Annotated in this window: 58 protein-coding genes (2 of these 58 running past the window's edge); 23 read left to right on the forward strand and 35 right to left on the reverse strand. The window is 64.1% G+C overall.

The genetic code is table 11. The annotated features are described in order from the left end of the window. Together IVA88_RS02725 and IVA88_RS02730 are read left to right on the forward strand one after the other, a co-directional pair. Window positions 1–585, forward strand: the 3' portion of a protein-coding gene (locus IVA88_RS02725; RefSeq protein ID WP_247495763.1) for a dienelactone hydrolase family protein. Its footprint begins 240 nt before the window's first position; 585 of the gene's 825 nt are visible here — the last part of the coding sequence; the start codon falls outside the window, past its left edge; the stop codon is at window positions 583–585. Window positions 586–787: 202 nt separating this feature from the next. Beyond that, a complete protein-coding gene (locus tag IVA88_RS02730) occupies window positions 788–940 on the forward strand; it encodes a hypothetical protein (RefSeq protein WP_247495764.1) in 153 nt (50 codons plus the stop codon). Window positions 941–1,229: 289 nt separating this feature from the next. Here the strand turns inward: IVA88_RS02730 and xseA are convergent, their stop codons facing one another. Then, window positions 1,230–2,852 carry an exodeoxyribonuclease VII large subunit gene (gene xseA / locus IVA88_RS02735; RefSeq protein WP_247495939.1) on the reverse strand — a complete coding sequence of 541 codons (1,623 nt, stop codon included), beginning with the start codon at window positions 2,850–2,852 and terminating at the stop codon, window positions 1,230–1,232. Between the two features lie 137 nt (window positions 2,853–2,989). On the opposite strand from xseA, the gene IVA88_RS02740 reads away from it, so the two are divergent. The 4 genes from IVA88_RS02740 to IVA88_RS02755 are packed head-to-tail and all read left to right on the forward strand — an operon-like array spanning window position 2,990 to window position 5,371. Continuing rightward, window positions 2,990–4,000 (forward strand): alpha/beta fold hydrolase, encoded by a 1,011-nt coding sequence (locus IVA88_RS02740; protein ID WP_247495765.1) that lies wholly within the window; start codon window positions 2,990–2,992, stop codon window positions 3,998–4,000. A gap of 2 nt (window positions 4,001–4,002) precedes the next feature. Continuing rightward, complete coding sequence (locus tag IVA88_RS02745) at window positions 4,003–4,524, forward strand: DUF2306 domain-containing protein (RefSeq protein ID WP_247495766.1); 522 nt, start codon at window positions 4,003–4,005, stop codon at window positions 4,522–4,524. After that, window positions 4,521–5,072, forward strand: coding sequence for a hypothetical protein (locus IVA88_RS02750; RefSeq protein ID WP_247495767.1), 552 nt, complete (start codon window positions 4,521–4,523; stop codon window positions 5,070–5,072). Before IVA88_RS02745 ends, IVA88_RS02750 begins: the two co-directional genes overlap by 4 nt. Next, the gene (locus IVA88_RS02755) at window positions 5,072–5,371 is read left to right on the forward strand and encodes a transcriptional regulator (RefSeq protein WP_247495768.1); all 300 of its coding nucleotides are present in this window, start codon (window positions 5,072–5,074) and stop codon (window positions 5,369–5,371) included. Before IVA88_RS02750 ends, IVA88_RS02755 begins: the two co-directional genes overlap by 1 nt. 218 nt (window positions 5,372–5,589) lie before the next feature. Here IVA88_RS02755 and IVA88_RS02760 read toward each other — a convergent pair whose 3' ends face one another. From IVA88_RS02760 to IVA88_RS02770, 3 genes are all read right to left on the reverse strand, one after another. After that, window positions 5,590–6,171, reverse strand: coding sequence for a Swt1 family HEPN domain-containing protein (locus IVA88_RS02760; RefSeq protein WP_247495769.1), 582 nt, complete (start codon window positions 6,169–6,171; stop codon window positions 5,590–5,592). Continuing rightward, window positions 6,161–6,808, reverse strand: a complete 648-nt coding sequence (locus tag IVA88_RS02765; protein WP_247495770.1) for a DUF5343 domain-containing protein — start codon at window positions 6,806–6,808, stop codon at window positions 6,161–6,163. The genes IVA88_RS02760 and IVA88_RS02765 overlap by 11 nt, the downstream gene beginning before the upstream one ends. 359 nt (window positions 6,809–7,167) lie before the next feature. Beyond that, on the reverse strand, window positions 7,168–8,412 hold the full coding sequence (locus tag IVA88_RS02770) for an RES family NAD+ phosphorylase (RefSeq protein WP_247495771.1): 1,245 nt from the start codon (window positions 8,410–8,412) through the stop codon (window positions 7,168–7,170). A gap of 191 nt (window positions 8,413–8,603) precedes the next feature. On the opposite strand from IVA88_RS02770, the gene IVA88_RS02775 reads away from it, so the two are divergent. Beyond that, window positions 8,604–9,242, forward strand: a complete 639-nt coding sequence (locus tag IVA88_RS02775; protein WP_247495772.1) for a hypothetical protein — start codon at window positions 8,604–8,606, stop codon at window positions 9,240–9,242. A 320-nt stretch (window positions 9,243–9,562) separates the two neighbouring features. Next, window positions 9,563–10,369 carry an abortive infection family protein gene (locus tag IVA88_RS32545; protein WP_247495773.1) on the forward strand — a complete coding sequence of 269 codons (807 nt, stop codon included), beginning with the start codon at window positions 9,563–9,565 and terminating at the stop codon, window positions 10,367–10,369. 61 nt (window positions 10,370–10,430) lie between these two features. Here the strand turns inward: IVA88_RS32545 and IVA88_RS02785 are convergent, their stop codons facing one another. Then, entirely contained in the window at window positions 10,431–10,916 is a 486-nt protein-coding gene (locus tag IVA88_RS02785; protein WP_247495774.1) for a hypothetical protein, read from the reverse strand. A 261-nt stretch (window positions 10,917–11,177) separates the two neighbouring features. Between IVA88_RS02785 and purD the strand changes: the two genes are divergently transcribed. Both purD and IVA88_RS02795 read left to right on the forward strand, forming a co-directional pair. After that, complete coding sequence (gene purD / locus IVA88_RS02790; RefSeq protein ID WP_247495775.1) at window positions 11,178–12,461, forward strand: phosphoribosylamine--glycine ligase; 1,284 nt, start codon at window positions 11,178–11,180, stop codon at window positions 12,459–12,461. Between the two features lie 153 nt (window positions 12,462–12,614). Continuing rightward, entirely contained in the window at window positions 12,615–13,520 is a 906-nt protein-coding gene (locus IVA88_RS02795; protein ID WP_247495776.1) for an alpha/beta hydrolase, read from the forward strand. Here IVA88_RS02795 and IVA88_RS02800 read toward each other — a convergent pair. Beyond that, window positions 13,517–13,975: a nucleoside deaminase gene (locus tag IVA88_RS02800; protein ID WP_247495777.1), complete on the reverse strand. Its 459-nt coding sequence runs from the start codon at window positions 13,973–13,975 to the stop codon at window positions 13,517–13,519. The two genes, IVA88_RS02795 and IVA88_RS02800, sit on opposite strands and share 4 nt — an antisense overlap. A 119-nt stretch (window positions 13,976–14,094) precedes the next feature. On the opposite strand from IVA88_RS02800, the gene IVA88_RS02805 reads away from it, so the two are divergent. Beyond that, window positions 14,095–16,239: a pseudouridine synthase gene (locus IVA88_RS02805; RefSeq protein ID WP_247495778.1), complete on the forward strand. Its 2,145-nt coding sequence runs from the start codon at window positions 14,095–14,097 to the stop codon at window positions 16,237–16,239. Between the two features lie 4 nt (window positions 16,240–16,243). After that, the gene (rsmD, locus tag IVA88_RS02810; RefSeq protein ID WP_247495779.1) at window positions 16,244–16,798 is read left to right on the forward strand and encodes a 16S rRNA (guanine(966)-N(2))-methyltransferase RsmD; all 555 of its coding nucleotides are present in this window, start codon (window positions 16,244–16,246) and stop codon (window positions 16,796–16,798) included. A 9-nt stretch (window positions 16,799–16,807) separates the two neighbouring features. On the opposite strand, the gene mutL is transcribed toward rsmD, so the two are convergent. After that, entirely contained in the window at window positions 16,808–18,619 is a 1,812-nt protein-coding gene (gene mutL, locus IVA88_RS02815) for a DNA mismatch repair endonuclease MutL (protein WP_247495780.1), read from the reverse strand. A 249-nt stretch (window positions 18,620–18,868) separates the two neighbouring features. Here mutL and IVA88_RS02820 point away from each other — a divergent pair, with 249 nt between their 5' ends. Then, complete coding sequence (locus IVA88_RS02820; protein WP_247495781.1) at window positions 18,869–19,186, forward strand: ribbon-helix-helix domain-containing protein; 318 nt, start codon at window positions 18,869–18,871, stop codon at window positions 19,184–19,186. A 138-nt stretch (window positions 19,187–19,324) separates the two neighbouring features. Here the strand turns inward: IVA88_RS02820 and IVA88_RS02825 are convergent, their stop codons facing one another. Genes IVA88_RS02825 through IVA88_RS02840 form a run of 4 tightly spaced genes read right to left on the reverse strand, consistent with a single transcriptional unit; the run spans window position 19,325 to window position 22,295 of the window. After that, complete coding sequence (locus tag IVA88_RS02825; protein ID WP_247495782.1) at window positions 19,325–20,893, reverse strand: GMC family oxidoreductase; 1,569 nt, start codon at window positions 20,891–20,893, stop codon at window positions 19,325–19,327. A gap of 29 nt (window positions 20,894–20,922) precedes the next feature. Further along, window positions 20,923–21,471, reverse strand: a complete 549-nt coding sequence (locus IVA88_RS02830; protein WP_247495783.1) for a gluconate 2-dehydrogenase subunit 3 family protein — start codon at window positions 21,469–21,471, stop codon at window positions 20,923–20,925. Between the two features lie 44 nt (window positions 21,472–21,515). After that, window positions 21,516–21,911 (reverse strand): VOC family protein, encoded by a 396-nt coding sequence (locus tag IVA88_RS02835; protein ID WP_247495784.1) that lies wholly within the window; start codon window positions 21,909–21,911, stop codon window positions 21,516–21,518. After that, on the reverse strand, window positions 21,912–22,295 hold the full coding sequence (locus IVA88_RS02840; RefSeq protein ID WP_247495940.1) for a c-type cytochrome: 384 nt from the start codon (window positions 22,293–22,295) through the stop codon (window positions 21,912–21,914). It abuts the gene before it with no gap. A gap of 309 nt (window positions 22,296–22,604) precedes the next feature. On the opposite strand from IVA88_RS02840, the gene IVA88_RS02845 reads away from it, so the two are divergent. Then, window positions 22,605–22,913, forward strand: a complete 309-nt coding sequence (locus IVA88_RS02845) for a hypothetical protein (protein WP_247495785.1) — start codon at window positions 22,605–22,607, stop codon at window positions 22,911–22,913. Window positions 22,914–22,974: 61 nt separating this feature from the next. Here the strand turns inward: IVA88_RS02845 and arfB are convergent, their stop codons facing one another. From arfB to IVA88_RS02880, 7 genes are all read right to left on the reverse strand, one after another. After that, the gene (arfB, locus tag IVA88_RS02850; RefSeq protein ID WP_247495786.1) at window positions 22,975–23,394 is read right to left on the reverse strand and encodes an alternative ribosome rescue aminoacyl-tRNA hydrolase ArfB; all 420 of its coding nucleotides are present in this window, start codon (window positions 23,392–23,394) and stop codon (window positions 22,975–22,977) included. Between the two features lie 112 nt (window positions 23,395–23,506). After that, window positions 23,507–24,976 (reverse strand): pitrilysin family protein, encoded by a 1,470-nt coding sequence (locus IVA88_RS02855; protein ID WP_247495787.1) that lies wholly within the window; start codon window positions 24,974–24,976, stop codon window positions 23,507–23,509. Continuing rightward, window positions 24,895–26,289: a pitrilysin family protein gene (locus IVA88_RS02860; protein WP_247495788.1), complete on the reverse strand. Its 1,395-nt coding sequence runs from the start codon at window positions 26,287–26,289 to the stop codon at window positions 24,895–24,897. The genes IVA88_RS02855 and IVA88_RS02860 overlap by 82 nt, the downstream gene beginning before the upstream one ends. Before the next feature lie 202 nt (window positions 26,290–26,491). After that, window positions 26,492–27,220 carry a hypothetical protein gene (locus tag IVA88_RS02865; RefSeq protein WP_247495941.1) on the reverse strand — a complete coding sequence of 243 codons (729 nt, stop codon included), beginning with the start codon at window positions 27,218–27,220 and terminating at the stop codon, window positions 26,492–26,494. 96 nt (window positions 27,221–27,316) lie between these two features. Then, window positions 27,317–27,811, reverse strand: coding sequence for a signal peptidase II (lspA, locus tag IVA88_RS02870; RefSeq protein ID WP_247495789.1), 495 nt, complete (start codon window positions 27,809–27,811; stop codon window positions 27,317–27,319). Window positions 27,812–27,821: 10 nt separating this feature from the next. Beyond that, window positions 27,822–30,968: an isoleucine--tRNA ligase gene (gene ileS, locus IVA88_RS02875; RefSeq protein WP_247495790.1), complete on the reverse strand. Its 3,147-nt coding sequence runs from the start codon at window positions 30,966–30,968 to the stop codon at window positions 27,822–27,824. 202 nt (window positions 30,969–31,170) lie between these two features. Beyond that, complete coding sequence (locus IVA88_RS02880) at window positions 31,171–32,142, reverse strand: bifunctional riboflavin kinase/FAD synthetase (RefSeq protein ID WP_247495791.1); 972 nt, start codon at window positions 32,140–32,142, stop codon at window positions 31,171–31,173. Between the two features lie 228 nt (window positions 32,143–32,370). Between IVA88_RS02880 and IVA88_RS02885 the strand changes: the two genes are divergently transcribed. Continuing rightward, a complete protein-coding gene (locus tag IVA88_RS02885; RefSeq protein ID WP_007596883.1) occupies window positions 32,371–32,766 on the forward strand; it encodes a response regulator in 396 nt (131 codons plus the stop codon). Window positions 32,767–32,956: 190 nt separating this feature from the next. Here the strand turns inward: IVA88_RS02885 and IVA88_RS02890 are convergent, their stop codons facing one another. From IVA88_RS02890 to uvrC, 9 genes are all read right to left on the reverse strand, one after another. Then, window positions 32,957–33,811 carry a TIGR01459 family HAD-type hydrolase gene (locus IVA88_RS02890; protein WP_247495792.1) on the reverse strand — a complete coding sequence of 285 codons (855 nt, stop codon included), beginning with the start codon at window positions 33,809–33,811 and terminating at the stop codon, window positions 32,957–32,959. A gap of 15 nt (window positions 33,812–33,826) precedes the next feature. Further along, window positions 33,827–35,302 carry an EAL domain-containing protein gene (locus IVA88_RS02895; RefSeq protein ID WP_247495793.1) on the reverse strand — a complete coding sequence of 492 codons (1,476 nt, stop codon included), beginning with the start codon at window positions 35,300–35,302 and terminating at the stop codon, window positions 33,827–33,829. Between the two features lie 142 nt (window positions 35,303–35,444). After that, the gene (locus IVA88_RS02900; protein WP_247495794.1) at window positions 35,445–36,575 is read right to left on the reverse strand and encodes a YihY/virulence factor BrkB family protein; all 1,131 of its coding nucleotides are present in this window, start codon (window positions 36,573–36,575) and stop codon (window positions 35,445–35,447) included. Next, window positions 36,576–37,178, reverse strand: a complete 603-nt coding sequence (locus IVA88_RS02905) for a phage holin family protein (protein WP_247495795.1) — start codon at window positions 37,176–37,178, stop codon at window positions 36,576–36,578. It abuts the gene before it with no gap. Window positions 37,179–37,268: 90 nt separating this feature from the next. Then, window positions 37,269–38,228, reverse strand: coding sequence for a 50S ribosomal protein L3 N(5)-glutamine methyltransferase (gene prmB / locus IVA88_RS02910; RefSeq protein WP_247495796.1), 960 nt, complete (start codon window positions 38,226–38,228; stop codon window positions 37,269–37,271). Next, window positions 38,228–38,710: a molybdenum cofactor biosynthesis protein MoaE gene (locus IVA88_RS02915; RefSeq protein WP_247495797.1), complete on the reverse strand. Its 483-nt coding sequence runs from the start codon at window positions 38,708–38,710 to the stop codon at window positions 38,228–38,230. Before IVA88_RS02915 ends, prmB begins: the two co-directional genes overlap by 1 nt. A 3-nt stretch (window positions 38,711–38,713) precedes the next feature. Continuing rightward, on the reverse strand, window positions 38,714–38,965 hold the full coding sequence (gene moaD / locus IVA88_RS02920) for a molybdopterin converting factor subunit 1 (protein ID WP_247495798.1): 252 nt from the start codon (window positions 38,963–38,965) through the stop codon (window positions 38,714–38,716). Further along, on the reverse strand, window positions 38,962–39,579 hold the full coding sequence (gene pgsA / locus IVA88_RS02925) for a CDP-diacylglycerol--glycerol-3-phosphate 3-phosphatidyltransferase (protein WP_007596859.1): 618 nt from the start codon (window positions 39,577–39,579) through the stop codon (window positions 38,962–38,964). Before pgsA ends, moaD begins: the two co-directional genes overlap by 4 nt. Window positions 39,580–39,677: 98 nt before the next feature. Further along, window positions 39,678–41,759 (reverse strand): excinuclease ABC subunit UvrC, encoded by a 2,082-nt coding sequence (gene uvrC, locus IVA88_RS02930; RefSeq protein WP_247495799.1) that lies wholly within the window; start codon window positions 41,757–41,759, stop codon window positions 39,678–39,680. Window positions 41,760–42,010: 251 nt separating this feature from the next. On the opposite strand from uvrC, the gene IVA88_RS02935 reads away from it, so the two are divergent. Then, entirely contained in the window at window positions 42,011–42,634 is a 624-nt protein-coding gene (locus IVA88_RS02935; protein ID WP_247495800.1) for an outer membrane protein, read from the forward strand. Window positions 42,635–42,716: 82 nt separating this feature from the next. On the opposite strand, the gene IVA88_RS02940 is transcribed toward IVA88_RS02935, so the two are convergent. The 4 genes from IVA88_RS02940 to IVA88_RS02955 all read right to left on the reverse strand — a co-directional run bounded on the left by IVA88_RS02940 (window position 42,717) and on the right by IVA88_RS02955 (window position 45,387). Next, on the reverse strand, window positions 42,717–42,932 hold the full coding sequence (locus IVA88_RS02940) for a cold-shock protein (protein WP_092029496.1): 216 nt from the start codon (window positions 42,930–42,932) through the stop codon (window positions 42,717–42,719). A gap of 250 nt (window positions 42,933–43,182) precedes the next feature. Next, window positions 43,183–44,043, reverse strand: coding sequence for a 23S rRNA (adenine(2030)-N(6))-methyltransferase RlmJ (gene rlmJ / locus IVA88_RS02945; RefSeq protein WP_247495801.1), 861 nt, complete (start codon window positions 44,041–44,043; stop codon window positions 43,183–43,185). Between the two features lie 52 nt (window positions 44,044–44,095). After that, window positions 44,096–44,788 carry a ribonuclease T2 gene (locus IVA88_RS02950; protein ID WP_247495802.1) on the reverse strand — a complete coding sequence of 231 codons (693 nt, stop codon included), beginning with the start codon at window positions 44,786–44,788 and terminating at the stop codon, window positions 44,096–44,098. Window positions 44,789–44,922: 134 nt separating this feature from the next. Beyond that, window positions 44,923–45,387, reverse strand: a complete 465-nt coding sequence (locus IVA88_RS02955) for a hypothetical protein (RefSeq protein WP_247495803.1) — start codon at window positions 45,385–45,387, stop codon at window positions 44,923–44,925. 181 nt (window positions 45,388–45,568) lie between these two features. Between IVA88_RS02955 and IVA88_RS02960 the strand changes: the two genes are divergently transcribed. Next, window positions 45,569–45,862 (forward strand): hypothetical protein, encoded by a 294-nt coding sequence (locus IVA88_RS02960; RefSeq protein WP_247495804.1) that lies wholly within the window; start codon window positions 45,569–45,571, stop codon window positions 45,860–45,862. A gap of 44 nt (window positions 45,863–45,906) precedes the next feature. Then, window positions 45,907–46,437 carry a DUF3617 family protein gene (locus tag IVA88_RS02965; RefSeq protein WP_247495805.1) on the forward strand — a complete coding sequence of 177 codons (531 nt, stop codon included), beginning with the start codon at window positions 45,907–45,909 and terminating at the stop codon, window positions 46,435–46,437. Window positions 46,438–46,493: 56 nt separating this feature from the next. Here the strand turns inward: IVA88_RS02965 and IVA88_RS02970 are convergent, their stop codons facing one another. From IVA88_RS02970 to IVA88_RS02980, 3 genes are read right to left on the reverse strand one after another with little or no spacing between them, the layout of a single operon-like run. After that, window positions 46,494–47,882 carry an ATP-binding protein gene (locus tag IVA88_RS02970; RefSeq protein WP_247495806.1) on the reverse strand — a complete coding sequence of 463 codons (1,389 nt, stop codon included), beginning with the start codon at window positions 47,880–47,882 and terminating at the stop codon, window positions 46,494–46,496. An 18-nt stretch (window positions 47,883–47,900) separates the two neighbouring features. Continuing rightward, on the reverse strand, window positions 47,901–48,632 hold the full coding sequence (locus tag IVA88_RS02975) for a response regulator transcription factor (RefSeq protein ID WP_247495807.1): 732 nt from the start codon (window positions 48,630–48,632) through the stop codon (window positions 47,901–47,903). After that, window positions 48,629–49,168, reverse strand: a complete 540-nt coding sequence (locus IVA88_RS02980) for a MarR family transcriptional regulator (protein ID WP_247495808.1) — start codon at window positions 49,166–49,168, stop codon at window positions 48,629–48,631. Before IVA88_RS02980 ends, IVA88_RS02975 begins: the two co-directional genes overlap by 4 nt. A gap of 338 nt (window positions 49,169–49,506) precedes the next feature. Between IVA88_RS02980 and IVA88_RS02985 the strand changes: the two genes are divergently transcribed. The 5 genes from IVA88_RS02985 (at window position 49,507) to IVA88_RS03005 (ending at window position 53,750) form a co-directional block, all read left to right on the forward strand. Continuing rightward, window positions 49,507–50,589 carry a branched-chain amino acid aminotransferase gene (locus IVA88_RS02985; protein ID WP_247495809.1) on the forward strand — a complete coding sequence of 361 codons (1,083 nt, stop codon included), beginning with the start codon at window positions 49,507–49,509 and terminating at the stop codon, window positions 50,587–50,589. Window positions 50,590–50,786: 197 nt separating this feature from the next. Continuing rightward, entirely contained in the window at window positions 50,787–51,311 is a 525-nt protein-coding gene (locus IVA88_RS02990) for a DUF2314 domain-containing protein (protein ID WP_247495810.1), read from the forward strand. 51 nt (window positions 51,312–51,362) lie between these two features. Further along, window positions 51,363–52,964: a histidine--tRNA ligase gene (hisS, locus tag IVA88_RS02995; protein ID WP_247495811.1), complete on the forward strand. Its 1,602-nt coding sequence runs from the start codon at window positions 51,363–51,365 to the stop codon at window positions 52,962–52,964. A gap of 55 nt (window positions 52,965–53,019) precedes the next feature. After that, window positions 53,020–53,268, forward strand: a complete 249-nt coding sequence (locus IVA88_RS03000; RefSeq protein ID WP_256466743.1) for a tautomerase family protein — start codon at window positions 53,020–53,022, stop codon at window positions 53,266–53,268. A gap of 86 nt (window positions 53,269–53,354) precedes the next feature. Continuing rightward, entirely contained in the window at window positions 53,355–53,750 is a 396-nt protein-coding gene (locus tag IVA88_RS03005) for a hotdog domain-containing protein (protein ID WP_247495813.1), read from the forward strand. Window positions 53,751–53,875: 125 nt separating this feature from the next. On the opposite strand, the gene proC is transcribed toward IVA88_RS03005, so the two are convergent. Next, window positions 53,876–54,599: the 3' portion of a pyrroline-5-carboxylate reductase gene (proC, locus tag IVA88_RS03010; RefSeq protein WP_247495814.1), read on the reverse strand. Its footprint extends 101 nt past the window's final position; the window shows 724 of its 825 coding nt (coding positions 102–825); its start codon lies off the right edge, out of view; its stop codon occupies window positions 53,876–53,878.

Below are 54,599 nucleotides of genomic sequence, written 5' to 3' on the forward strand. Positions count from 1 at the left end.
TCCGGCAATGCCGTGCTGCTCCCTGACAGCTACGGCTCGCGCGAGCTCGGGCCGCAATGCCGTGTCAAGGACATCCACGTCAAGGCGCGGCGCGAGCGCGTCGCCGACATCGCGGCTTCGCGCGCCTGGTTGATGAAGCAGAGTTGGGTTGCACGCGACCGCGTCAGCCTGATGGGCTGGGCGAATGGCGCCAGCGCGCTACTCTGGGCCGTGCGTCCGCAGAGCACCGCGCGCGATGTCGGTCCCGATTTCCGCGCCGCGATCGCGTTCTATCCGGACTGCAGGATTTCCGCTGGCCTGGGGTGGAGCACGCGGGTGCCGACTTTGGTGCTGATCGGCGCCAACGACGACGTGTCGTCGCCGCCGGCCTGCCGCCAGATGGTCGAGGGCGCGCATGGCCGCAGCGCGCTCGCGCGCATCGTGGTCTATCCCGGCGCCTATCACGATTTCGACCGTGCCAACACGCCGCTGCACGCGGCTGCCGGCAGCCCTGATGCCGCCGCGCCCGAGCACGGCCATCTCGGCACCGATGCGGTCGCGCGCGCGGAGTCGCAGAAACAGGTCGCGGAGTGGCTGGCGCGGTAGTCTGGAATGAGCGGGCTCGCCGCGCCGTAGCTCGATAGAGCGAAGGCGGGGCCGCCCCAAGGAACAACAGCGGACAGCCCCGCATCGACCACCGCCCTGCACGGAGAATGGCCGACCGTGACTCTACGGATCGCACGCCGTGGCGGTTTCAGCACGCGACGACGCCATCATTCGACCACGATGTCGATTAAACGCATCTTCCATGCGCAACCGCCTCGTCCTGTTCTCCTCCGCACTGATCGTCTTCACCGTCGCGGTCTTCCTGTTCGAAGCCCATCTTTTCGAAGCTCATGCCGGCGCGCCGGAACATTGCGGCTTCTGGACCACGATCGACGCGGGATTGTCCTGCCGGTAGGCACTCCGTCATTGCGAGCGGAGCGAAGCAATCCAGAATCTTTCCGCGGAGGGACTCTGGATTGCTTCGCTGCGCTCGCAATGACGAGGATGAGAGAGCGCGCACCCAACTCCGATGTCGTCCTGGCCTAGTGCGCAATTGCGCACGGGGAGCCAGGACCCATTACCCCAGGGAGTTGTTTGGCGACGACTGGTTGTTCGGGACTGATACCATGCGCAACCGATAGATTCCGCGGTATGGGTCCTGGCTTTCGCCAGGACGACGGCGAGAATGTTGAGCGCCCTCGCGCTTAAAACAAATTGCCCTGATCCACCGGCTTGCCCACGCGCTTCGGCGCAGGCTTGGCCTCTTGCGCAGCCGGCTTCGGCTGCGCCGGCGCACGCCTTGGCGTCGGCGCTGCACGATCCGCATCCGCGGTCGCGCCGACACGGCCATCCGCAAACTCGATCTCGACCCTTGCGCCGGGACCGATCGCGTCGGCCGAATGCAGCGGATGGCCGGCTTCATCGCGCACCAAGGCGAAGCCGCGCGCGAGCACGCCGCGATAGGACAGCGCGGAGAGCAGCTTGCCGCTGTTCTCGACGCGGGCATCCAGCCGCTGCAACAGCGTGACAAGCGCGCGGCCCGCGCGCTCGGCAAGGCGATGCGTGCGCTCGCGCTGGCGCGCAATCGCATTGCGTTGCGCCTGCGCGTTGGAGAGCTTTGAGGCACGCAAGCGCACCTCCAGCCCGGCAAAGCGGTCGCGTCGCCGCCGCAGCAGCGAGCGCGCGGACAGGCCGAGCCGCTCGCCGCAGACGGTGAGGCGATGATCGGCTTGGGAAATCTGGCCGTGCAGCACCCGCAGCGTCAGCTTGGCGCTCGCCGCGGTGAACCTGCGGAAATGCGCATGGGTGTTGGCCTTGAGGCAGCGGGGCAGGGACGCGCCCGCCGAATCCAGCCGTTGCCGCGGGATCGCCAGCAGGTCCCCGGCCGCCGGCAGCGCGCGCGCGGCCGCACGCAGCTCGCTGCGACGGCTCTCCTGGCTGCGCTGCCAATAGGCGCGGGTGCGTCGCCCGAGATCGCCGACCTCGACAAAGAGATCGCTGCGCACCGGCACCGCCATTTCGGCCGCCGCCGTCGGCGTCGGCGCGCGCTTGTCGGCGACGAAATCGATCAGCGTGATGTCGGTCTCGTGCCCCACGGCCGAGATCAGCGGGATCATGCTCTCGGCCGCGGCGCGGACCACGATCTCCTCGTTGAATGACCACAGATCCTCCAGCGAGCCGCCGCCGCGCGCGACGATCAGCACGTCGGGCCGCGGAATCTTGCCGCCCTCCGGCAGCGCATTGAAGCCGCGGATCGCGGCCGCGACCTGCTCGGCAGAGCCTTCGCCCTGAACTTTCACCGGCCAAACCAGCACGTGGCGGGGAAAGCGGTCCTCCAGCCGGTGCAGGATGTCGCGGATCACGGCGCCGGTCGGCGAGGTCACGACGCCGATCACTTCGGGCAGCCACGGCAGCAGCTGCTTGCGCGCTTCGTCGAACAGGCCTTCGGCGGCGAGCTTCCTCTTGCGCTCCTCCATCAGCGCCATCAGCGCGCCGATGCCGGCCGGCTCCAGCGCCTCGATCACGATCTGGTATTTCGAGGAGCCCGGATAGGTCGTGAGCTTGCCGGTGGCGATGACCTCGAGCCCCTCCTGGGGCTTGAAGCGCATGCGGCCGTGCACGCCCTTCCAGATCACCGCCTCGATCTTGGCGCTCTCGTCCTTGAGCGCGAAGTAGCAATGGCCGGAGGAATGGGCGCCGCGAAAGCCGGAGATCTCGCCGCGGACCCGGACATGGCCGTAGGTGTCCTCGACCGTCCGTTTCAGGGACTGCGAGAGCTCGGAAACGGTGAATTCGGGGGTGTTGAGCAGCGGCTCTGCGGGCGGCATCGGCAAACGATTCGGCATTTGGGGATCGGACCCGACGTTAAGGATTTTTGCAGCGCCGCGCCAATCCGGGGATTGAACAAAAGAGTACTCTGTAGTATAGAGTTCTCTATATTGGACCGGTTTGAGGGGAATTGATCATGGCAATCCGACTGCTACGCGGCGTTTTGAACGGGCTGAAATGGGCCCTGTGTGCGGCCGGCGGCGTGGCGCTGATCCTAGCCGCGATGATCGCAACGCCGCTGGAGCGGCCGCCGGAGATGCGATCGGTCTCCGACTCCGCCAAGGGCATCGACTGGTCCACGCTGCCGGCCTTGGAGCGCTTTCAGGCCCGCGACGGCACCTGGATCGGTTTCCGCCACTATGCGCCGAATGGCGCCGCGACGGGCCGTGGCGCGATCTTCATCCACGGCTCCTCCGGCTCCAGCGGCACCGTCAATCACGCGCTGACCCATGCGATCGCCTCGCGCGGGGTGGAGACCTGGGCGCTCGACATCCGCGGCCATGGCGGCTCCGGCACGCGCGGCGACATCGGCTATGTCGGCCAGCTCGAAGACGACCTCGTCGATTTCGTCGCCGAGGTGCGCAAGACCGCGCCGGATCTGCCGCTCACTTTGATCGGCCATTCCGCCGGTGCCGGCTTCTCGCTGCGCGTCGCCGCGACCCCGATCATGCAGGACATGTTCGTGCGCACGGTGCTGCTGGCGCCCTATCTCGGCTATGACGCGCCGACCAACAAGCCGCGTGCCGGCGGCTGGGCCAGTTTCGACCTGCCGCGCTTCTTCGCTCTCGCCGCGCTGCGCAAGCTCGGCATCGACTGCTGCGCGCAGCTCCCGGTGCTCGCTTTGGCCGTGCCGCAGAATTCGGCGAAGTATCTCGTCTCCACCTATTCCGACCGCCTGACGCGTAATTTCGGCACGCGCGGCTATCGCCTCGATCTTCCGGCGACGACACGTCCGATCACGATCTTCGGCGGCGCCGAGGACGAGATGATGATCTCGGACAAATATGCGGAGACCGTGCAGGCCATCAAGCCGTCCGTGGACGTCAAGATCATCGACGGCATCAACCACATGGGCATCGTCACGAACCCGAAGGCGATCTCGGTCATCGCCGACGATGTGGCGACGCGCGGGGCCGCCGGGAGCTGATCATGATTGCGCATCTGACCCTCGCGGGCGTCATCCACGCGGTGTTGGCGATGCTGTGCCTCGCTGCCGGCCTCGTCCAGTTTCTGCGTCCCAAGCGCGGTGCCGGCCATCGCGCGCGCGGCTATCTCTACGTTTATGCCATGCTCCTCTCCGATGCCGCAGCCCTGCTGGTCTATCGGTTCACCGGCCATTTCAACGTGTTTCACCTCGCTGCGATCGTGAACTTCACCTTGATCGTGCTGGCGATCGTTCCGCTCCTGCGCACGCCGAAACCGTCGAACTGGCGAAGGACTCACTACAACTTCATCGCCTGGTCCTACGTGTCTCCGGTCTCGGCCGCCGGCACCAACATCGCGGCACGACTGCTGCCGCTGCAAAATTCGGAGCAGGTCGCATTGACGGCGTTGGCTGTGTCCCTTGTAACAATGGCGATCGCCTATAGCCTGATCCGGAAGCATCAGCCTCCGCCGGATGGGCCAACCCTGTCCACCGGGTTGATAGGGCAGAGCGGAGGTTCATCGTGATCGACAGCAAGCAGGCCTCGGACGCGCTGGCCGAGATCGACGACACCGTGCGCCGTGTGCGGCAGTCGTTGATCTATCAGGTCTCCAGCCTGGCTATGCTGATGTGGGGCCTCCTCGCATTCGCCGGCAACATCGCGGGCTGGCTCTGGCCGCGCTACGGGCTCTATTTCTGGATCGGCCTCTACGCCGTGTCGATCGTCGGCTTCGTCCTCATCGGCAACTACCACCGATCCCGAAGCCGCATCCGCGTCTTCGATGGCCGCTATCTCCTGACATTTCTCCTGATGGTCGCCTTCGGCATCTTCTGCTGCTATTTCGGTCAGTTCACGCCGCGCCAGCAGACCGCATTCTGGCCGATCTACATCATGCTGTTCTACATGATGGCCGGCGTCTGGTTCGGCCGCGCCTTCCTCGTCATCGGCGCCACCATCGTCGCGCTGACACTGATCGGCTACTACTTCATCCCCGGCATATCGCTTCTGTTGTGGATGGCCGCCGTCAACGGCGGGGGCCTGACCCTCGGCGGCCTCTGGATGCGGCGGACCTGATGGCCGAGCTCGACGACATCATCCATCAGCCGCTGCGGCTGAAGATCATGGCGGCGCTTAACACGCTGCCACAGTCGGCTGGTCTCGAATTCGCCCGGCTGAAAAAGCTCACCGGCGCGACCGACGGCAATCTCGGCGCGCATATCGAGACGCTGGCCAAAGCGGGTTATGTGTCGGTGGAAAAAGCCTTCGTCGGCAAGAAGCCGCAGACCACGGTGACCGCGACGGCGGCGGGCCGCGGTGCGTTTGCGCGGCATGTGGCGACGCTGCAGGAGATTATTGCGGGGAGGCAGGTCTGATAGTCTGAAGTTGGGGCGAACTCTTACCCTCCCCTGAAGGGGCCTGGCGGGGGCGAGTCGATCGCGCGAAGCGCGAGCGGGGTGGGGTGGTCTCTCCGCACGGGTACTGTCGAACGTGAAGGAAATTTTGTGCACCGTCACCGTAATTCAAGAGAAGTTCGATAAGTGCCGCGGTGCCGTAGCAACCTTCTGATAGCTAGTTCGAGGTCGTCTTGGCTTCAGCCGATTAGTCTGAACCAGTCCTTCACAGTCAGCACTAACCGGTCGATTTCATCCTCGGACATTGGGCAGCAGTGGGCGATTGGGCCACGCAGCATGTTCAAGTTCTTCACGATGCGCTGGACGGCCGGTCGGCTTGTGAATATCAGCTCGAAGTGGGCCCAATTCGCTCCGATGATGTCGAAGAGCTGGCCAAACGTTGTGTAGTCGGTCGCACGCTCGGAGCGCTGGGTCATGCCCATATCGATTTCATCTTGGATTAGCTTCTTGACATAGTCGCGGATGGCTTGGGGGACTTTCTGCTCCCACCAATCCGCGCCCTCGGCTTCCTCCATTGTCTCAGTAATCAGTTTTCGAGCTGATTGCTCCAGGCAGTAAAACAGCTCGTAGTATTGAGCCATCGCCGACGCCTGCTGCCGGACTTCCTTTTCGAACTGAGGATAGTACTCCAGGGCGCTTTGCTTGATCGCCGGAGGAACGTGTCCGAGTTCGATGTTGTACTGGTGCTCTATAGTTCGCAGGTCGTCCGTGAGTATCATCCCGGACATGCCGAACGATCGAACGTAATCTTCAGTTTTCATCGGTTGCCTTCAGGAGGTTTTCGCGCAGGCTCTTGAAGATCGCGTTGAAGACCGCGATGTCTGATGTCGCGGGCAAATTGAGGTTGATGTTGTAACCCAGGCGGAGTCCAACTGTCTGGGCCCCAGGTGGGGGAAGCTGCGGAGGGTCTGTGTAGGGCTTAGGGGCTGGCACAGCTAGAACCGGCGCAACAGCTATTTCTGGCTCGGCTGCCGCGTCGAAGTTGGCGTGCTTCCGGATAGCTTTGATGCAGGCTAGGATCATCCCAACCGTTGAGGCGTCTTTGGCGCTCCCGGTCTCCTCGACTATGAGGCCTCTGAGCTTGTCGTCGGCGAGCGCGTACCAATACTCGTTTCGCACAGCTAAGGGCGCATAGCCGATCTTGAGAGCTTCCGCGGCGGCTCGTCCCGCGGTGGCATCGTTGCGAAAGCGGGTATAGATGTCGCTAGGCGAGCCGTCTGGTCGGATGAACCCAACTTTCCGGAGGAAGGCCGCCATCTGATTACCCGATCCGCCTGGGATCTTAAGGATTGTCTTTACGAAATCTTGATTGACGTTCTGCGGCGTGGCTGCAGTTTTAATATTCAACAAAGCCTTGTCGATATTTCCCGGCGTGGTGACGTAGGGCAGCGGTGCCATGCAATCCTCGCAGCGTGGGATGAAACTTCCATCCTGAGGCTCGCAATTGGGATTGCAATAGAGCTTGTCGTGTTACCCACAGTTGTGCGCATAGTTCGCAGGATGGGTTGAGCCCTTGCGAAACCCATCGCTTTCCTATTCCGGCTCTCCGTCATCGCGGCTGTCATCCGACTGCAAGTGACGAGGAAGCGCGGATGGCGCCGACGCTTCGAGAAACAAGTGTGATGGGTTTCGCAACGGCTCAACCCATCCTACGGGCTACAGGCAACACCGCATGGTCCTCTTCAACGATCACGAGAGTTGAAAGGATTCCAAGATTTTACGCAGCGCTGTGAACCGGCTTCGCCGGGTTGCCAGTCTTAGTCGTCCAGGCGGAAGTGGTCAGTTTTATCGGGCCGAAGGATCATTGGAGTCGCTACCAGTTCGTACGCCAGTGACTTCACCCGTTGAACGACCTCGCTGCCTTTCACAGGCGCAAACAATCCTGGTTTGAAGACGCAAAGATTTTTTCCGGCGCCGATACTGCTTCGGAAGGATACACCCTCAAAGCCCTTCTGCCGGAGACAATCCGCAATTAGTTGGGTGATCGAATAGCGCGCCGTCTTCTCTGGTAGCACGGGCGTGGCCATCAATTGGTCCGCAGAGTAAAGGAAGTGAAATAGATCAAGCTCGTGCTCGTTCCCGGCGTATTGCATGATATCGGCATCGAGTGATGCGATCTTGACGTCTTGCTGGCATTCGAATTCACCTATGGAAAGATAATGTCCGGGATGCGGCCGGACCTCGGCGGCTGCGGTCGCGGCGTCGGAAGCAAGATACAGAAAGGAAACGCCCGCGCGGTTTAGCCTCCCCCCGGAAGCGCGCGGAGGTGGCGGAGCGCTCAACGCTGTTCCGCGATAGGGTTGCCGGACGATCGTGCGCCGCCAGCCAAAGTCGGAGTGATCGGCATATCGCGCATCAATGCCAATTCGCGCACGAAAGAATCTGGTGCCAACAGACACGACACGTGTCATGCGGTCGGAGAGCTCGTCCATGAGACCTAGAAGATCGGGCTCAATATCGAAATGATTCTGGTTAGCTAGCCGGGCGACATAAGACCGCAGGATCGGGCTCGTCACTTCTTTCAGCGCAAAATTCATGCCCCTCACGCCATCGTCGTGCCCGGCGTAGACGGAGATGCCTTCCTCGACGGGAGGGTAAGGCTCCGCCGAAAGTAACGCGTACAGGAATTCATGGGTGCGCTCTGAAATCCGGGTCCGTGTCGCGGACGAAGTATCCTCCAGGATCGGATTGTGATTCACCAAGAGGCTTTCCGGCCCGTAGTCGCCGCCCCAATGATGGTTGTACTCATATTCATTGTAGCAAAGCCGGATGAGCGCCTTGATCAGATTAGTAAGCTCACGCTTGCGCGCGGGCGCGCATGCCCTATACGGATGTCCGGTCTCCTGGCAGATCCCACAGACCGGCCCCTCGATCGCGTGCAGCTCGACGCAACGCTTCAGGCTTGGGTGCTTGGCGCATTCCGTACAAAGCGTTACGTCGTCCGTATCCAGGTTCTCAGGATCGAAGCCCGTGTATAATTTGTGGACGGGTTTGTCAGACATGCGTTGCTGCCAGTGCCGGTGCGGATTGGGGTATCTAGCGCTTAAAAGCGCTTGCAGCTGACTCGTCAACCGGAACGTTGGAACGGCCGCGACCCGCCCATGCGACAGAACCCGCCGGCAAGGCGTCGTTGCGGCAAGCGCCGCGTGGCAAAAAGTGGTAAGAGAACGCATCGTCGGAGGGGCGCTCACCAATGAATGAAGATAATCTTCCCGAAAGCTTCGTGGAGGCGCGGAAGCTTGGCTGCGTAAGCTCGTCGGACTGGCACTCCTATACGTGGAAAAACGAATTATCCGAGCAACGCCGCCGCATACTGCAACACCTCGACGAGGTGTTGGTCGATAGCAACACGGAACACAACCCCCTTCACATGCTCGAACGGGCCATCGGTGTCGCCGCCATTTGCATGCGGCGGCTGATCGAATGTCGCCTCGTGACCGATCGATTTCGCGAGTCGGAACTCGAAGTGCACGAGATTTTCGTCAAAGCCGATGGGGAGTGGCGCGAGCCGTTCATCAGTAAGACGGCATCGGAGATCTTCAACAATTACGACATGAGGGCTCGCCATCTGCAGCGCCGGACGCCCAAAGTCATCTCGGACAAGATGCTGCACGCCCGTGTCATCGCTGTATTATCGGGAAGCGTCTATTTGCCGGATGGGCTTCTGATCGCGTCGGATACTCAAAGCAAGCGCAGCCTCTTTCACTTCACACAGGCGGAATTTGCAGCAATCCTGGACGCCTTTCTCGCCGACTTCGTGCATTTTACGCAGGATGGTTTCGTCGATGTTGACACCCACGGAACCGCCAAGGTCTTCGCGATCCGCTCTTAGGCGGCGCCATTTCGTCGCAGTACACGGCAACGTTCAACTCGACGGGGGGAGCAACTTATTACAGTTCGAGGCCAAGACTATAGCTCGAGGATGGGTTGAGCCATTGCGAAACCCATCGCTTTCGCATTCCTGCTCTCCGTTTTCGCGCCTATCATCCGACTGCAAGTGACCGTGAGTCGCGGTTGGCGCTTGGTCGGCCAACTTCACGTAAGCTGCGAGATGCGCGTGTGATGGGATTCGCAATGGCTCAACCCATCCTACGGGCTGTCTAAGGCGAAAAAGAATGCCGCCGCGTGAATGACGGAGGATAAGTAGACAAGGTGGTTCAAATCAAGCGCAGCGAGATGCGCCAGATCGACGATGCCTTTGCCATGGGCTCAGGATATGTGTTGAATTTCTCCGATCGCACCATGTCCGAATGGTTTGAAGACGAGTTGCGGATCAACATCGACGATCAGCGTTATAAGCGCCGTGGCACCTCAAAAGCAAACAGGCTGCGCGCATTCATCGAGGACGAGCCTGCACCTCTAGTAGCGCGCATGCTGCGCGGTCTGTGGGCGCACCGTCAGGTAATTGCCTATGTCCCTTACGGGGCCACTCCCGAGGACTGCAAGAGGCAGGAAGCCAATCTTTTCGCGATCATCAATCGCATCGAGTCCGGCGCCGGCACGCCGGCGATAGACGCCGTGGTGGCGTTCACACGGGATGAGACGCTCGAGGAACTGGTACAGGCCATCCGCAGGGATGCCGAAGCGGACAAACCCCAGGCCGCCCTGGATCGCCTGCACACCTATTCCATGAAAAAGTTCGCCCATCTGCTCAAGCAGCGCGGCGCGCCGACCAACCAGGAAGAGCCGCTGCATAGTAGGGTAGGGCGTTATGTCAAATTAGTAGAGGCCGAGCGCGAGCTTAAGCCAATCACGAAGCAGATTATGAAGAACTGCATTGGGATTTTTCAAAGCTACAACGACGTGCGCAACTCGCATTCGTTCGCCCATGACAACACGGTAGTGGAGAAAGAGGAGGCGCGGTTTATCTTCGAGACCGTCGTTTCAATGCTGCGCTTCGTGAGATCGGTAGAGACAGCAAGATTTGAAGGAGAAGGCGCGCAAGCAGCAAGCAAATAGGCTGCGATGCAACGGTGCCGGCGCAGCCTAGAAGCGGCGGGCCGCTGCGTGTTTCTCCTCTTTAGGCGCTCGTGCGCTCTTGAATGAGGCCGTTTAACAGATAGTCCGGCGCAAATTTTTTGAGCCCCTCGACCACGGCTGACTCTGAAACAAGGAGGTAACGGCCTCTGACCATCAGCCCATTGTATACGGCCTCGAGATCAAGAATTTCACCTCCGCATATGGGAGCGATTTTGGAAGCCTCACCCTTCGTGATGTATTGCTTGCGAAGTACCTGATCCCTCGCTTCGTTTAAGGTGCAAAGGACGATCTTCTCACGGGCGAGTCGCTCCTCACATGTTTTCGTGATGCGCTTCATCCATTGCCGCATCTCGATCAATTTCTCTCGTGTCGTTCCCCACTCTTCGGCCAGCTCAACGAGCTCTTGCCCCTTTGGACTGAGCTTGTGATCGCATTGTGCTACATGGTTATAGTCATCAAAGACTATGCGCGCTCTGTCTTGCACGCGGCGCTCGGTAATATCAGCAAGATAGCTCACCAGGCTCATGTCCTATCCTCCTTAAGGAGCGCCAGGCATTCTAGCGGTAGAGGTACGGTGAATTTTCAGCAATTCAATGGCGAGCAGCTTCCCTGAATGAGGACATTGGCGTCGCCAACCGGTCTGCGCACGGCACGGCACTATGAATCCTGGCTTGGTCCAAGCGGCGGGCCCCCGGAATGACGGGGAGTGCGGGCCGTTTCCCCTTGAGGCCCGACCCGATTCGTGCGACCTCCGCCCACAGCAAAACCCCTCAATTCTGAGCCTTCGATGCACATTCTCCTGCTCGGTTCCGGCGGCCGCGAACATGCCCTGGCGTGGAAGATCGCAGCCTCTCCCCTGGTGACCAAATTCTGGTGCGCGCCGGGCAATGCCGGGATCGCGCGCGAGGCGGAATGCGTGGCGCTCGATGTCGCCGACCATGCCGCCGTGATCGAGTTCTGCAAAGAGAATGCGGTCGAGCTCGTGGTGGTCGGCCCGGAGACGCCGCTGGCGGCCGGGATCGTCGATGACCTCACCGCCGCCGGCATCAAGGCGTTCGGGCCGAACAGGATTCCCGCCCAGCTCGAAAGCTCCAAGGGCTTTACCAAGGCGCTGTGCACCGAATTCGGCATTCCGACCGGCGCCTATGAGCGATTCACCAATGCCGCCGATGCGCGCGCCTATGTCCAGAGCCAGGGCGCGCCGATCGTGGTCAAGGCCGATGGGCTTGCCGCCGGCAAGGGCGTCGTCGTCGCCAAGACCGTGCGTGAGGCCGAGGACGCCATCGCCATGATGTTCGAGGGCGCCTTCGGCGAGGCCGGCACTGAAGTCGTGGTCGAGGAGTTTCTCCCGGGCCGCGAGATCTCCTTCTTCGCGCTGTGCGACGGCGAGACCGCGATTCCGCTGGCGTCCGCCCAGGACCACAAGCGCGTGTTCGACCACGATGTCGGCCCGAACACCGGCGGCATGGGCGCCTATTCGCCGACGCCGCTGGTCACGCCTGCGATCCATGACGCGATCATGGCCAAGATCATTCTGCCGACGGTATCAGGCATGAAGCAGCGCGGCACGCCGTTTCGCGGCATCCTCTACGCCGGAATCATGCTGACGACGCAGGGCCCAAAGCTGTTCGAGTTCAACGTGCGCTTCGGCGATCCCGAGTGCCAGGTGCTGATGCTGCGGATGATGTCGGACATCGTGCCGGCCTTCCTCGCCGCCTGCGACGGCCAGCTGAAGAATTTCGATCTGCGCTGGCATCCGGACTCCGCGCTCACGGTGGTGATGGCGGCGAAGGGCTATCCCGGCGACTACCAGAAAGGCACGCGGATCGAGGGGCTCGATGACGCCTCAGAGGTCGAGACCGCCGAGATCTTCCACGCCGGCACGGTCGAGAAGGACGGCGCGATCCTCGCCAATGGCGGCCGCGTGCTCAATGTCTGCGCGCTCGGCAAGACCGTGACGGAAGCGCAAGCCCGCGCCTATCAGGCCGTCGACCGCATCAACTGGCCGGAAGGTTTTTGCCGCCGCGACATCGGCTGGCAGGCGGTTGACGCCGAAAAGGCCAAAGGCTGACAGGGTTCTTGGCTGCCAGCGCGTAATGTCTGGCCGCGCCCGTCGGCACTCCGAAATTGTGCAGGCAGGGCTTGAACTTAGCTACTGTGCATGGGGTTGTTTTCGCCCCTTTTGTTGGGCGGCTCCGGAATTGACCAGATAAGGATGCAGAAGATGTCCGATCTCGCCGACCTCTATCCCGGCTTCGCCTCCGAATGGATCAACACCTCCTTCGGCCGCATCTTCGCCCGCGTCGGCGGCAACGGGCCGCCGCTGCTGCTTCTGCACGGCTTCTCCGAGACGCATGTGATGTGGCATCGCGTAGCGCCGCAGCTGAGCGACCGCTTCACGCTGATCATCGCCGATCTGCCCGGCTATGGCTGGTCCGACATGCCCGAGAGCGATGCGCTGCACATCCCCTACAGCAAGCGCGCGATGGCGAAAGCCATGGTCGAGGCGATGGAGCGACTCGGCCACGTGCACTTCGCGCTCGCCGGCCACGATCGCGGCGGCCGCGTCGCCTATCGCCTTGCGCTCGATCATCCCGGCCGGCTGTCGAAGCTTGCGGTGCTCGATATCCTGCCGACCTATAATTACTGGGAGCGGATGAACCGCGCCTACGCGCTGAAGATCTACCACTGGACCTTCCTGGCGCAGCCCGCGCCGTTGCCGGAGACGCTGATCGCGAGCAACGGCGAGTTCTTCTTGCGCTTCAAGATGGCGAGCCAGACCAAATCGAAGACGCTGGAGGCCATCGACGCGCGCGCGCTCGACCACTACATCGCCCCGTTCCGCGATCCCGCCCGCGTGCATGCGATGTGCGAGGACTACCGCGCCGGCGCCTATTTCGACTACGATCTCGACAAGGCCGATTTCGAGGCCGGCAAGAAGATCACCATTCCGATGCTGGCGCTGTGGGGCAATGCCGGCGTGGCGCAGGCCGCCGCCACGCCGCTCGACATCTGGAAGCAATGGGCGACCAACGTCGTGGGCATGCCGGTGGAGTCCGGCCACTTCCTCACCGAGGAGAACCCCGACGTCACCGCGAAGGCGCTGCGCGAGTTCTTTGCGGCGCCTTAGCGCCGTTCCCGGAAGAAGTCCTTGAGCAGCCGCGCCGCCTCGCTTTCGCCGACCCCGGAATAGACATCCGGAACGTGATGGCAGGTCGGCGAGGTGAAGAACCGCACGCCTGATTCCACCGCGCCGCCCTTGGGATCGGCCGCGCCGTAATAGAGGCGCCTCACCCTTGCAAACGAGATCGCGCCCGCACACATGGTGCAGGGCTCCAGCGTCACGTAGAGGTCGCAGTCGACCAGGCGCTCGCTGCCGATCTTTTTGGCGGCTTCGCGGAGCGCAATGATCTCGGCATGAGCCGTGGGGTCGTAGTCGGTCAGCGTCCGGTTCGCCGCGGTGGCGATGACCTCGAAATTGCGGACCACGACGCATCCGATCGGAACTTCGCCCGACTTTCCGGCGTTTTCGGCCGTTCTGAGCGCCAAATCCATGAAAGAGGGGGCTTTCAAGCCTCGTATCATCGCCAGAAACCTGCTAGTAGCTGCGCCTTCAGCAGAAGTGCTTACCGATTTTGCCTGAGCATGCGGCTCGAGACGAGCGCGCACAATGCTTTCTGGCCACCCCCTGAGTGAGATTATCAATGCCTCGCGACAGCGACAAAGACAACGATTCCCGTGGCCGGCGCGACCGTGGCCCGGCCAAGGGCGGCCCGGCGAAGGGCCGGTCCGGCAAGCCGCGCGGGCCCGACAAGAAGTTCGCCAAGCGCGGACCTGGGGACAAGGGCGCCGCCCGCCCGTCCCGCGAAGGTCAGCCGTTCCGCCGCCGCGAAGAGGGCGATGCCCCGCGCCGCGACTTCGGCGACCGCCCTAAGTTCAATCGCGAAGACCGGCCGCGCGGTGAAGGTCGCGGCGAGCACAGCTTCAAGCCACGTGGCGATCGGCCCTTCAAGCCGCGTGAAGACCGTCCGTTTTCCGACCGTCCGTCGCGCGACGGCGAGAAGCGCCCGTTCAAGCCGCGCGGTGATCGCCCGTCCTATGGGCGTGACGATCGTCCGCCGCGCCGGGATCGCGACGATTCCCGCCCGGCCGGCCGGACCGGTGACAAGAAGTTCGGCGACAAGCGGCCCTACGCGCCGCGTGGCGACCGTCCGGAGCGCAAGTTCGACGGCGAGCGCAGCTTCAAGCCGCGCGGCGACCGTCCGTTTTCCGATCGTGGCCCGCGCGATGGCGAGAAGCGCCCGTTCAAGCCGCGCGGTGATCGCCCATCCTATGGGCGTGACGATCGTAGCGAGCGCAGCGATTCAAAACCCTGGCAGAAGCGCGATGCGGCTCCGCGCGGCGACCGGCCGCCGCGCAAGGATTTCAGCAAGGGTCCGCGCAAGGATTTTGGCGGTAGCGACCGCGGTCAGGACAAGCCCTGGCAGAAGCGCGACGATCGCACATCGGGTGATCGTCCGTTCCGCGAGCGGCCGAAATTCGATCGGCCCAAGTTTGATCGGCCCGATCGTCCGAAGTTCGACCGCCCACGCGATGATCGTCCCAAGTTCGACAGGCCCCGTCGTGACAACGAGGGCGAACGTGGTGGGCGCGGCGGTGATCGCCCGAAATTCGATCGTCCGCGCGAGCGTTCCGACTGGCACGAGCATCCGCGCAGCGAAGCTCGCTCCAGCGATCGTCCGCGCCGCGAAAACGAGGACGAGAGCAGGATCTTCGAGAAGCGTCCGGCCTTCGGTGGCCGCGGCGCCTATCGCGAGCGCGATCGTGATCCCGAGCGGCGGCCGCGCCGGGAGGAAGAGGCCAAGCCGAAGAAGGCCGGCGAGCGTATCGCCAAGGTGCTGTCGCGTGCGGGGCTCGCCTCGCGCCGCGATGCCGAGGAGATGGTCACGCAGGGCCGCGTCAGCGTCAACGGCCGGGTGATCAATTCGCCGGCGCTCGACATCACCTCGAACGACGTCGTCACCATCGACGGCAAGCCGTTGCCGGAGCGCGAGCGCACGCGGCTGTTCCTCTATCACAAGCCGCGCGGTTTGATGACGACGCATGACGATCCCGAGGGGCGTCCAACCGTGTTCGACAATCTGCCCGAAGGTCTGCCGCGGCTGATCTCGATCGGCCGGCTCGACTTCAACACCGAGGGCCTGCTGCTGCTCACCAATGATGGCGGGCTCGCGCGCACGCTCGAGCTGCCGGACACCGGCTGGCTGCGCCGCTACCGCGTCCGCGCCCATGGCGACGTCACGCAGGCGCAGCTCGACGAGCTGAAGAACGGCATCGAGATCGAGGGCGTCAAATACGGTCCGATCGACGCCACGCTGGAGCGTGACCAGGGCGCCAATGTCTGGCTGGTTTTCGCGATCCGGGAGGGCAAGAACCGCGAAGTGCGCAACGTCTGCGCCCATCTCGGGCTGGAAGTGAACCGGCTGATCCGGGTGTCGTACGGCCCGTTCCAGCTCGGCGAGGTCCCCGAAGGCCAGGTCGAGGAGATCAAGTCGCGCGTGCTGCGCGACCAGCTCGGCGACAAGATCATCGAGAAGTCGGGCGCGCAGTTCGACGTGCCGAAGAAATCATCGTCGAGCGACGAAGACGGCGCACCAAGCGAAAAGAAGCCGGCGAGCAAGCGCGGCGTGATCAACGACCGCAAGGGCCGCCGCGTGCTGGTGCAACGCACCGGCAGCGAGGAGGCGCGCGAGCGCAACGAGTCCGAGGCCAGCGGCTACGGCCCGCCACGCCGTCCCAAGCGCGGCTATCACGGCAAGCGCGATCTGGCGCCGAAGGACGGCGAGTAAGATCATGCGCGTGGTCGGCGGTCGATTGAAGGGGCGCAATCTGGCCTCACCGTCCTCGCGCGACATCCGCCCCACGGCGGACCGCCTGCGCGAGTCCGTGTTCAATATCCTCGTGCACGCCTATGACGATCCGATTGCGGACGCGCGCGTGCTCGATCTCTTCGCCGGCACCGGCGCGCTGGGCATCGAAGCGTCGTCACGCGGCGCGAAGTTCACGCTGTTCGTCGACAACGGCGCGGAAGCGCGCGCCCTGCTGCGGAACAATGTCGAGTCGCTGGGCCTGGGTGGCGTGACAAAAGTCTATCGCCGCGATGCGACCGATCTCGGGCCTGCGCATCCGGTCGAGCCGTTCTCGCTGGTGTTCCTCGATCCGCCCTATGGCAAGGGGTTTGCGGAGAAGGCGCTCGCGAGCCTGCGCGACGGCGGCTGGCTGGCGCCGGGCGCGCTGCTCGTCGTGGAAGAGGCGAAGACGGCGCAGTTCGTCACGCCCGAAGGCTTCGCGGAATTGGAGCGGCGCGCTTATGACGACACGGAGTTCGTGTTTTTGAAGCGGCCGTAATTTCGAAGATTACCGCCGCCCGAACAGCTTCTCGACATCCGACAGCTTCAGCTCGACATAGGTCGGGCGGCCGTGATTGCACTGGCCGGAGTTCGGCGTCTCCTCCATCTCGCGGAGCAGGGCGTTCATCTCCTCCGGCCGCAGCCTTCTGCCGGCGCGCACGGAGCCGTGGCAGGCCATGGTGGCGGCGACGTGCATCAGGCGGCGCTCCAGCGGCAGCGCCTCGTCCCACTCGGCCATGTGCTCGGAAAGATCGCGCAACAGCCCGCCAGCGTTGGCCTTGCCGAGCAGCGACGGCGTCTCGCGCACCGCGACCGCGCCGGGACCGAAGGATTCGATCGCCAGGCCAAACGACGCCAGCTCCTCGCTGCGCTCAAGCAGGCGTTCTACCGTGGCCTCATCCATCTCGACGATCTCGGGGATCAGCAGGATCTGCCGCTGCACGCCGTTGGCCGCCAGCGAGGCCTTGAGCCGCTCGTAGACGATGCGTTCATGCGCGGCATGCTGGTCGACGATGATCAAGCCGTCGCGGGTCTGCGAGACGATATAGGTCTCGTGGATCTGGGTGCGTGCCGCGCCGAGCGGACGATCGACGAGATCGCCGACAGGCTGCGTTTCGATCCGCACGTCTGCACTCGGCGCACCGACATCGAACGCAGCCTGCGCGCGCTCGGCGAAAGCGGGTGCGGCGGAGCCTTCGAACGGTGGCATCGGCGCGACCGGGGCGGATGGCGACTGGCGCCAGGCCCAGCTTGCCGGGCGCGGCGTGAATGCGGGGCGGAACGACGACAGCGCGCTCTCGCCGCCGTTGGCAGCCGTGCGCCGGCCCTCCCGTGCCAGCCCTTCCTTCAATCCGTGCACGATCAGCGCGCGTACGAGGCCGGCGTTGCGAAACCGCACCTCGGTCTTGGCCGGATGCACGTTGGCGTCGACCTCGCGCGGATCGAGCGTGACGAACAGCGCCAGCACCGGATGACGGTCGCGCGGCAGATAGTCAGCATAGGCCCCGCGCACGGCGCCGAGGATCAGCTTGTCACGGACCGGCCGGCCGTTGACGAAGAGATATTGCCCGAGCGCGTTGGCTTTGGTCAGTGCGGGCGCCGCGGCATAGCCGGCGACCACGACGCCCTCGCGCTCGGCATGGACCTCGATGGCATGGCTGCGGAACTCCGTGCCCAGGATGTCACCGAGACGGGTCAGGCGACCGGCGACGCCGGGCAGCGCCGCAGCCCAGGTCACCGGCGCGCGCTCTTCGCCCGCGAGCGTGAAGGCGATTTCGGGTCGTGCCATCGCAAGGCGCCGCACCACCTCACGGATCGCTTCCGCCTCGGTGCGGTCGGTCTTCAAAAACTTCAGCCGCGCCGGCGTCGCGTAGAAGAGGTCATTGACCTCGACCCGCGTACCATGCGCGAGCGCCGCCGGCATGATCTCGGACTTCTCGCCGCCCTCGACATTGAGCGCCCAGGCGTGCGGCTCGCTGGCATGCCGCGTGGTGATGGAAAGCCGCGCCACCGAGCCGATCGAGGGCAGTGCCTCGCCGCGGAATCCGAGCGTGCGGATCTGCAGCAGGTCCTCGTCATCGAGCTTCGAGGTGGCGTGACGCTCGATCGCCAGCGACAGGTCCCTGGCGGTCATGCCGCCGCCGTCGTCGGTGATGCCGATCCGCCGGCGCCCGCCGCCATCGGTGAAGACGTCGATCCGGCTGGCGCCGGCGTCGATGGCGTTCTCGACGAGTTCCTTGACCACGCTCGCGGGACGTTCGACCACCTCGCCGGCGGCGATGCGGTTGACGACTTGCTCTGGAAGCTGGCGGACGGGCATGAAACTCGATCTTGGGCTCGAATCTGGAATCGCGGACAGCGCTATTCTAGGCCGTGTTGCGTCAAAAGCAGGTGTTGGGCAACAGGGACGTGGCGGGCTGGGGAAGAGGGGTGTCTATCACATTGAAGAGATTGGACGTTCGAGGAAATCGTGCAACCGATAGACCCATCTCCGGCTCTCGTTCCGATTGTGGGGTGCCGGGCTGCGGTGTAGCATCGTGAAAAAACGGCAACAGACCGGGAGGACGCCATGTGCCATCTCTTCGCGCATCAGCCCCAACGCGACTACGAATCCCAGACCCGCTCATTGCGGATCGGTGGGCATTGCACCTCGATCCGTCTGGAAATGGCATTCTGGGACACGCTGGAGGAGATCGCGGCTAAGGAGAACATGAGCGTCGGCAAGTTCCTGACGACGCTCTACAACGAGGTGCTCGACCACCACGGCGAGGTCAACAATTTCGCGTCGCTGCTGCGCTGCTCCTGCCTGATCTATCGCTCCCGGAATCTGGCGCCGGTACGGGATTTCAAGGTCGCCGTCGCGCCCATTCTCGATGCGGCTGAATAGCCTCACCTCTCATTGCGAGGGGCTCTTGCGACGAAGCATTCCAGACCGTGACCGCGGTGGGATTCTGGATTGCTTCGCTTCGCTCGCAACGACGGGGAGGGAGCGGTGTGCTCCGTTCCGAACCGATGACGTCGGACGTCAGATCTCCTTCTTCTGCATCGCGCCGGCAATGTAATCCGCCTGCCGGATCGCCAACGAAACGATGGTCAGTGTCGGATTGCAGGCTGCGCCGCTGGTGAACTGGCTGCCATCGGAGACGAACAGGTTCTTGACGTCGTGGCTCTGTCCGAACTTATTGACCACGCCGTCGCGCGGCTTCTCGCTCATCCGGTTGGTGCCGAGATTGTGCGTGCTGGGATAGGGCGGTGTCGGGTAGCTCACGGTGGCGCCGACGGCATCGTAAACCGCAGCGCCCTGCTTGTAGGCGTGCGCGCGCATCGCGATATCGTTGGGATGGTCGTCGAAGTGGACGCTCGCGACCGGCTGACCGAACTTGTCCTTCACGGTCGGATCGAGCGTGATGCGGTTGGTCTCCTGCGGCATGTCCTCGCCGACCAGCCACATGCCGGCCATGCGCGGATAGCCGTCGAGCGCTGCGGTGAACGGACGTCCCCAGGCGCCGGGGTTGAGGAACGCTGCCATGAAGGGCAGTCCGATCGACAGTGTCTCCATCTCGTAGCCGCCGACGAAGCCGCGCTTCGGATTGTTTGCGGCCTCGTCGCGGATGATGCCGGCCATGGTGGTGCCGCGATACATGTGCACCGATTTCTCGAACACGGCGTAGACGCTGCCGGTCATGTGGCGCATGTAGTTGCGGCCGATCTGGCCCGATGAATTGCCGAGGCCGTCCGGAAACATCGTGGATGCGCTGTTCAACAGCAGCCGCGGGCTTTCGATCGAATTGCCGGCCACCGCAACGATGCGGGCCTTCTGGCGCTGCATCGCGCCAGCCTCGTCGGCGTACACCACGCCGGTGACCTTGCCGCCCGCATCATGCTCGATCTTGACCGCCATGCTCGCGGGGCGGACCTCGAGATTGCCGGTCGCCTCGCCCTTGGGTATCTCGGTGTAGAGCGTCGACCATTTCGCGCCTGATTTGCAGCCCTGGAAGCAGAAGCCGATCTGCTGGCAGGCGCCGCGCCCATCTCGTGGCTGGCTGTTGATCGCCATGTTGCCGGTATGCACAGTCTTGTAGCCGAGCTTCTTTGCGCCGGCCTCCATCACCCTGAAGTTATTGTTGCCGGGAAGTCCGGGAATGCCGTTGGTGCGGGTCACGCCCATCTTGTTCTCGGCCTTGGCGTACCACGGCTCCATCTCCGCGAGCGTGATTGGCCAGTCCAGCAGGTTGGCGCCGGGAAGGTTGCCGTAGGTGCTCTTCACCTTGAACTCGTGCTCGTCGAACCGCAGCGACGCGCCCGCCCAATGGGTTGTGGAGCCGCCAACTGCCTTGACGATCCAGGCAGGAAGGCCCGAAAAATCCTTGGCGACGCGCCATGTTCCCGATGTGGTGCGGGCATCGGTCCAGGCCAGCTGGGAAAAGCTCTCCCATTCGTCGTTGACGAAGTCCTGATTCTCGATGCGGGGGCCTGCTTCGAGGATGACCACCTTGACGCCCTTCTGTGCGAGTTCGTTGCCCAGCGTGCCGCCGCCGGCACCGGAGCCGACGATCACCACAACGCTGGAGTCGTTCAGATCGAATTTTGCCATTTGCGTTCTCCTGAACCGTTGGGTGCGACTTAGGCTTTCGGCAGCCAGTCGATGTCGGCGAAGCCGCGGTTGATGTAGCCGCCGTGCTCGGCGGAGGAGCCCTCGTAGCCGAACCGCGGCCAGACCTCTTTCTGGTTGTAGAGAGAGACGATGAGGTCGCCGCGCACCTTCTGGAAGAAGTCGCTCTGCTCGATCTCCTTCAAGAGCACCACGCGGTCGGATTCCCAGGGCACTTCGGCGTAAGCCACCTTGTGGCGATCACGCGCATTCTGATCGAGTCGTGTGATGCCGTCGCTGATCAGCGACTTGACGGACGCGTCCTTCACCGCCTTGCCGTCCCACGGCTTGATCGCGGTGATGTAGTAACTGTCGCCGAGGACGTCGTGCGGATAAATATCGCGCGCGACCTTCAGCAGCGTCTTCATCGTTGCGGGCGAAAGCGCGCTGGTCTCGTCGGCCCATGCGCCCTCGATGCTGACGGCGACACTGGTCGCGACTGCCGCGACGGGCACGGCGGTCGCGGCGCCCTTGAGAAAGACGCGGCGGCTGTGCTTGCTTCGACGATCGACTTCTCTCATGGCATTCCTCCTTCGATTTTTGTGATTTGGATTTTGTGATTTGATCAGTTGAAACGTCCGCCGCGCTGGATCACCTCGATCTTGTAGCCGTCGGGATCACTGACGAAGAAGAAGCGCGCCAGCGTTTTGCAATCGTGCTTGAAGTCGCGCAGTGGGCCCGGTGCGAGCTTCTCGCGCTCGAAGCGGGCATGTTCGGCATCGAGATCCTCGACCACCAAGGCGAGATGTCCGTAGCCGTCGCCGAGCGCATAGGGTTCCTTGCGATCGAAATTGACCGTCAGCTCCAGCTCGAAGGGTGAGGACGGGTGCCGCAGATAGATCAAGGCAAAGTCTGCGAACTTCAGACGGTCGGTGACTTCCAGGCCAAAGGCCCGCTGGTAGAAGTCGAGAGAGCGCGCCTCGTCGAGTGCGCGGATCATGGAATGGACCGGCTTCGCCATTCAATTCTGCTCCTTCAGATAAGCGATGATGGCGGCGCGCGTCTCCGGCTTCGCTTGCCGATAGACCATGACCACGCCTGGAATCACGGCTTGCGGATTGGTCAGCCAGGCGTCGAGCGTCGTCTCGTCCCAGGCGAAGGCTGCTTTTGCGAGGGGCTCTGAATAGTGAAAGCCTTCGACCTTGCCGGCGAGCCGCCCGACGATCCTGACCAGCGGCGGACCCTGCCGCACCGGTTCTGATAGGTTCATGGTGTGGCACACTGCGCATTGCTGCTTGAACAGTGTTGCGCCATCCGGCGGCTTTGCAGCCGGCAAGGGCATCTGCGCCTCGGCCACCTGCACCAGCACCATCGCGGTGCACAATCCCAGCACGATCGCGCGCATCGTCAAAAGCCCGCCCATCCACGTCAGTTCAGCGCGCGCAAATTCTAGGCGGCGTCAGTTCGGCGGTGGTAGTAGCGGGCTGTTTCGCAGCAAGCTGCGGTCATCGCGGGTTACGCATGTTCCCTGGCGCCGCATATGAGAACGACAATTCCGCGAAACCGCCCAAAAATCCCTAAACGATGACCACACGAAGTGGATTGCATCACGACCGCGCCGTTCGAACCCTCGACGCGATGAACCGGTCCGGCCCAAAGCGGGCGGCGCAGGAAGCTGCCGAACCGTCGATCGCGAAAGATCCAGGAGAAATGGATGAAGTTGGTGAAGACCTCTGCAATCGCATGCGCTCTCGCGGCCCTGATTGCGACGCCCGTTCTCGCGCAAGGTACATCCTCTGGCGCCAGGCCGGGCGGCACCGTGCAAAGCAAACCCATGCAGGGCGGCGCGGCTGGTAGCGAGGATGAGGATCTCGGCGCACAGCAGGGAGCCGCGGGTGAGAAGGTTGGCATGAAGTCGACCAAGGGTACGAAGGGCGCCGTCGGAACGACCGGTAGCGCGACGCACAAGGGCACGGCAGACGATTCCGTGTCGGGCGGTGCTGCGACCGGCAAACGCTACTGACGCAGCCAGCGAAACGGCAAACCTCCGGTCGCTCCGCGGCCGGAGGTTTTTCACCAATCAGTCAATCGTCGAAATGTCCGCCGCCGCGCTTCGACTTGATGTCGCTGCGGCGCTTCTTGCCTTCGAGCCGGCGCTGTTTGGAGCCAAAGGTCGGCTTTGTCGCGCGCCGCGGCTTCGGCCGGACCATGGCTTCGGCGAGCATCTCCGTAAGGCGGTCGATGGCGTCCTGGCGGTTGCGTTCCTGAGTGCGGAAGCGTTGCGCCTGGATCACGATGACGCCGTCCTTGGTCATGCGTTGCCCTGCGAGCCGGGCGAGGCGCACCGCCGCATCCTCCGGCAGCGTCAGCTTCCGGGTATCGAAGCGCAATTGCGCTGAGGTCGCGACCTTGTTGACGTTCTGCCCGCCCGGGCCGGAGGCGCGGACAAAGCCGATCTCGATGTCGTCCTCGTCGATGACAAGATCGCGGGATATCCGCAGCATGGTGGCACCATTTGTGATGCCCGGACATATCCCGGACGCCTAATTTCGGCAATGGCGCCCGAAATGCAAATGGCCGGGCGAGCCCGGCCATTTCAGAAGCGTACGGAAGACGTCAGTTCGACTTCGTCGCCGGTGCGGCTGCCGGTTGCGCCGCGGCCTGCGGGGCGCGGCCGACGACGACGGTCAGGAGGCCCTGGCCCCAGAGGCGCTTTGCGGCCGCCTTGGCGTCGTCCATGGTGACCGCATCGACGACGGCGTTGCGCTTCTCGATATAGTCGATCGGCAGCTTGTCCTGCTGATATTGCAGCAGCGCCTGCGCGAGCTTCGAGGAGGTGTCGAGCGCCAGCATCTGCGAGCCCTTGAGGTAGGACTTGGCCTCGTCGAGCTCCTTCTGCGTCGGGCCTTCCTCGGCGATCCGTCGCACTTCCTTGTCGATGGCCTCGGTGGTGTCGCCGGCGCGGTCGGCGCGGGTGCCGGTATTGCCGATGAAAACCGCCGAATGCTCCATCCAGAGCAGCGATTCGAACACCGAATAGGCCAGGCCGCGCTTCTCGCGCACCTCGCGATAGAGCCGCGAGGACAGCCCGCCGCCGCCGAGGATGTGGTTGACGACATAGGCCGCCATGAAGTTCGGATCGCTGCGCTTCACCCCGGGGCCGCCGAAGGTGATCACGGTCTGGGGCACGTCGAGCGTCACGAAGGCGCGTTGCGGCGGCCTGGCGGCCTCGATGTCGGGGACCGGCACGAGATTGGCCTTTGCGGGCAGGCTACCAAACGTGTGGTCGAGCAGCTTGCCGAGGGTTGCCGGATCGACATCACCAACCACCGCGATCTTCAACGTGTCCTTGGCGAGCACGCGGCCGACATAATCCCTCATGTCGGCGACCGTGATGGTCGGAACGCTGTCGAGGTTGCCGTTGGACTGCCGGCCGTAAGGATGTTCGCCGAAGGCGACCTCGAGGAATTTGCGGCTCGCTAGCGAGGTCGGGTTGGTGGTCTCGCGGCGTAGGCCCGAGATCACCTGCGAACGAATGCGCTCGACATCGGCGGTTTCGAAATGCGGCGAGGTCAGCGCGCTCCGCAGCAGGTCGAAGGCCTCATCCTTGTTGTCACGCAGCATGCGCAGGCTGCCGCGGAACGTGTCACGGGTGGCGCTGAAGGAGAGCTCGATGGCGCGGCGGTCAAGCCGCTCGTGGAAGGTCTTGGAATCGAGATCGCCGGAGCCTTCGTCGAGGAGATCGCCGACCAGATTGGCGACGCCCGACTTGTCCTTGGGATCCTGTGCCGAGCCGCCGGCAAAGGAATATTCCATGGCGATCAGCGGCACGGTCGCATCCTGCACGAACCAGGCCTCGATGCCGCCCGGCGAGGTCAAATGCTGGATCTTTGCAGCCGCCTGCGACGGCGAAACGGTAGCGAGCGCGAGTGCCGCGCTGGCGACGACGGAGAGCGCGAACTGTCTTGTGTGCAGGAAGTGCCTTGCACGAAGGAAGGGATAAGTCACGAACGCTTCTCCTCGCGCTTGGTGGTCGCGGTGTCCTTGATCAGATAGCCCGTTACCGAACGCTTCTTCTCGAGCCATTTCTGCGCGACGGTGCGGACCTGCTCGGCGGTGACCGCGCGGATGCGATCTGGCCAGCTCCGGATGTCCTCGACCGACAGGCCCGTGGTCAGCGCGCCGCCATACCAGCGCGCCAGAACTGCCTGGTTGTCCTGGGCGTAGATCGCCTCGGCGATGAGCTGGGTCTTGACCCGCTCGAGATCTTCGGCGCGGATCGGATTTTGCGCGATGTCGGCAATGACGCCGTCGACCACCTGCTCGATCTCGGCGAAGCTGACGCCGGATTTGGGCGAAGCCGAGATCGCGAACTGGGTCGGGTCGAGCGAGATGCTCGAATAGCTGGCGCTGGCGGAGACTGCGAGCGGCTTGTCGACCACGAGCGCGCGGTAGAGATAGGAATTGCTGCCGCTGCCCATCAGCTGTGCCAGCACGTCGAGCGCCGCGCTTTCGCCGGCCGCAGCCGTGGTCGCCGAGGGCACCAGGTAATAGCGCCGCAAGCCGGGTTGCTCGACGCGCGGATCGGCCAGGGTCACGGTGCGCGGCGCCGCGGGCTCCGGCTCCTGCGGGCGGATGCGGCGCACCGGGATCGCGGGTTGGGCCGGGATCGAGCCGAAATTGCGCTCGACGAGCGGGCGGATGTCGGCGGCCTCGACGTCGCCGGCAATCACCAGGATCGCGTTGTTCGGCGCGTAGAAGCGGCGATAGAAGGCGAGCGCGTCCTCGCGATCGAGCTTCTCGATCTCCTGGTGCCAGCCGATCACCGGCCGGCCGTAGGGATGATTGAGATAGAGCGCGGCCATGATCTGCTCGTTCAGCCGTGCGTCCGGATTGTTGGCGACGCGCATGTTGTACTCTTCGAGCACGACGTCGCGCTCGGGCAGCACGTTTTCGTCCTTGAGGATCAGGCCGGTCATGCGGTCGGCCTCGAACTCCATCATGGACGGCAACTGCTCGCGCGGCACGCGCTGATAGTAGTTGGTGTAGTCGACCGAGGTCGAGGCGTTCTCGTTACCGCCGACCCGGAGCACGGTCTGCGAGAATTCGCCGACCGGATGTTTCGAGGTGCCCTTGAACATCAGGTGCTCGAGGAAGTGCGCAAGCCCGGACTTGCCCGGCGTCTCGTCCGCCGAGCCGACCTTGTACCAGATCATTTCCGTGACCACGGGCGTGCGGTGGTCCGGAATCACCACGACCTGCATGCCGTTAGCGAGCGTGAAACTGGCGGGCGGAGCCGAGGTCACCGTGGTCTGGGCGAGGGATGCGCCGGCCGTCAGGACGCTGGTCGAAAGCAGCGCGGCAAGGAGGCAGGCAACCGATCGGTAAGAGGGCATCATGATCCTTAGGGAAAGGCCGAGCCCGGATGTCCGGCTCGGAGGCACAGCATGGTACACCGTGCGGCAAACGCTTCGCGTCACGAAGCAGAGAACTCAACTCGGGCGCAAGTTACTGATAAGCAATTTAAAGACCGCGTCCGGCGCGCACGAGCCGCCCGCACCGGGTCCACGTCTGTCAGGATATCGCAAGCGGACAGGAGCGCTATTGTTCCTTGTCCTTGCCGGACATGATGTCGAAATAGGTCCGCCGGGTCTTGTCCTCGCCGGCGCCATAGGCGTAGCTCGGCGACGGCGTCTGGTAGCCCGGCGGCGGCTCGACCAGTGACTGGCGCGGCGGCTCTGTCGTGAATTGCTTGTTTTCAGAGCTGCCGCTGCCCTTCATCATGCCCCACAGGCCGCCAGTGAAACCAAGCTGGGCGGGGCTGAGCGACGGGTTGCCGTTGGTGCCCGGCTGAATAGGATCATTGCTCGTGCGCTCGGGTGCGGCTGTCCTGCCGACCTCCATCTCGGCGGGCGACAACGCCCGGCCTGCCTGCCAGCTTTCCTGAGCCTTGTTGGCCTTCTTGCGCTGAGCGATGGCCTCCTTGCGACGCCTCTCGTCAGGGTCCTTCGGCCAGTTCGGTGCGTTCTTGGCTTCGATGCCCGCGGGTGGCGGCAGGTCGAGCTTGGGCGGCACCACCAGCGGCGACCGCTCGCGGTACTCGATACCCTTCTTCTCCATGCTCTTGGCGCCAATGCCGGACATCAGATTGTCGATGAGCTTCTCTTCGAAGGTCATGTCGTCGTCGTCCTCGCCGTCGTCACCGGCGCGGACGGCGCCAGCCGACATGACGAGACCGATGCCGAGCGCGACAGCGGACAATTTCAACGCCCGCCAGAACCCTTGCCGGGGGTCTGCAACCATCGAACCGCTGGTCTTCGAGCTGCGCATCACTGTACCTGTTCCAAATTGTGGCAGTTTGCCGCTTTCGCGCGGCTTAACCCGCGCGAAAGCAAGGTTCCACCTGCCGGTCCGTATCGGCCGGGATCAGGGCGCTTTTGCGGCGGGTACCCCCAGGAAGGAATCATACAACAGCGCCGCCACCCCAGCAACGATGGCCACGTCGGCGAGGTTGAACACGTACCAATTATAGGTATTTCCGCCGATCTCGATGTGGAACAGGGCGAAATCGACCACCGCGCCATAGGCCAGGCGGTCGATGCCATTGCCGATGGCGCCGCCGATGATCAGGCCGAGCGCGATGGTCGCCAGCAGGGTATGCGAGCGGGCCATCCAGATCGCCAGCGCGATCACCGCGAGGACCTTGACCGCCATCAGCGCCAGCTGCGCCGCCTGACCATCGTTCTGGAGCCAGCCGAAGCTGATGCCGATATTCCAAGCCAGCACCAGGTCGAAGAACGGCGTCACGCTCACCGCGCCGCGACGGGCGAGGTCGAACACGTTCAGCAGCCAGAGCTTTGAAGCCTGGTCGGCCACGAGCGTGACCAGGGTCGCGAGGATGCCGGCGCGGAGCGGGGTCATGGCGCGGGGATCAGACCCCCACCCCCAGCGCCTTCCATTCGCGCAACGCCCTGGCGTCGCGCGGGGTGACGTCGGGGTATTCGGGGTCTTCACCCACCGTCGGCGAAATCTTCCAGGAACGGGCGCATTTGGTGCCGACCGCTTTCTCCACCACGACCGCGACGCCTGGAACGGCATCGAGACGGAATGCGGAAGCCGGCGCCTCGCCCTCGCGCACCTCGTAGTTCGAGGTGATGCAGATTTCGGCAAGGTCGGTGTCGAACAGCGTCGCAAGCATGTCGCGGTCCGCGACATAGATGACCGGTGATGCCTCCAGCGACGAGCCGATGTTCTTGGCGGCGCGTTCGAGCTCCAGCGCGCCGGTGACGACGCGGCGGACGTTGCGGATCGCTTCCCACTTCGCGGCGAGCTTGTCGTCGCGCAAGCTTTCGAGGTTCTCCGGGAACAGCGTCAGATGCACCGAGGGCTCTGCGTGGGGCCTGTACATCCGCCAGGCTTCTTCCGCGGTGAAGCTGAGGATTGGTGCCAGCCATTTCAGGATCGCGTTGCACAGCAGGTCGATCGTGGTCAGCGCCGCCTTGCGCGTCAGCGAGGACGGCGGATCGCAATAGAGCGTGTCCTTGCGGATGTCGAAATAGAACGCCGAGAGCTCGCTGTTCAGGAAGGCGGACAGGGTCGCGACCACGGTCTTGTAGTCGAACTCCTGATAGGCCTTGCGGACGACGGCAGCACGGACCGCGAGCTCGTGCAGCATCAGCCGTTCGAGCTCCGGCATCTCGGCGGCCGCGACCGCGTCGGCCGGTTGGTAATGATGCAGCGTGCCGAGCATCCAGCGCACGGTGTTGCGCAGCTTGCGATAGGTCTCGATGGTGTTCTTCAGGATTTCCGGGCCGATGCGCTGGTCGTCGGCGTAGTCGGTGGCGCAGACCCACAGGCGCAGGATATCCGCGCCGGAATCCTTGATCACCTTCTGCGGCTCGACGGTGTTGCCGATCGACTTCGACATCTTGCGGCCGTTCTCGTCGAGCGTGAAGCCGTGGGTGAGCACGACGTCGTAGGGCGCGCGGCCGCGCGTGCCGGCGCTCTCCAGCAGCGAGGAATGAAACCAGCCGCGATGCTGGTCGCTGCCTTCCAGATACATCACGGTGTCGCTGCCGCCGTCGACCTTGCGAACGATATTGCCGAGCTGCGGGAAGTTCTGGCGATCCTCGAGCACGAAGGCGTGCGTGGAGCCGGAATCGAACCAGACGTCGCAGATGTCGTCGATCTTCTTCCAGTCCTCGCCGGCGCGGGATCCGAGGAAGCGCTCGCGGGCGCCTTGCATGTACCAGGCGTCGGCGCCTTCCTCCATGAAGGCCTCGGCAATGCGCTGGTTGACGACCTCATCCTGCAGGATCTCGGCCGAGCCGTCGCTCTTCTCGCGCACGAACACGGCGATCGGCACGCCCCAGGCGCGCTGGCGCGAGATCACCCAGTCCGGACGATTGGCGATCATGCCGTTGATGCGGTTCTCGCCCGACGGCGGCACCCATTGCGTCACCGAGATCGCATGCAGCGCGCGGGCGCGCAGCGTGTCGCCCTTCGTCGCGTGGCCATCCTCGCGGATGTCCTTGTCCATCGCGATGAACCATTGCGGCGTGTTGCGGAAGATCACCGGCTTCTTGGAACGCCAGGAATGCGGATATTGGTGCTTGAGGCGACCGCGCGCCAGGAGTTTGCCGGCCTCGATCAGCGCCTTGATCACGGCCTCATTGGCATCGCCCTTCTCGCCCTTGTCGGTGAGCACGCGCTTGCCGGTGAAGCCGGGGGCGTGGTCGGTGAAGGCGCCATTTTCGTCTACGGTGTAGGGGATGGTGGTGTTGATGCCGCGCGCTTCCAGTTCGCGCGCATTGGTCATCCAGACGTCGAAGTCTTCGCGACCGTGACCGGGCGCGGTGTGCACGAAGCCGGTGCCGGTGTCGTCGGTGACGTGATCGCCGGGCAAGAGAGGTACATCGAAATCGTACCCTCTGCCACGCAATGGGTGCGCGCAAACCAACTCGCCCAGTGTGGCACTATCAATTTTGTACGAGTCAAAAAGGTTCGATCCAGCTCGCAAGGCTACCTGAAACGGCAGAGAGAGATTGGACGCTACCAAGAGCGCGGTTGGGCCGAACTTTTCGACATATGCTTTTCTGGCCGCGTTAATCTCCCCCCTCGCAGTTTCATACTGCTCGGGGCTAACGCCGATGTCTTTTGCCGCAGCCTCGATATCCGATGGCTGATCCAACTGCCGGCCGGGAACCAGAAGCGAATAACTGAGCTTGTCTGAATAAGCGATCGCTCGGTTGCCAGGGAGGGTCCATGGGGTAGTCGTCCAGATTACAACCGCGGCATCACGCCACGCGTGGGAGAGTATTGCAGCCTCTTCTGGCGTCGCACCAATTCCGGGAACGGGGAATTTGCTCTTTGTTCCGAGGACCGGGAATTTCACCCACACCGTATCCGACGTGTAGTCCTCGTATTCGACCTCGGCTTCGGCAAGCGCGGTCTTCTCGACCACGCTCCACATCACCGGCTTGGAGCCGCGATACAGCGTGCCGTTGGCCGCGAATTTCATCAGTTCGCGGGCGATCTGCGCTTCGGCGGGATAGCTCATCGTCTGATAAGGATGATCCCAATCGCCGATGATGCCGAGCCGCTTGAACTCCTCGCGCTGGACGTTGATCCAGTGTGTGGCATAGGCGCGGCATTCCTTGCGGAACGCCACCATCGCAGTGGAGTCGCGGAAATCGGGCTTCTGCTTGCCCTTGGAGCGGTAGTTCTCCTCCTCGATCTTCCATTCGATCGGCAGGCCGTGGCAGTCCCAGCCCGGCACGTAGTTGGAATCGAAGCCGAGCATCTGCTGGCTCTTGGTCACGACGTCCTTGAGGATCTTGTTCAGCGCGTGCCCGATATGGATGTTGCCATTGGCGTAGGGCGGGCCGTCATGCAGCACGAATTTGGCGCGGCCCTGGGCTTCCTGGCGCAGCCTGTCGTACAGGCCGATGTCGTTCCAGTATTTCAGCAACTCCGGCTCGCGCTGCGGCAGGCCGGCGCGCATCGGGAATTCGGTCTGCGGCAGATAAAGCGTCTTGGAATAGTCTTTGGCGTCTGACTTCTGTGGCTTTTCGGACATGAGGCTGACTGGCTCGGAAGGGCGCGGGAACGGCTGGCGATGCGGAATCGCGGGGTGAAACGACGACATCCCGGTCTTGCGCCGAGCCGAAGGCTCAGGCGGAAGCCGGGCCGCTAATCCCTATGATGCGCCGCGCAAACATGGGCTCTCCATAGCAGGGGGGCGGGGGAAGCGCAAAGGTTCGGCGGGCCGGTTTTGGACCTCAGTCGATCATCCCAAGCCTCGGAAACGCGTCCGGGGCGGCGGCGAGCATGGCGCGCGCGCGGGCGGAATCGTCGTCCATCTGGCGGATCAGGGCATCCAGGCCGTCGAATTTCAGCTCCTCGCGGATGAAGCCGACAAAGGCGCAGTCGAGCGTCTGTCCGTAAAGGTCGCCCTTGAAGTCGAACAGGAAGATTTCCAGCAGCGGGGTGCCATTGTCGAAGGTCGGGCGGCGGCCGAAGCTTGCCACGCCGTCCAGCCGCTCCGCGCCGCGGCCGACCCGCACCGCATAGATGCCGTGCTTGAGGCCGCAATTGGCATCTAAGCGGATGTTGGCGGTGGGATAGCCGAGGTCGCGGCCGCGCTTCTCGCCGTGAATGACCTCGCCGGTGATGAACCAGGGCGCGCCCAGCATGGTGGTGGCATCGTCGATGAGGCCTTCGGCGAGCGCGATCCGGATCGCGCTGGAAGAGACGGGCCGCTCGTCGATATCGACATGCGGCTGCACGTCGACCTCGATGCCGAGCCGGGGCGCTTCGTTGACGAGCAGGCTCGGCGAGCCGACGCGACCCTTGCCGAAGTGGAAGTCGTAGCCGACCGCGATGCCGCTGACGCCGAGGCGTCCGATCAGCTCATGGTGAATGAAGTCTTGCGCGCTGGTCCCGGCCCGGGACTTGTCGAAGGTCATGACCACGGCGCCGGCAAGACCGGTGCCGGCCAGAAGCCGCAGCTTGGCCCGCTCGTCCGTCAGGCGGAATTGGGGGGTGTTGGGGCTGAAAAAACGGCGCGGATGCGGCTCGAAAGTCAACGCCAGCGCGGGGCGGCCATGCGTCCGGCCCATTTCCAGGGCGGCTGCGATCACGGCGCGATGGCCGAGATGAACGCCGTCGAAATTGCCCATGGCGACCACGGCACCCCTTGCAATGACGGAGTCCGGCGTGGTGTCGCGGATAATGGTAAAATGCGGGGCCATCAGGGGAATTCTCGAGCCGGCGGGACCGGCCGGGACCGTGGCGCGACGGGCCGGATGAAGTCAAGCGGGAGGGGCGGCCGCATCGAATGCGATTTCGGTCCACCGGGGGCGTCCCCAGTTAACGGGCTGTTTAACGCCTTGGTGCTAGTCCTTCATCGTGGAACCGCCGGGCTTCGGCCTGGCAGGTCCGATCGTAATATTTCCTGGGTTTGCGTTGGGGGAGTCGAGATGGCGGTTGATTTGTCGATGTCGGTTCTAGTGGTGGATGACTACAGCACCATGATCCGTATCATCAGGAACCTCCTGAAGCAGCTTGGCTTCGAGAATATCGATGATGCCAGCGACGGTTCGGCAGCGCTGAACAAGATGCGCGGCAAGAAGTACGGTCTCGTGATTTCCGACTGGAACATGGAGCCGATGACGGGTTACGACCTGCTGCGCGAAGTGCGGGCGGATCCGAACCTCGCCACCACGCCCTTCATCATGATCACGGCCGAATCGAAGACCGAGAACGTGATCGCGGCCAAGAAGGCCGGTGTGAACAACTACATCGTCAAGCCGTTCAACGCTGCGACGCTGAAGACCAAGATCGAGGCGGTCTTCCCGGACATGGCGAGCGCGTAAGGCGCGATTGGCCGCTAATAAATCCATCAATGGGATCGTCATGCCCGGGCTTGTCCCGGGCATCCACGTTCTTGGCTTGGGAAGCTCTTGGCCTACGAAAGAGAGACGTGGATGGCCGGGTCAAGCCCGGCCATGACGACGTCTATCGCTGAGCAATTCGTCCAAGCACGCGTCGCTTCAAGCGCCACCATCACCACTTCAGTTCGCGCATCAGCGCCTTGGGCGGATGGCCGAACAATTCCAGCACGGAAGCCGGGTCGAGCTGGTCGAGACCCTCGAACTCCTCGGCATGGATGCCACGGGTCACGAACAGGCAATCGATCCCGAATTCGCGTGCGCCGGTGAGGTCGGTACGGACGGAATCGCCGATCGCGAGCACCTTTTTGCGGTCGATCTGGTGGCCTTGGCGTTCGCCGGCGAGTGCCATCGCGCGCTCGTAGATCGGCCGGTGCGGCTTGCCGTAGAAGATCACCTCGCCGCCGAGCTCGCGATAGAGTTCCGCGATCGCGCCGGCGCAATAGATCAGCCGGTCGCCCTTTTCCACCACGATGTCGGGGTTGGCGCAGACCAGCGCCAGCTTGCGCTCGCGCGCCTTCAGCATCATGCCGCGATAATCTTCGGCCGTCTCGGTCTCGTCGTCATAGAGGCCGGTGCAGACGATGTAGTCGGCCTCTTCCAGCGGTGCGAGCACCGCGTCGAGGCCGCGATAGATCGAGTTGTCGCGCTCAGGCCCGAGCCAGAACATTTTGCGGCCGGGATGGTCGGCGATATACAGCCGCGTCAGGTCGCCCGAGGAGACAATCGCGTCATAGGTCTCATCGGCGACGCCGAGCTTGCGCAATTGCCGCTGCACGGAATCGGCCGGGCGCGGCGCGTTGGTGATCAGGATCACCGTACCGCCGCGGCTGCGATAGGTGTGCAGCGCCTCGCAGGCTTCGGGGAAGGATTCGAGGCCGTTATGGACCACGCCCCAGATGTCGCTGAGCACGACGTCCACGCCGCCCACGAGCTCGCGCAGGCTTTCGGCGAAATGCAGCGTGGTCATGATGCGTGCGGCCGATCAGATGCGGCGCGCGAGCGCGGCGTTGCCGGTGATGCGCTGTGGCGGAGACGCAGCCGATTTCGGGCTTGAGCTGGGTGTGCCGGAGCCATTGGATCCCTGAGATTCCTGCGCCTGGTTCGGCGGGGCCCCGGCGGTAGCAGATGACCCCTCCGGTCGCAATGGCCGGGGCGGCGCGAACAGAAACCCCTGGCCGAACCGCACGTCATAGTCGAGCAGGTCGATCACGGCGCGCTCGCCCTCGATCCGCTCGGCGATCAGATCGATGCCGAAGCGGCCGAGCAGGTCGGAGAGGTCGGAAGGGTGGATGTCCGAAGCCGAAGCCTGCCTGGGATCGAGCAGGAGCGAGGCTGGCACCTTGATGAAGCGCACGCCGCGGTCGGCGAGCTCGCGCGGCTCGATGCGCAAATCCGTGACATGGTCGATCGAGAAACGGAAGCCGCGCTGGGCGAGCGCGGCGAGGTTCTCCGTCTCGACCGGGCCGAGATTGCGGAAAGTCGATTGCTTGAATTCCAGCACCAGCGAGGGCGCCAGCGCCCGGTTGGCTTCGAGAAAGTCGAGGTATTGCGCGAACGTGGTGGAATTGCCGAGTGTGGAAGCCGCGACGTTGCAGAACACGCCGACCTCCTTGTTGCGCACCATCAGGCGTCGCAGCACCTGCACACAGCGCAGCATCACCATGTTGTCGATGCGCCCGATCAGGCCGGAGGCCTCCGCGATGCTGATGAACTCCTCGGCCGCGACCAGCTGGTCACGCTCGTCGCGCAGGCGTGTCACGGCCTCGTAGAAGCGGACCTTGCGCTGCGGCAGCGTCACCATCGGCTGGAGGAAGATGTCGATGCGGTTCTCGTCGATCGCGTTGCGGAGCGTCGCCAGCAATTGGGTCTGGTTGCGGCCGTTGGCCGTCTGAACCGGATTGCCGGTCTGCGTCTGGATTGCCGGTGGTGCCGGCCGCGGCTGCGCGGGAACCGGGGGAGGGGCAGCGGGCCGCTCCTCCTCAAACGAGGCCATCAGGTCGAGGGGCGCTTCCGGCTCCAGTCTCGCGACCGGAGCGGGAGCCGGCGGCGCGTTGCCGGCCATCAGATCCTCATGAGCCGACACGGTGGCGGCGAGCTGCCGGACCAATCCGCCGAGCTCGTTGATCTCGCCGACCACCGACTGGATGCGGTCGGAGTTGGTCGAATTGGAGGAGGCGATGCGTCCTTCGATCGTGGCAAGCCGACGGCCGAACTCGGCCACCTGGCGGGCAAGGTCGGCGGTGCCGCGCGAAAGGTCGGCGATCTGGCCGCCGACGTCGCTGCGGTCGCGCAGTCGCATCGACACTGCATTGTAGAGGATCAGGAAGGTCAGCGCCGTCAGCGCCACGATCGCGGATTCGGTTCCGCTGATGCCGGCGACCGCGTAGAGCACGAGCCCGAGCGAGGCCGCGACCAGAACCATGCAGATGGCGATGAAGATCGTGGAAATACGAATCATGCCGCGCGTTATGCCTCAAGAGCTGACTGCCTGACCGGGAAAACACGGGTGGCGTTTCGAACCCGTCACGCCGCATGCTCCCCCAAGCGGCATGACCTTAACATCATTGTTGATTCGAGGGGATAGCGGCTCTCGTGCAGAGTCAGAATGGGGCGGTGGCGCCGACCGTATCGGCCGAGACGGCGTCGCGGCTGCCAAGCGGCTTGGGCCGCCCGGTGGTCGTGTCGCGCAAGGTTTGCCGTTCGACTTCAGAGTTCAGCTCGGCCCCGAACATGATGACGATGGCCGACATCCACATCCACATCATCAGGCCGATCGCTGCGCCGAGCGAGCCGTAGGTCGCGTTGTAGTTGGCGAACTCGGACAGATACCAGGACAGCAGCGCCGAGCCGGCGATCCAGAGGAGCGCGGCCGTCACCGCACCGAGGCTCAGCCATTGCCACCGCGGCGCATCGCGGCTGGGCGCGAAGCGGTAGAGGATGGCAAGCGCCGCCAGCAGGATGACGAACAGGAGCGGCCATCGCGCCAGCGCCACGATCAGCTTGCTTTCAGGCGCCAAGCCGAGGTGATTGAGCGCGAGCGGGAAGGCGACGACGGCGCCCACCATCAGCAGCAGGGCAACGATGCCGCCCACCGTGAAGGCCAGCGACGTCAGGTTCAGCTTGATGAAACTGCGCCTTTCGCGCTCCTCATAGGCGACGTTAAGAGCGTCGAAGATGGCTTTGACGCCGGCATTGGCGCTCCAGATCGCGAGCACAAGGCCGAACAGGAACGTGGCGCCGAGGGCCGTATTGCCATTCGAAACAACCCGCCCGACCTGGTCCTCGACGATCTGGAACGAGCCCTCGGGCAGCATCGTCGCCAACGTCTGCAGGTTGGAGCTGATCGTGGAGGGATCGGCGAACAGTCCGTAGGACGAGACCAGCGCGGTCACGGCGGGAAAGATCGCGAGCAGCCCGAAGAAAACGACGCCGCCGGCGGTCGCGAGCAGGCGATCGTCGTCGATTCGCTGATAGGTGCGCCAGAAGATGTCCTTCCAGCCCGCCCAGGGGATCGCGAACGGGCTTTTCGCGCGGCGGCCGCGGCCGGGCTGCTTGGCGGCGCCCGCCGGGCCTGTTTCCGGCGAATTCGCCTCGCTGTTGCGATGGTCTTGCGGAGGCCCCGGCCGGATCAGGCCAGAATCCTCGAGATACCTTTCCGCGGTCAGCACGAACACGGTCGTGGCTGCCACTAACAGCCAGCTGTCGAGTTGCTCGGCGCGCCGCACACGCATTCAGGTGTCCGCTCCGTGGCGTTGACGCCGCCGACGCGCTGCCGTGAGCCCTACCAGCCCGACGGCTGCGAGCATGAGCCCGAGTTGCACGGGCCGGTTGGACCGAACCGGCCACGTCTTGACCGGCCACGTCTTGCCGTCATGCCCTCGTTCGCCCGGCGCGAGCGGCGCCAGGGGAATTGTCGTCGCGACCTCTTTCACCGCCTGCTTCATCGTTCCGCGCGGGATGCGTGGAGTGGCGATAGCCACGCGCAGGCGGCTGGCGAGCGGCACAATTGGCTTGGTCTTGCGCTTCATCTGAGCCATGGCCACGCCGGCGCAGGCGGCGGCCATTACCAGGAGCACGCCGCCGACGGCGCCGAACCCCCAGAATTGCCCGTAATTGATTGCAACCCAGCGGTACAGCGCGATCAGGCCGACAAAGAAGGCCGTGACGACGAACAAGCCCGCAACCGCGAGCAGTCCGGCCGCGACCGCGTACGACGTCATGCGCCCCGTGGCCTGATTGCTCCGGTCACGGGCATAGGACTGGGTGGCACGCTTGAGATGGTTGAGCTTGAGCGCGACGCCGGCGCGCAGCAATTCGCCCGATGGCGCAAGCATGCGGATATCCTCCGAGTGCGAGAAAATTCGTCGGGGGATGAACGTGGCGGAATTTGACTTGTTCCGACCGTGCGCGGCCCTCGTGACGGATCAGCCGAGATCGGCGGCCGCGATCCAGAACACTTCGCCCTCGGAGTCTTCGGTGTCGAGCCAGAGCAGCGGCAGTTCCGGAAAGGCCTCGTCGACCAGTTCGCGGCCGCGGCCGATCTCGCAGATCAGCCCACCATCCGGCGTCAGGTGGTCGGGCGCCTCGCGCAGGATGCGGCGCACCACGTCGAGGCCGTCGGCGCCGCCGTCGAAGGCGAGCTTCGGCTCGGCCCGGCATTCCGGCGGCAGCGCCGCCATGCCGTCGGCGTCGACATAAGGCGGGTTGGTGATGATCAGGTCGTATCTGCTGTCACCGAGCGGGGCGAACAGGTCGCCGCGATGCAGGCTGATCCGGTCATGGAGCCCGTATTCGCCGACATTTCGTCTGGCGACGTCGACCGCGCCCTTGGAGATATCGACGGCATCTATCGTCGCGCTCGGAAAATGACGCGCAGCGAGGATCGCGAGGCATCCCGATCCCGTGCAGAGATCGAGCACGCGCGCGACGGCGGTGGGATCGTCGATCAGCGAGCCGGCTTCGCCGTGGCCGCCGAAATGCGACTCGAGCAGTTCGCCGATGAAGGAGCGGGGAACGATGACGCGCTCGTCGACATAGAACGGCAGGCCGCGCATGTAGATCTTGTTGACGAGGTAGGCGGCCGGTCTGCGCGTGGTGACGCGCTGGTGGATGAGATCGATGATGGTCTTGCCCTCGGCGGCCGTGACGCGCGCGTTGGCAAAAATCTCGAACTGTTCGGGATGCAGATGCAGGGCTTCACAGACCAGAAAGGCTGCTTCCGCGACCGGATCGGTCGTGCCATGGGCAAAGGCGAGCTTGGCCTCATTGAAACGGCTCACCGCATAGCGGACGAAATCGATCAGCGTGAGAAGCTCGCCGCGGCCCACTTTCGCGAGCTTTGGCGTGGCGCGGCCGCGCACGGTCTTTTTGGACGTTGTTGCCATCAGGATCGGGTCCAGCGTGCGGCGGCTTCGTCGTCGCGGGCCTGGGCCTCGACCCAGCCGGTGCCGGTGGCGCTCTCTTCCTTCTTCCAGAACGGCGCGTTGGTCTTGAGATAATCCATCAGGAACTCGGCGGCCTGAAACGCTGCATGGCGGTGCTGCGAGGCGGTCAGCACCAGCACGATGTTCTGGCCGGGCATGAACCGGCCGACGCGATGGATCACCGTGACGCCGTTGAGAGGCCAGCGCGAGGTGGCCTCGTCGGCATGACGCCTGATCTCTTCCTCCGCCATACCAGGATAATGCTCGAGCGAGAGCGCGGCGATCTTCGCGCTGTCTTCGTCGCTGCGGCAGATGCCGGTAAAGCTCACGGCCGCACCGATGTCGGTGCGGCTCCCGGTCAGGACCGCGATCTCGCGTGCGATGTCGAAATCGTCTTGCTGGATACGGATGGTGACGGGGCAGGTGGTGACGGGAAAGGTCATGGCCTAGCCGCCGGTCATGGGCGGGAAGAACGCGATCTCGTTGGCGCCCGCGATCGCGGCGTCCGACTTGACGTGGGCATGATCGATCGCGACGCGGATCACCTTCGGCTTCTCGAATGCGTAGGCGTAGGCTTCGCTTTGGCCGGACAGCCAGGCGATCAGCTCTTCCACGGTGCGCACGGTCGCGGGCGGTTCGATCGTCTCCTCGGCCTTGCCGACGCGCTCGCGCACCCAGGCGAAGTACTTCACCTTCATCCCTCATCCTCCTTGATGAGGTGATGGATGCCGGCGCCGAAATAGTCGTAGCCGGTGTACATCGTGAGGATCGCCGAGGCCCAGAGCAGCGCCAGTCCGATCATCGAGACCATTGGCACCACCTCATCGCCGGCTGGGCCAGCCAGCAGGAAGCCGATGGCGATAAGCTGAACGGTCGTCTTCCATTTCGCCAGCTTTGTCACGGGCACGCTGACACGCAGCGCGGCAAGATATTCGCGCAGGCCCGAGACCAGGATCTCGCGGCACAGGATCACGATGGCGGCCCACAGCGACCAGCCGTGAATGATGCCGTCGGCGGCCAGCATCAGCAGGCACGAGGCGACCAGTAGCTTGTCGGCGATCGGATCGAGCATCCGGCCGAACGCCGATTGCTGATTCCAGATCCGCGCGTAATAGCCGTCGAGGTAGTCGGTGACCGCAGCCGCGATGAAAATGGCGACCGCGACCCAGCGCAGCCACAGCGGGCCGTCCATGATCGACTGTGCGTAGATGCACCCCACCACGACCGGGATCGCGGCGATCCGGCCATAGGTCAGGATGTTCGGGAGGGACATCGCGCGGCTGGTTGTCCCTCGTGTCGTGGCGATGTTCATCCGTCCTACCAATACCGCTGCAGCCTGAAGGTCAACCATTCCGCTCCCCAAATGGGGTGCGGGATGCGAGGACCATATGACCGCGGCTCCCCTTTACTTCACCCCGGCTGGGGATGGAAATACTCGAAAATCCTGCGAGCGCTCTCGGCGCTCACCCCCGGAACCTTGCCGAGATCGACGATCGAGGCACGTTCGATCTCCTTCAGGGTTCCGAAATGATGCAGCAAGGCACGTTTGCGTGACGGACCGATGCCCGGAATCTCCTGCAAGCCGGCCTCGCGGATGTCCTTCTTGCGCAGCTTGCGGTGCGAACCGATGACGAAGCGGTGCGCCTCGTCCCGCAGCCGTTGGATGAAATAGAGCACGGGGTCGCGTGGCTCCAGCTTGATCGCCTCGCGCTCCGGCATGAACAGGGTCTCGCGGCCGGCATCCCGGTCAGGCCCCTTGGCCACCGACATCAGGGCCACCTGGGTCAGGCCGAGATTTGCAAAGATTTCCCGGACCGCGTTGAGCTGGCCGCGGCCGCCGTCGATGATCACGAGATCGGGCCATTGCGGGAAGTCTTCGTCCTTGGACTTGTCGTTTCCCTTGGCCCCGTTGTCCTCGGGTGGGTTGATCAGACGCTTGAAGCGGCGCTCGAGCACCTCGCGCATCATCCCGTAATCGTCGCCGGGCGTCAGGCCCTCCGACTTGATGTTGAACTTGCGGTACTGGTTTTTCACAAAGCCGTCCGGGCCGGCGACGATCATGGCGCCGACCGCGTTGGTTCCCTGAATGTGGCTGTTGTCGTAGACCTCGATCCGTTTCGGCGGATGCGGCAGGCTCAGCGTGATGGCCATGGCATCCAGCAGACGGCTCTGCGTCGCGGTGTCCGCGAGCTTGCGGCCCAGCGCCTCGCGCGCGTTGGTGAGCGCGTGGGTGACGAGCTCCTTCTTCTCGCCGCGCTTTGGCGTGGAAACCTCGACCTTGCGGCCGGCCTTGATCGACAGCGCGTCGGCGAGCAGCTCGCTCTCCTCGATCTCGTGCGAGAGCAGGATATTCCTCGGCGGCGGCTTGTCGTCGTAGAACTGGGCGAGGAAGGAGCCGAGCACTTCCTCCGGCGTATACGTCTTCTCCGCGCGCGGAAAATAGGCGCGGTTGCCCCAGTTCTGCCCGGTGCGGAAGAAGAACACCTCGACGCAGGAGAACCCGCCCTCCTGATGGATGGCGAACACGTCGGCTTCTTCCACCGTGCGCGGATTGATGCCCTGCTGCGACTGGATCGCGGAGAGCGCGGCGAGGCGGTCGCGGTAGAGCGCGGCGCTCTCGAACTCGAGCTCGCCGGAGGCCTTCTCCATCTCGGCGGCAAGCTCCTGTTTCACCGCATGGCTCTTGCCGGACAGGAAGTCGCTCGCCTCGCGCACCAGGGTCGTATAGCCGGAGAAGTCGACCTCGCGGGTGCAGGGGCCGGCGCAACGGCGGATCTGGTAGAGCAGGCAAGGCCTGCTGCGGCTCTCGAAGAAGGAATCGGTGCAGGAGCGGATCAGGAACGCGCGCTGAAGTGCGGTGATGGTGCGGTTGACGGCGCCGGCGGAGGCGAACGGGCCGAAATAGCGACCGGGCCGCGTCTGCGCGCCGCGATGCTTCAGGATCTGCGGCGCCCAATGGTCGCCCGTGATCAGGATATAGGGAAACGATTTGTCGTCGCGCAGCTGCACGTTGAAGCGCGGCCGAAGCTGCTTGATGAGGTTGGCTTCCAGCAGCAGCGCCTCGGTCTCGGTGTGGGTCGAGATGATTTCCACGGTAACGGTGGCGGCGATCATGCGCAGGATGCGCGCCGGCTGCGGCGCACTCTGGCGCGCATAGTTCGATAGGCGCTTTTTGACGTTCTTGGCCTTGCCGACATAGAGGACGTCGGCATTCGCATTGAGCATGCGGTAGACGCCGGGCGAGGTGGGGGCGAGGCGGACCGCGCGTTCGATCGCCTCGTGGCCGGTCGCCAGCGGCTCTTCGCCGACCGTGCCGCTCTCTTCCAGGATGTCCGGCAGCCGTGCATCGTCCTCGTCGTCGCCGCTTGCGGTCGCGGGATCGAGGTCGGGCGGCGCCGCTTCCGTTTCCTGGGGAGGGGCGTCCGGCGCGTTGCGGCGCACGGGTTTGCTCGCGCGTGAATCGTCCGGATTGTCGGTGGAATCGTGAACCATGGTGCGAATTTAGGCGCTGGGGGTGCCAATTTGAAGTTCCGGCCGTGCGGCACGCACAGGATGGCGACGCAGTTCCCGGTAACGCTTGCTTAAGCCTGTTAACAGCGCGGTAACCCGACTTAACAGCGCTTTAACTTAAAACTGTCGATAAATCTTATGCGAAAAAGTGGTGGTTCCGTAACCATGCGGGTTTGCCTCGCGCGGCGGCGCAGGCATCGCACCGGGTTGCGGCAGTTGCGTTGGAGTGTGTGATGAAGAGGCTCGTTGTGGGCGCAGCCGCGTTGGCTGCAGTCGGCTGGACGGCTTCGGCAGGGGCCGCCGATCTCAATTACGGGCAGCGTGCGCCCTACACGGTCAATCAGCCGCTCAACGCCTATAGCTGGGCTGGTCCGTATCTCGGTGCCAATGTCGGCTACGAATGGGGCTCGGTGAACAACAATCCCGCAAAACCGTCGGGCTTCGTCGGCGGCGTTCAGGCCGGCTACAATTTCCAGAACGGCCCGTGGGTGTTCGGCGTCGAGGGCGACATCCAGGCAGCCGGTGCCGACGACACCTTCGCGCCGTGGAAGTTCTCCAATCCGTGGTTCGGCACCCTGCGCGGCCGCGCCGGCTACGCCTTCAGCAACGTGCTGTTCTACGGCACTGCGGGCCTCGCCTTCGGCGAGCTGCGCGCACAGACGTTCGGCTGGACGGAGTCGCACACCAGCGCCGGCTGGACCATCGGTGCCGGCGCGGAAGTCGGGTTCGCGCCGAACTGGAGCGCCAAGCTCGAATATCTCTACATCGATCTGTCGACGAGTCAGTTCGCGATTACAGGCGTGTCAAACGGCTATAGCGCCAGCGTTGTGCGCGCTGGCGTGAACTATCACTTCTGATACCCAAAGAAGAAAATACCGGACAAACCTCCCGGCCGCTTGCGGCCGGGATTTTTTTCGCCGGTGTTTCGCGTCGGACTCGCTAGGAAAGGATGACCAAATCGACCGCCTTCGGCCCCTTGCCCTTCTTGTCCGGTTCGACTTCGAAAGTAATACGCTGTCCTTCGGCGAGGTCCTTCAATCCGGCCCGCTCCACGGCAGTAATATGCACGAAGACGTCGCGGCCGCCGTCGTCCGGCTTGATGAATCCGTAGCCGCGCTCACCGTTGAAAAACTTGACCGTTCCCGTCATGGCCATCGGGAAACTCCCCCTCATTGCTCCTCCGTCGTGACGCAGACGCACGTCACGACATGACCGGGCCTTACGAAGCCCGGGAGCTGGCCATCCTTGGGCAGACCATTCGGTCCGACTGGATCTTTCTTAGGCCTTCACTCCGCCGCAACCATTCGCGGAAGCGGAACGTAAAGCCAGTCACGGAAGCAGCATAATACGGTTCTCGGCGGATTGACCATCGCTACTGCATCTTTTTCCCAAGAATGCCGGAGTGTTACGGCCTCGGCACCTCTAATCGGAATCTGGCAGCGCCGCCTTGGCCGAGCGGCATTTCCAGCTCGGGCAGGATCGTCTTGAGCTCGCCCTGCAACGTGTAAGGAGGATTGACGATCAAGAGCCCGGTGGAGGTGAGAGTTGCGTCGGCGGCTTGCGGCGCCACACTGAATTCGAGGCGCAGGCAAGTTCCCGGCGGCTTTGCTGCGGCTGCGAGCCGCGCCACTGATTGCACCAGCGCGTCGGTGGCGCGCCGGCTCTTGGCGGGATACCAGATTACATAGATACCGGTCGGCCATTTCGCGAAAGCCGTCGCGAAGGCCTCTCCCAGCTTGTCGAACTCGTCCTTTGCTTCGAACGGGGGGTCGATCAGCACGAGCCCGCGCCGCTCCTTCGGCGGCACGAAGGCGGGCAGCGCCATCCAGCCGTCGAGATCGACCACGCGGGCCTGCTCGTCGTGGCGCAGCACGCCGATCAGCGCTTTGCGCGTCTTCGGTTCGATTTCGCACGCGACGAGGCGGTCCTGCGGCCGCATCAGGGCGCGCGCGATCAGCGGCGAGCCCGGATAAGCCTTGAGCTCGCCCTTCGGATTGTAGGCGCGGACGATATCGAGATAGGGCTTGGTCAGCGCGATGGTGTCGTTCGAGAAACGCGCCTGCATCAGCCGGGCGATGCCCGTCAGCCACTCGCCGCCGCGCCGGGCTTCGTCGCTTTCGAGATCGTAGAGGCCGGCGCCCGCATGGGTGTCGATGACCCGGAAGGCTCCCGGCTTGTCTTGGAGATAGGTGATGATGCGCGCCAGCACGATGTGCTTGATGACGTCAGCGAAGCTTCCGGCGTGAAAGGCGTGGCGGTAATTCATGCAAGAGCACTACGCCACGTGACGGCCTGAGCAAAGAGGCACGAAGCCTGGGCTACCCACCCCTGATCGGCGGCATCGTCACCTGGTCGCGGCGGCAGGCGCGGCGGTCGATCTCCTCGCAGGCGCGGAATTGCAGGTCCTTGCTGAGGCAGATGCGGACCTCGGACAGCCGCGTCCGGTTGCAGGTGATCGAGACGGCGGCATTGCTGAGGCCCGGATTGGCCTTGATGAAGGCTTCCTCCACCTCCGCCGGCGCCACGGTCTTGGCCTGCGATAAAGCGAGATATTCGGCCGGAATCTTGATCGCGGCGCGCGCCTTCCTGATCGTCTCGAAATAGCTGCGGTCGGCGAGCCCCGAGCAGGTGCCGTGCTTGTCCCATTCGTTGAAGATCAGCCCCGGCGCCGGCATCAGGTCGAGCATGGAGGAGACGATGCTGCGGTTCAGCCGCGGCGACGGCCGCTGGCAGTATTCCGGAAAACCGTTCTCATATTGCGGCCACAGACCATGCACCACGAAAGCGTAGGGCCGTCCGCTGCACTGGACCTGCGAGCGACCGCCGCGCTCCGCCGCCTCCTCGCAGAAGGAGGGCGACCACGACAGCGACAGCACATAAAAATCGAATTCGCCGGGCGCGTTCTGCCGTTTGTCCTGGGCCTTCGCGCCGCCGGCCAGGGCGACCAGCCCGGCCGCGAGCGTCAGCGAGATCATCAGGCGGGAGAACGAATGCAATCTGGAATGAAACATGGCGACGCCCCTCAACTAGACTGTGCAAGCAAGCCTAGCAGGCGACAGGAACATTTCAAGAACAAATTTCGGGCGTCCGGCGTTCGGCCGCCTGACGGATCCGAATCAGGACCCTTCGAGTCAAGGCTTGCGAGTTAAGGCTTGGCGGCGCGGCAGGACGGGTTGTAGGCCCAGTTTCGGTCGAGCCCGACCACGCACCATTCGACGCCCTGGCCGAAGCTGGCGAAGCCGCCATCCTCGACGATCGAGAAATGCACCTTGCGCAGCTTGCCGTCGGTGAGCATGGCCTCGCCGCTGCAAAAGCGGCGCGGGATGTTGTCGGACGCCCAGGGCCGGAATGCGGTCTCGTGAACGGCGGTGAAGCCGGTGATCTTCAACGAGGAATTCCAGAACGCGCTTTCTTTCTCCCAGAACTGGGTGGCGATCGTCGGCAGTGCCCTGTCGCATTCGGAGACGTTGCCGTCATAGCGCGGCCCGCTCAGCCAGAAATTCATCTCCAGCGGATTGGCAGCCCTGGCCTCACCGAACGTCAGCGCCCCGAACAGGAGGCCGAGCACGGCGGCAAAGCGGAGCGATTTCAGGTAGGTCGAGGCGCGCATGGGCAATCCAGACAGCATGATCTGCGAAGGATGGACGGTGCCGTGAAGGTCGGGGGAGGTCAAGTGCAGCGCGGCAACACTTGCCGACGAGTTGACGGCAACGTCGCAGCAGCCCGCCTTCCGTTCTTTCCACCGCCGCGCCGGCACCGTAAACTGGCGCCAACCAATCGGAGTGACGGGAATGCGAATCATTGCGGCCGCGGGCCTACTTGCCTTGGGTATGATGGCGAGCCAGTCGGCGCGCGCCGATATCCTTCCGGTGCCTCCGTTCAAGGGCAACGACACCGGCGGCATCATCGCCTATTCGATGGCAACCCGGGTCGATGCGCGGCAGGTTGCGGTCGATCACTGCGCGCGCTACGGCAAGGTCGCGAAATTCCTGGCGGTACAGGGCTATGAGGGCGGCTACATCTCGTTCTCCTGCCGCTGGGTGCCCTATGGCGCTGCCGACCAGCCGATCCGCACGCTCTACTGAGGCGGTTTCCTAACGCAGCACTCTCTCAGCCGGGAGCTTTTCACATGACGCGCAAGCTCGCTTTGCTCGGCTCGGCCCTTTGCCTCGTCTTGTCGGCAGGCAGCGCCTGCGCCGACGATCTGCCGGTGCGCAAGGCGGGCCTGTGGGAATTGAAGATGGTCAGGACTGGCACGCCCGTGCCCGAGATGACCATGCAGCACTGCACCGACGAGACCGTCGACAAGGAGATGAACAACAACGTCTCCCCGATGGCCAAGCAGATCTGCGCCAGGCAGGACATCAAGAAGACCGCGACCGGCTATGTCAGCGATTCCGAGTGCAATGTCGCCGGCATCAGCACGACCTCGCATGCCGAGATCACCGGCGATTTCAATTCGGCTTATACGGTGAAGACGTCATCGCACGCGCAAGGCGGCGCCGCCGGCGCCACGGGACACGACACCACGGTGACACTCGAAGCCAAGTGGCTCGGGGCCTGCAAGCCGGAGCAGAAACCTGGCGACATCGTGATGCCCGGCGGCTTCAAGATGAACGTGCGCGACATGGACAAGCTGAAAGCGCTGCTGCCGAAATAACGCGTAATCGTAGCCCGGATTGCTTCGCTCGATCCGGGCCGCGGCGGCTACATCCGCTACACCGGAATTCGCACGCTCGCCCTTAATCCGCCCATCGGGCTGTCGCCGAGCGTGATGTCGCCGCCGTGCGAACGGGCGATGTCGCGGGCGATCGCAAGGCCAAGGCCCGTGCCGCCCTCATCCTGGTTGCGCGCGTTGTCCAGCCGCAGGAACGGCTTGAACACCTCCTCGCGCAGATGGGCGGGAATGCCGGGCCCGTCGTCGTCGACCGTCACGGTCAGATAACGGTGATCGCGCTGGCCCGTGATGGCGATGCTCTTGCCGTAGCGCGCTGCGTTGGTGACGAGGTTGGCGAGGCAGCGCTTGAACGAGGCCGGCTTCACCGTGACCACGGGCAGCCCGTTGAACGCGACGGTCGCAGTGTGGCCGTGGCGTTCGGCGTCGCTGCGCAATTCCTCGAGCGCCTGCGCCATATCGGTCGGCTGCGACTGCTCGCCGGAATCGCCGCGCGCAAACGCGAGGTAGTCCTCGAGCATCATCGACATCTCGTCGACGTCCTTGCGCATGCCCTCCATTTCGGGGCTGTCGCCGATCAGCGCCAGCTCGAGCTTGAACCGCGTCAGGATCGTGCGCAGATCGTGGCTGACGCCGGCGAGCATCGCGGTGCGCTGCTCCATCGTCCGCTCGATACGCGACTTCATTTCGAGGAAGGCGACCGCCGCGCGCCGCACTTCGCGCGCGCCGCGCGGGCGGAAATTCGGTGCCTCGCGGCCCTTGCCGAAGCTTTCGGCGGCGTCGGCAAGCCGCAGGATCGGCTTGATCTGGTTGCGCAGGAACAGCACCGCGACGATCAGCAGGATTGACGATGTGCCGACCATCCAGAACAGGAAGATCTCCGAGTTCGAGGCATAGGCGGCGCTGCGCTGCGCGAACACGCGCATCACGGCGTCGTCGAGCTGGATCCGGATCTCGACAAGGTTGGAGCGGCCGACCGTGTCGATCCAGAACGAGCGGCCGATCTGGCGGCCGAGCTGCACCGAGAGCGTCTGGTCCAGCAGCGAGAAGAACGGCTTTGGTCCGGGTGGCGGCATGTCGCCGGCGGGCAGGAAATCGACGACGAGGCCGAGGCGCTGCTGCGCGATGCGGCGGATCTGGTCGCGATCCTTGTCCTGCGGATAGCCCTTGTAGACGTCGATCAGCGTGGCGATGTCCTGCACCACCGCGGCCGACAGGCGGCGTGTCACGGTGTTCCAGTGCCGCTCCATGAACACGAAGGCGACGACCGATTGCAGGATCACCATCGGCACGATCATGATCAGCAGCGCGCGCGCATAGAGGCCGGTCGGCATCCAGCCCTTGAACGCGTTGCCCATCCAGCCATTGGCGGCGGAGACGCGGCCGGCGGCGCTCTTCAACAGCGTCAGGCCGGTATCGATCGTGCTCATCGGTGGCGCTTCACTGCTTTATGGCGAGGCTACCAGCCGGTAGCCGATGCCGCGCACCGCCTGGAGAAACAGCGGATTGGCGGGATCGGTCTCGATCTTGCGCCGCAGGCGGTTGATCTGCACGTCGACGGCGCGCTCGTTGACGCTGCCATTGCCGGTCAGCGCGCTGCGCGGCACGGTGTCGCCCGGCGTCTCCGACAGGATCCGCAGCATCTCGCGCTCGCGGTCGGTGAGGTGAATCACCTCCTCGCCCTGGCGCAACTCGCCGCGCTCGAGGTGGTAGATGTACGGGCCGAACGCGATCTTCTCCACCGCTGCGGCCTGCGGCGGCGGCGCGGCGCGCTTGAGGATGTTGTTGATACGCAGCGCAAGCTCGCGCGGCTCGAACGGCTTTGCGACGTAGTCGTCGGCGCCGATCTGCAGGCCCTCGATGCGGGCTTCGGCTTCGTGCCGCGCCGTCAGCATCACGATCGGCACCGAGGATGAGGTCCGGATGAAACGGGCGAGATCGAAGCCGGTCTCGCCGGGCATCATGACGTCGAGGATCAAGAGATCGAAGTGCAGGCCCAAAAGCTTGGAACGCGCATCGCTGGCGCTCGCCGCGGTCGAGACGCGATAGCCTTCGCCGGCAAGGAAGCGCGAGAGCAGATCGCGAATGCGGCGGTCGTCGTCGACCAGCAGGAGATGCGGGGCATCGTCGGCCGGGCGTGCCGGCGGGCGGGCGAGCGTGGCAGCGAACGGCACGGTCACTCCTTGTCTTGATTGACGGAAGCGAAGATCGTCTCGAGCACCTTGTCCGGATCGTCGCGGTCGATCATCGCGCGCAGGAAGCGCTTGACGGTCTCGGCTTCCTGCGGCGCCATCTCGGCGAGCGCCTTGGTGATGCGCGTAGTCTGCAGGCCGGCGAGCTTCTGCACCAGCGCCTCGCCCTTTGGTGTCGCAAACAGCAGGCGCTGGCGGCGATCATTGTCGCCGGTCTTCTGCACGATGTAGCCCTCGTCCAGGAGTTGCTTGAGCACCCGGCCGAGCGATTGCTTGGTGATGCGCAGGACGTCGAGGAGGTCGGCGACCTTGAGGCCGGGATAACGATAGACGAAGTGCATGACGCGGTGATGGGCCCGGCCGAAGCCGAACGCCTCCAGCTCCTGGTCGGGATCGCCGACGAAATCGCGATAGGCGAAGAACAGCAGTTCGATGATATCCCAGCGCAAATTGCCTCCGTCGTCTGCGGCCGGCCGCGGCCCGGCAGCGTCTTGAGAGGGAGTCGCGAAATTTATGTCAGGCATATTGACGTATCTTGGTTTCAATGTTACAAAACGATCAATCCGCACGAAATTTTAGATCGTTCCGTGTCGGATGGCATCAAAGCAGGGCGGCCAGAGAGGGCCGGGCAGGCGGCGACGGCCGGAGCAGATCTACCGTGCGATTGTCGAACGGCATTTCGGCAAAACATACTGGACTTCCGTCTTCCGCAAAAGCATGTCCTAGGTGACATGCTGGCCACGGAAACCGGCCGTAACAAGGCTGGCGGCGGTCCGGCCAGAAACCAATCGAGCCAGCCGGGCCCAGATCAGGGCAGGTGGGCGCCAGAACGGCGCCCCCAACGGCAGCGGGAGGCAAGGACATGAGCATGAAATTTGACATCCAGCCCGCATCCGATCCGACCCCCGAGAAGGACCGCGTCGCCAAGCTGGTGGACCCCGGCTTCGGGCGGGTCTTCACCGACCACATGGCAATCGTCCGCTACAACCAGGCCAAGGGCGGCTGGTACGAGGCGCGCGTCGAGGCCCGCGCCAATTTCCAGATCGATCCGGCCGGCGCCGTCCTGCACTACGCCCAGGAAATTTTTGAGGGTCTCAAGGCCTATAAGCGCGACGACGGCGGCGTGAACCTGTTCCGCCCCGACGCCAATGCGCGGCGCTTCAAGGACTCGGCCGATCGCATGGCGATGGCGCAGATCCCCGAAGACGTCTTCATCGAGGCAGTCGAGCAGGTCGTCCGCATCGACCGCGCCTGGATGCCGGGCGGCGAGGGCAGCCTCTACCTGCGCCCCTTCATGATCGCGAGCGAGACCTTCCTCGGCGTCAAGCCGTCGTCCGAATACATTTTTGCGGTGATCGCCTCGCCGGTCGGTTCCTACTTCAAGGGCGGCCCTGCGCCGGTGTCGATCTGGGTCTCGGAGAATTACACGCGCGCCGCGGTCGGCGGTACCGGCGCGGTCAAATGCGGCGGCAACTACGCCGCGAGCCTGCGGGCGCAGGCCGAGGCTATGCAGCACGGCTGCGATCAGGTCGTGTTTCTCGATGCGATCGAGCGCCGCTACGTCGAGGAGCTCGGCGGCATGAACGTGTTCTTCGTGTTCGACGACGGCTCGCTCTCGACGCCGCAGCTCGGCACCATTCTGCCCGGCATCACCCGCGACTCCATCATCGCGCTGGCCCGCGATGCCGGCAAGACCGTGCGCGAGGAGCCGTACTCGCTCGACCAGTGGCGCAAGGACGCAGCAAGCGGCAAGCTGAAAGAGGCGTTTGCCTGCGGCACCGCCGCCGTGATCTCGCCGATCGGCAAGGTGCGCTCGGTGAGCGGCGATTTCGAGATCAGTGGCGGCGCCGCTGGCCCCGTCGCCATGGGCCTCCGCAAGCAGCTCGTCGATATCCAGTACGGCCGCACCAACGATCCGCACAACTGGATCCGCAAGGTGTCTTGAGGTCTCGTTTCCCGGACGCGCGAAGCGCGAGCCGGGACCCAGTCTGCGAGTGGATGGACCCCGGATCAGCAGCGCACCACGCCTCCAAGAGGCGGCGCGTTGCGCAGCATCCGGGGAACGCCGGCCGATAGACCATGAACGCGACACGATGATCGTGCGACAAAGCTCGAGACATCGAGTCATCTGGACATCGCATCATGGCATCCACTCTTCCCCAACCCCTAAAATGGGTCATTCTCGCCGCGATCACCGGCATCACCGTCTTCGGCATCCTGACCATCGGCCCCAAGCCGGATGTCTCCGCTGAGGGCCGTTCGCCCGTCGTCGACGTGCGCACCACCGATCCGGAGATGAACGCCGCGATCGCGCGCGCCCGCGGCACTCTGCCGACATTCTGGGCCTCCTATGAGGCGCCGAAGCCGTCGGAGACAGGGCACGCCCTGAAGGTGCACTTTACGACCCGCAAAGGCGGTGAGCACATCTGGATGGCCGAGGTGAAGAAGCTACCGAACGGGGCTTATTCCGGCCTCTTCGCCAACGAGCCACGCGATCTGCCCGGCAAGCGGGCAGGCGACAAGGTCGAATTCACGGAAGCCGACATCTCGGACTGGATGTTCATGCGCAACGGCAAGATCGTCGGCGGCGAAACTATCAAGCCGACGCTGAAGTCGCTGCCGAAAGCGGATGCGGACGCGTTGAGGGCGCGGATGGAGCAGCCGTAGGGGGCAAAGCCGGCAGTTGCCGCACCCCGCGTCGGCTGGTAAATGCCGCGCATGGCCGAAAAACCCAAAAAACCGCAGAAACTGAAGGCGCGGCTGCCGCGCGGGCTCGAGGATCGCGATCCCGCCGCGATCCGGGCGACGCGCGAGATGGTCGAGAAGATCCGCGCTGTCTACGAGCTCTACGGGTTCGAGCCGGTCGAGACGCCGGCGATGGAATACACCGACGCGCTCGGCAAATTCCTGCCCGACCAGGATCGTCCGAACGAGGGGGTGTTCTCGTTCCAGGACGACGACGAGCAGTGGATCTCGCTGCGTTACGATCTGACCGCGCCGCTCGCCCGCTATGTCGGTGAGCGTTACGGGACCGACGGTCTTGTCCTGCCCTATCGCAGCTACCGCGTCGGCTACGTGTTCCGCAACGAAAAGCCCGGCCCCGGCCGCTTCCGCCAGTTCATGCAGTTCGATGCGGATACGGTCGGCTCGGCGACGCCGGCGGCGGATGCCGAGATCTGCATGATGGCGGCGGATACGATGGAAGCGCTCGGTCTCGGGGGGCAGTACGTCGTAAAGATAAACAGCCGTAAGGTACTCGATGGAGTGCTTGAAGCGGTGCGGCTGGGCGGTGATGAGAATGCAGGTAAACGTCTCACCGTCTTGCGCGCGATAGACAAACTAGATCGCCTCGGACCGCAAGGTGTGCGGGAACTCCTCGGGGTAGGTCGCAAGGACGAGAGCGGAGACGTGACTGCGGGTGCCAATCTGGACTTTGCCCAGATTGAGTCGTTGATGGATTACGTCAACTGGAAAGTCACTGTCTATCATCACGAGATAACTCCGACCGCAGTTACGACAACGATTCGTGACACATTCCAGCCGTCGGACCGTCAGTACGATTCGGGTCTGTTGCCTTCAAACGCTGCCATATTGGATGCGCTCGAAGCGAAGTTCGGCGCGAATGACACGGTAAGGGCAGCGATAGCAGAACTTCGGTCGATCGCGGAGTTGGTTCAAGCGTCGGGTTACGAAGGTAAAATTACAATCGACCCCTCCGTCGTGCGTGGCCTCGAATATTACACCGGCCCTGTCTATGAGGTCGAACTGCTGCTCGACACCAAGGACGAGAAGGGCCGTCCGGTGCGCTTCGGCTCGGTCGGCGGCGGCGGCCGCTATGACGGCCTCGTCTCGCGCTTCCGCGGTGAGCCGGTGCCGGCAACTGGATTTTCCATCGGCGTATCGCGGCTTCAGGCCGCGCTGACGCTGCTCGGCAAGCTCGACACCCGGCCCGACTTCGGCCCGGTCGTTGTCACCGTGTTCGACCGCGACCGCGTCGCCGACTACCAGAAGATGGTTGCAAGCCTGCGCAGCGCGGGCATTCGAGCCGAGCTCTATCTCGGCAATCCCAAGAACATGGGCAACCAGCTTAAATATGCCGATCGTCGCAACGCGCCCTGCGTCATCATCCAGGGTTCTGACGAAAAAGCGCGCGGCGAGGTGCAGATCAAGGATCTGATCGAGGGCGCGAAGGCGGCCGCCGCGATCGCTTCCAACCAGGAATGGCGCGAGAGCCGCCCGGCGCAGTTCTCGTGCAGCGAGGCCGATCTCGTCGCAAAAGTGCGCGAGGTGTTGGCGCGCCATGACGTGAGCTGGGGCTAGCTATTCGCTGACGCCGCCATGCCCGGGCTTGTCCCGGGCATCCGCCTCCTGTTTGATGGCGCCCGTTAACGGCCGGTGTTCGGCCCCAAGGGAGAGAAAAATGCCTGAGATCACTGTCAGCATGGCCGTGGGCCGCAGCGACGAGCAGAAGGCCGGCATGATGCGCGACATCACCCAGGCGCTGGTGAAGAATCTCGGCGTCGATGCCGATGCCGTCGTCATCCAGATCAACGAAGCCCCGCTCGCCCACAAGATGAAGGGCGGCAAGACGTTTGTGGAGCGCGCGGCAGCGGCGAAGAAGTAGCCACTCCTGGAGCGCCAATCACAACTGTCGTCCCGGCCTAGTGCGCAATTGCGCACGGGGGGCCGGGACGACACTGAGCAAGAACCATGGACGCACGCGACTTCATCAAGGTCGGCATGAGCGCCGAGCGCACGCTGGTGGTACCGGTGGAGCGCACGGTCGGGCATTTCGTGCCCGGCATGCCCATGGTGTATGCGACGCCGATGATGATCCTGGAGATGGAGATGACATCGGGCGACGCGATTCGCAGCGTCCTTCAGCCGGGCTGGGTCACGGTCGGCACCGAGGTCGACATCCGGCATCTTGCAGCAGCCCTTGTCGGCGCGACGGTGCGGACGACCGCGAAGGTCGTCGCGGTCGAGCGCCGCGTCATCCGCTTCGAGGTCGAGGCGTTCGAGGGCACGCGCAAGCTCGGCGAAGGCCGTCACGCGCGCGGGCTCGTCAATGTCGCGATGTTCAACAAGCGGTTAGGGACGACGTAGGAGCCGCTTGCTCTGCCTCATCCTGAGGAGACCGCGCAGCGGTCGTCTCGAAGGATGGCCACAGGCGAGAGCCGGGCCTGCATGGTTCGAGACGGCGCTTCGCGCCTCCTCACCATGAGGATCAACTACTTCGCCAGCTCCTTCGAGCGCTGCGTCGCCGCCGCGATCGCGCGGATCATGAGATCGCGCAGGCCTGGTTCACCCATCAGCACGCCGAGGGCCGCGGCCGTGGTGCCGCCGGGGGAGGTGACGTTCTGGCGCAGCGTAGCGGAGGGCAGCTCCGACTGATGCAGAAGTTCACCCGAGCCGGCGACGGTTTCGCGCGCAAGGTTTGTCGCCAGCGCCTCGGGCAATCCCGCTTCGACGCCGGCGCGCGCGAGCTCTTCGGCGAGCAGGAACACGTACGCCGGCCCCGAGCCGGACACGGCGGTCACCGCGTCCATCAGGCTCTCCTCGTCGACCCATTCGACCGAGCCGGTGGCGCGCAGCAGCGCATCGGCCACGGCGCGTTGCTGTGCACTGACATTGTGCGCGGCGACGGCCACCGTGATGCCCCGACCGATCGCGGCCGGCGTGTTCGGCATCGCGCGTACCACCGCGCCGCCGCAGACCTCTTCAAGCGAGGCGATCGTGGTTCCCGCCATGATCGACACCACCGAGGTCTTGTCCGAGACGAATGGCTTCAACCTGGCGCCGGCCTCGCGGAACATTTGCGGCTTCACCGCGACGACGAGGGTCTCGACCGTGCCGGCCGTCGTCATGTCCGGATTGAGCGCAACCCCCTTGGCGGCAAGTGCGGTGATCTCGGGCGAGATGTGCGGATCGATCACCGCGACGCGGCGCGGGTCG

Origin of the sequence: Bradyrhizobium sp. 149 (genome assembly GCF_023073915.1) — a bacterium.
GTDB lineage: Bacteria > Pseudomonadota > Alphaproteobacteria > Rhizobiales > Xanthobacteraceae > Bradyrhizobium.

Bases quoted from the DNA above. Each gene is read 5' to 3' on its own strand.
- IVA88_RS02965 (WP_247495805.1), top strand. From the start codon at position 45,907: ATGACGCGCAAGCTCGCTTTGCTCGGCTCGGCCCTTTGCCTCGTCTTG.
- IVA88_RS02755 (WP_247495768.1), top strand. From the start codon at position 5,072: ATGGCCGAGCTCGACGACATCATCCATCAGCCGCTGCGGCTGAAGATC.
- xseA (WP_247495939.1), bottom strand. From the start codon at position 2,852: ATGCCGCCCGCAGAGCCGCTGCTCAACACCCCCGAATTCACCGTTTCC.
- IVA88_RS02740 (WP_247495765.1), top strand. From the start codon at position 2,990: ATGGCAATCCGACTGCTACGCGGCGTTTTGAACGGGCTGAAATGGGCC.
- rlmJ (WP_247495801.1), bottom strand. From the start codon at position 44,043: ATGAATTACCGCCACGCCTTTCACGCCGGAAGCTTCGCTGACGTCATC.
- IVA88_RS02935 (WP_247495800.1), top strand. From the start codon at position 42,011: ATGAAGAGGCTCGTTGTGGGCGCAGCCGCGTTGGCTGCAGTCGGCTGG.
- IVA88_RS02845 (WP_247495785.1), top strand. From the start codon at position 22,605: ATGAAGTTGGTGAAGACCTCTGCAATCGCATGCGCTCTCGCGGCCCTG.
- IVA88_RS02905 (WP_247495795.1), bottom strand. From the start codon at position 37,178: ATGCTTGCGCCATCGGGCGAATTGCTGCGCGCCGGCGTCGCGCTCAAG.
- IVA88_RS02805 (WP_247495778.1), top strand. From the start codon at position 14,095: ATGCCTCGCGACAGCGACAAAGACAACGATTCCCGTGGCCGGCGCGAC.
- IVA88_RS02985 (WP_247495809.1), top strand. From the start codon at position 49,507: ATGAGCATGAAATTTGACATCCAGCCCGCATCCGATCCGACCCCCGAG.
- arfB (WP_247495786.1), bottom strand. From the start codon at position 23,394: ATGCTGCGGATATCCCGCGATCTTGTCATCGACGAGGACGACATCGAG.
- IVA88_RS02820 (WP_247495781.1), top strand. From the start codon at position 18,869: ATGTGCCATCTCTTCGCGCATCAGCCCCAACGCGACTACGAATCCCAG.
- IVA88_RS02800 (WP_247495777.1), bottom strand. From the start codon at position 13,975: ATGATACGAGGCTTGAAAGCCCCCTCTTTCATGGATTTGGCGCTCAGA.
- IVA88_RS02880 (WP_247495791.1), bottom strand. From the start codon at position 32,142: ATGGCCCCGCATTTTACCATTATCCGCGACACCACGCCGGACTCCGTC.
- IVA88_RS02795 (WP_247495776.1), top strand. From the start codon at position 12,615: ATGTCCGATCTCGCCGACCTCTATCCCGGCTTCGCCTCCGAATGGATC.
- IVA88_RS02915 (WP_247495797.1), bottom strand. From the start codon at position 38,710: ATGACCTTTCCCGTCACCACCTGCCCCGTCACCATCCGTATCCAGCAA.
- IVA88_RS02940 (WP_092029496.1), bottom strand. From the start codon at position 42,932: ATGGCCATGACGGGAACGGTCAAGTTTTTCAACGGTGAGCGCGGCTAC.
- prmB (WP_247495796.1), bottom strand. From the start codon at position 38,228: ATGGCAACAACGTCCAAAAAGACCGTGCGCGGCCGCGCCACGCCAAAG.
- IVA88_RS02955 (WP_247495803.1), bottom strand. From the start codon at position 45,387: ATGCGCGCCTCGACCTACCTGAAATCGCTCCGCTTTGCCGCCGTGCTC.
- IVA88_RS02970 (WP_247495806.1), bottom strand. From the start codon at position 47,882: ATGAGCACGATCGATACCGGCCTGACGCTGTTGAAGAGCGCCGCCGGC.
- IVA88_RS03005 (WP_247495813.1), top strand. From the start codon at position 53,355: ATGGACGCACGCGACTTCATCAAGGTCGGCATGAGCGCCGAGCGCACG.
- IVA88_RS02770 (WP_247495771.1), bottom strand. From the start codon at position 8,412: ATGTCTGACAAACCCGTCCACAAATTATACACGGGCTTCGATCCTGAG.
- lspA (WP_247495789.1), bottom strand. From the start codon at position 27,811: ATGACCCCGCTCCGCGCCGGCATCCTCGCGACCCTGGTCACGCTCGTG.
- IVA88_RS02980 (WP_247495808.1), bottom strand. From the start codon at position 49,168: ATGCCTGACATAAATTTCGCGACTCCCTCTCAAGACGCTGCCGGGCCG.
- pgsA (WP_007596859.1), bottom strand. From the start codon at position 39,579: ATGAACATCGCCACGACACGAGGGACAACCAGCCGCGCGATGTCCCTC.
- IVA88_RS02775 (WP_247495772.1), top strand. From the start codon at position 8,604: ATGAATGAAGATAATCTTCCCGAAAGCTTCGTGGAGGCGCGGAAGCTT.
- IVA88_RS02895 (WP_247495793.1), bottom strand. From the start codon at position 35,302: ATGATTCGTATTTCCACGATCTTCATCGCCATCTGCATGGTTCTGGTC.
- ileS (WP_247495790.1), bottom strand. From the start codon at position 30,968: ATGTCCGAAAAGCCACAGAAGTCAGACGCCAAAGACTATTCCAAGACG.
- IVA88_RS03000 (WP_256466743.1), top strand. From the start codon at position 53,020: ATGGCGCCCGTTAACGGCCGGTGTTCGGCCCCAAGGGAGAGAAAAATG.
- IVA88_RS02900 (WP_247495794.1), bottom strand. From the start codon at position 36,575: ATGCGTGTGCGGCGCGCCGAGCAACTCGACAGCTGGCTGTTAGTGGCA.
- IVA88_RS02760 (WP_247495769.1), bottom strand. From the start codon at position 6,171: ATGAAAACTGAAGATTACGTTCGATCGTTCGGCATGTCCGGGATGATA.
- IVA88_RS02855 (WP_247495787.1), bottom strand. From the start codon at position 24,976: ATGGCTCGAGAAGAAGCGTTCGGTAACGGGCTATCTGATCAAGGACAC.
- IVA88_RS02860 (WP_247495788.1), bottom strand. From the start codon at position 26,289: ATGATGCCCTCTTACCGATCGGTTGCCTGCCTCCTTGCCGCGCTGCTT.
- IVA88_RS02835 (WP_247495784.1), bottom strand. From the start codon at position 21,911: ATGGCGAAGCCGGTCCATTCCATGATCCGCGCACTCGACGAGGCGCGC.
- IVA88_RS02890 (WP_247495792.1), bottom strand. From the start codon at position 33,811: ATGACCACGCTGCATTTCGCCGAAAGCCTGCGCGAGCTCGTGGGCGGC.
- IVA88_RS02730 (WP_247495764.1), top strand. From the start codon at position 788: ATGCGCAACCGCCTCGTCCTGTTCTCCTCCGCACTGATCGTCTTCACC.
- hisS (WP_247495811.1), top strand. From the start codon at position 51,363: ATGGCCGAAAAACCCAAAAAACCGCAGAAACTGAAGGCGCGGCTGCCG.
- purD (WP_247495775.1), top strand. From the start codon at position 11,178: ATGCACATTCTCCTGCTCGGTTCCGGCGGCCGCGAACATGCCCTGGCG.
- IVA88_RS02765 (WP_247495770.1), bottom strand. From the start codon at position 6,808: ATGGCACCGCTGCCCTACGTCACCACGCCGGGAAATATCGACAAGGCT.
- IVA88_RS02785 (WP_247495774.1), bottom strand. From the start codon at position 10,916: ATGAGCCTGGTGAGCTATCTTGCTGATATTACCGAGCGCCGCGTGCAA.
- IVA88_RS02830 (WP_247495783.1), bottom strand. From the start codon at position 21,471: ATGAGAGAAGTCGATCGTCGAAGCAAGCACAGCCGCCGCGTCTTTCTC.
- mutL (WP_247495780.1), bottom strand. From the start codon at position 18,619: ATGCCCGTCCGCCAGCTTCCAGAGCAAGTCGTCAACCGCATCGCCGCC.
- IVA88_RS02990 (WP_247495810.1), top strand. From the start codon at position 50,787: ATGGCATCCACTCTTCCCCAACCCCTAAAATGGGTCATTCTCGCCGCG.
- IVA88_RS02745 (WP_247495766.1), top strand. From the start codon at position 4,003: ATGATTGCGCATCTGACCCTCGCGGGCGTCATCCACGCGGTGTTGGCG.
- rsmD (WP_247495779.1), top strand. From the start codon at position 16,244: ATGCGCGTGGTCGGCGGTCGATTGAAGGGGCGCAATCTGGCCTCACCG.
- IVA88_RS02885 (WP_007596883.1), top strand. From the start codon at position 32,371: ATGGCGGTTGATTTGTCGATGTCGGTTCTAGTGGTGGATGACTACAGC.
- moaD (WP_247495798.1), bottom strand. From the start codon at position 38,965: ATGAAGGTGAAGTACTTCGCCTGGGTGCGCGAGCGCGTCGGCAAGGCC.
- IVA88_RS02840 (WP_247495940.1), bottom strand. From the start codon at position 22,295: ATGCGCGCGATCGTGCTGGGATTGTGCACCGCGATGGTGCTGGTGCAG.
- IVA88_RS02950 (WP_247495802.1), bottom strand. From the start codon at position 44,788: ATGTTTCATTCCAGATTGCATTCGTTCTCCCGCCTGATGATCTCGCTG.
- IVA88_RS02960 (WP_247495804.1), top strand. From the start codon at position 45,569: ATGCGAATCATTGCGGCCGCGGGCCTACTTGCCTTGGGTATGATGGCG.
- IVA88_RS02865 (WP_247495941.1), bottom strand. From the start codon at position 27,220: ATGCGCAGCTCGAAGACCAGCGGTTCGATGGTTGCAGACCCCCGGCAA.
- uvrC (WP_247495799.1), bottom strand. From the start codon at position 41,759: ATGGTTCACGATTCCACCGACAATCCGGACGATTCACGCGCGAGCAAA.
- IVA88_RS02825 (WP_247495782.1), bottom strand. From the start codon at position 20,893: ATGGCAAAATTCGATCTGAACGACTCCAGCGTTGTGGTGATCGTCGGC.